A 41,920-nucleotide genomic window follows, 5' to 3' on the forward strand; every position below is an offset into this window, starting at 1 on the left:
ACGGAAGTTCATCGCCGTGGGCATCGGGGGAAGTGCAAAGAAGGGGTCCGGCCACCGAAAATCGGTGACCGAACCCCTCTTTTTATTGAAAAGCTTTAAAACAGGCTAGTTATGTCCCAGCCTCTTTCGTCAATAAGCGAGCGTTCCGAGTTTGACCGACGTGTAGCGGTGCAACTCGCGCACGTCGGCGATCCCGGTCTTGACCATCATATCGCGCATGAGCAGGGCGCAGACGCGGGCGTCCTCGGCGGCATCGTGGTGGATGAACGGAACGTTCAAATGCTCGGCCATCGTGTTCAACTTATGGTTCGGTAGCCCCGGATAGAGCTTGCGGGACAACTTGACGGTACAGCCGTATTCAATCGTCGGGAAAGAGAACAAGTCGTACTTGGCGATCGCTTTTCGGAGCGCGCCTATGTCGAACGCGGCGTTATGGGCCATGACGACGTCGACGGCGTTCAGAATCGGGTAGAGCTGTTCGAGCACTTCGGGTAATGCTGGGGCGTCCCAGACGTCGCTCGGGCGAATCCCGTGGACGCGAATATTGCCTTGGTCAAAGTCTTCCTCAGGATTGACGAGCCATTGGTTCGTCTCGACGACTTCACCGTCTGTCAGTAGACTCCAACCGACAGAGCAGATGCTCCGACTGTCGCGATTGGCCGTCTCGACATCGATGGCTAGAATAGAATGTGGCATAAAAGTTCCTCTCTTCTCAAAAAATCTGTACAAAAAAAGTCTAACACAAGGTTAGACGGGAAAGCGATCATGCGGCCGAGAGATGCCGGCACGCCTCGGCGCAGCGCAAGCAAGCTTCAGAGCAACGTTGGCAATGGTCGTACAAGTGACGCCCGCATTCGACGGCACACGTATCACACACTTGCGCACAGAGCGCCGCGATCGGTCTTGTGAACGCCGAGTCGGTTTCGAGCGCGTTCAAGGTGAGCGTGGCGACTTCGGCGCATTCTTTCGTCAACCGGATGCATTCCGAGACCATCAGCAGATCTTCTTCTTGTAAACATTTCGAGAAGCAATGATTGCTCGCTCGGATACAATCGATCACGGCCAAAATCGTCTCTTCGACAGCGGCTCGGTTCATTGGAAGTCCCCCTTAAGATAAATGATGTCTTACAATCATTACCCGGTTCGTGTCGACTTAAACCGAGGCGGGGACACGAAAAAAGTCGGTCCACATCAGTGGACCGACTTAAGGAATGGAGCATAGCGGGCTCGAACCGCTGACCTCCACGCTGCCAGCGTGGCGCTCTCCCAGCTGAGCTAATGCCCCGTTGGAAATTATTATATCATTCTAATAAATGATTTGGCAACAAGAAAAACGAAAGAACTTTGAAAATCATTTTTGAAGTTTATTGGGCGCTAGAGCCGGGAAGAACAGACAGAATGTTATATTAAGAAAGCAGGTGCAACATATGGAGATGATTTTGCTGGCGCTACTGCCCGCACTCATGTGGGGGAGTATCCCGCTTATCGTATCTATTGTCGGCGGCAAGCCGATTCAACAATTGGTCGGCACGACGATCGGCGCGATGGTAATGGCGACTGTCATCGAGCTCGTCTTCAAACCAGAGTTCACGACGCTCGCGATCGTGACTGGTTTCATATCGGGTGTGTTCTGGGCGCTCGGACAATACCTTCAATTCCAGTCATTCCAAATTTTGAGCGTCTCGAAAGCGATGCCAATCAGTACAGGGATGCAGCTTGTCGGGACATCACTGTTCGGGGTCATCGTCCTTGGGGACTGGAAGACGCCGACTGAACTATGGCTCGGCTTCTCGGCCCTCGTCTTGATCATCATCGGGGCCGTCATGACGTCATATCAACAACATAAAGAATCTGACAGCAGTAGTGCTTTGAAAAAAGGGCTACTCGTGCTGCTCGTTTCGAGCATCGGTTACGTGACGTACGCCGTCCTCACCAACTACTTTGAGGTCGATGGCATCACCGCCATCCTACCGCAGTCACTCGGGATGTTCATCGCCGCGCTCTTGTTCAGTCTTCGTGAAAAAGATGTGAAAAAGTTTGATCCGAAGACGTTCAAGAACATCTTCGCCGGGCTTGCCTGGGGGATCGGGAACTTCGGGTTGTTCGTCTCGAGCGGAGAAGTCGGCATCGCCACGTCGTTCGCACTGTCTCAACTGAACGTCGTCGTCGCGACACTCGGTGGCATTTACTTGCTAAAAGAAGAAAAGACGTCGAAAGAACGCGTCTTCGTGTTTATGGGGATCGGTCTGATCGTGGTCGCCGGTTTTATGTTAGGGCTCGCGAAGAGCTAAAAAAACGACGGGTATGAGGCCCGTCGTTGTCAGCTTGTCCACGTCTGGTCGATGAACTCGTCACGGCCAGATTGTTTCCGGTCCGCTTTATAGTGGGCCGGATTTTTTTTATGATAATCTTGATGATAGTCTTCGGCCGGGTAAAAGACGTCAGCCGGTAAGATTTTCGTCACAATCGGTTGTTTGAACTTTCCGCTCGCAGCGAGCGCGTCGCGGCTCTGTTCTGCTTTCACGCGTTGTTCTTCCGTATGATAGAAGATGGCGGGCGCATATTGTTGCCCGCGGTCTTGGAACTGGCCGCCGTCGTCGGTCGGGTCAGTCTGAATCCAATACAGTTCGAGCAAGCGCTCATACGCGAACTGAGACGGATCGAACGTGATCTCGACGACCTCGTAATGACCGCTCGTGCCTGTCTTGACGTCTTTATACGTCGGATTGTCGACGTGTCCGCCCGTATAGCCGGATACGATGCCTTCGATGCCTGGCTGTTCCTCGAACGGTGTCACCATGCACCAAAAACAACCGCCTGCGAATGTAGCTTTTTCCAAAATAAAATCCCCCTCATGTTCATTCCAAAAAAAGCGCCCATGTCATCGACATGAGCGTTTTGTCATATCGTCCAAGGCGATGCCTTGCTGGAAGTAGCACCTTGCCGAAGCAGGTTGCTGTGAAGTCATAGAGCCAGGTCTCTCGTTCACTCAAGATATCGATATGTAGTTGGTGACAGCATCATATCATCTGTCTCGTTTAAACGTCAACGATTTGGTGTGCGCCGAAGTTGAAATAGCGTGGCACCAACAATCAAGATAATGAGGGCGATGGACGCAGGGAATGCCCACGGCAAATCATCCCCGAACAATTGTAGAAAGAACAGGGCGAACACGGACAGTAAAACAAGGATGTAAGAGCGGGACATGGCTACCTCCAATAACGTTTCTTCTAGTGTATCAAGTTGCACATCCAATGGCGATAAAAAGAAGGGGATTCGATGCATTCAGCGAATACCGAATAACATTGCCTATAAGGAGTGAATTGGATGCAAGACTTATTTGAACTAGACATCGAGACCGCACAGTGCGGCTATAAAGAAGGGACGTTCACGGCCCGGGACGTGACGGCCTACTATTTGACACGGATCGCTAGCTTGAACGATAAACTGAAAGCGGTCATCCAAGTGAACCCGGACGCGTTGTTCGAGGCGGAGGCGGCCGACCGTGCCTACCGACGCGGAGACCGGCTGCCACTCCTCGGTATTCCCGTTTTACTCAAGGACAACATCGAGACGGCGGGACTCATGAGGACGACTGCCGGCGCCGTGGCGCTCGAGCATCACTTTGCGGGTCGTGACGCTGAACTCGTCCGCCGCCTCCGTGAGCATGGGGCGGTCATTCTCGGCAAAACCAACTTATCGGAATGGGCCAATTTTTTGACGGAGGACATGCCGAACGGATGGAGCGGGGTCGGTGGCCAGACGCTCAATCCGTATGGTGACAATCTCGACGTCGGCGGTTCGAGCTCTGGCTCGGCGGCTGCCGTTGCGGCGAACTTGACGATGCTCGCCGTCGGCAGCGAGACGAGCGGGTCGATCATCCATCCGAGCGTCCATAACGGCATCGTCGGCATCAAACCGACGGTCGGGCTCATCAGCCGGAGTGGGATCATCCCGATTTCGCGGTCGCAAGATACGGCAGGTCCGATGGCGCGGACGCTCCGCGACGCGGTGCTCGCACTAGAAGCGATGTGCGGGGAAGACGGCTCGGACCCGGCGACGACACATCTGCCGGCCGGTCCACCGTACCGGACGTGTCTCGACGAACGTCAAGCCGTCGGCATGCGCGTCGGTTTCGTGAAGACGGAACTGTCGGATGAAGAACAGACGCTCTATCAAGAAGCGCTGGCGTTACTCAAAGCGAGCGGGGTCGAGCTCGTCGAAGTCGACCTGCCGTCAAACGACGGACTTGACCAAGGCGACGTCCTCTACCATGAGTTCAAGCTCGGGATTGAGGCGTATTTGGCGACGACAGCGCTCCCATATGAAACGCTCAAGGACGTGATGGACTGGAACAAGCGTCACCCGGAAACGATCCCGCACGGACAAGTTACGTTCGAGAAAGCGAATCAGTTATCAGGGCGTTTGACCGAGTCGAGCTACCTCGAGCGACGCTTAGCCGATGTCCGGCAAGCGAAAACGGACGGCCTCGATCGTTTATTGATGGAACAAACGCTTCACGCCCTGGCGTTGCCACACGACTTGAATTACGATATGGCGGCGAAGGCAGGGCACCCGACGGTCACGATCCCATATAAGCCCAAACAGAGCGGGGCACCTTTCGGGCTGTCATTCACGGGTACGAGCTATGCGGAACGAGACCTCATCCGCATCGCCTACGCGTTCGAACGCCACGTGACGCGTCCGATCCCGCCTATGTAAGAACGTTGCACCTGTCGCTCACGTCCGCTACAATGGTACGTATGCGGATTGAAGAAAGGACAGATTACAATGAAATCATCTATATATGGGCTGACATTTGATCAGCTGTCGGACGCTTGCGTATCTTGGGGATACAGTGCCTACCACGCCAGACAAATATGGGACTCGCTTTACATCGACCGTGTCAGACGGCTCGACGAGATCGCGGTTCGTCCCGAAGTGCGCGAACAGCTTGAGGCGAACTATGCGCTGACGACACAAGAACTGTTCGTCAAACAAGAAGCGGGTGACGGCACGGTCAAATTCTTACTTAAACTGCACGACGGGCATTATATCGAAACGGTGCTCATGCGCCATAAGTATGGACGTTCCGTCTGTGTGACGACACAAGTCGGGTGCAACATCGGCTGTAGTTTCTGTGCGAGCGGCCTCTTGAAAAAAACACGCGACTTGACGGCCGGCGAGGTCGTCGAACAGATCATGACCGTCCAACACTATTTAGACGAGGTCGGTGAAGGTGACCGCGTCAGCCACATCGTCGTCATGGGAATCGGGGAGCCGTTCGATAACTTTGATAACTTGGTCGACTTCCTCCGTGTCGTCAAAGACGATCGCGGTCTCGCGATCGCTCCTCGTAAAATCAACGTCTCGACGAGTGGACTCGCCGACAAGATCTACAAGTTCGCGGACCTTGACCTGCGCATCAACTTGGCCCTCTCGCTGCACGCGCCGAACGATGCGCTGCGGACGAGAATCATGAAGATCAACCGGGCGTTCCCGCTCGATAAACTGATGCCGGCGATCCGCTACTACGTCGAGAAGACGAATAAACGGATCACGTTCGAGTACATCTTGCTCTCGAAAGTGAACGACTTGCCAGAACATGCCGAAGAACTCGCGGCGTTGATCAATGACATCAAAGACAAGTCTTACGTCAACTTGATCCCATACAACCCGGTCAACGAGCACATCCAGTACGAACGGAGTACGACCGAGGACATCATGGCGTTTTACGACGTCTTGAAAAAACGGGGCATCAATACGGGCGTGCGTCTCGAGCACGGGACCGATATCGATGCGGCATGCGGTCAATTACGCAGTAAACAAATGAACGTCGAAGGCGCCAAATAAACGAGCGCTCCGGATCGGTTTCGATTCGGAGCGTTTTTATCGTGCCCGGGCGTATAATGCGTCAGACGAGAAATATCTTTAAACATTTTTGTGAATGATGAATAGTCCTTACCCCCTCAGGGAATAGTCTTTTGATATCAAAGCAGAGAGTGGAGGCAATTCAATGGAGACAGTAAACGCTACGTTATGGATTCGAGTCAGAAACACGCTCGGGGAAGGGCCTTGCTGGGACGCTGAACTGAAGCGGTTCTACTGGGTCGATATCGAAGGGCACGCGCTCTGGTGGTACGATGAGAAAGAAGATGAATTATCTTCGTTTGATATGGGACAGCAGGTCGGGTTTGTCGTCCCTAAAGTGACCGACGGCGTGATCGTCGGATTGAAGGATGGTATCTATGAGTGGGATGAAACGTCGAAACAACTCGATAAACTCGTCGAACTTGATGACCCGGAAGGTGTCCTTCGCTTCAACGATGGGAAAGCCGACCCGTACGGTCGTGTCTTCGCCGGGACGCTCCACTTAAAAGACGAGTCTGAGCAGGCGACGTTGTTCCGCTTGAACCGCGACGGCACGACCGAGGTCATGTTGAGCGGATTGACGTTATCGAACGGGTTGACGTGGTCACCTGACCATACGTCGTTTTACCATATCGATACGCCGACCGAGACGGTTCGCAAGTTCCCGTTCGATTTGAAAACGGGCACGCTCGGGGAAGGTGAGGTCGTCATTGATTTCAAGAATGAGGACGGGTTCCCGGACGGCATGACGTCGGATGAAGACGGCTTTTTATGGATTGCCCACTTTGCAGGCGGGCGCGTCACGCGGTGGAATCCGGAGACGGGACAAAAAGTGCTTGAAGTCATCGTCCCGGCGCCGAACGTCACGTCGTGTAGTTTTATCGGGGATGACTTAAAACAATTGGCAATCACGACGGCACGGGAAGGCATGGACGACGAGGCGCTCGCCGCTCATCCGGATGCGGGTTCGGTCTTCAAGATCGATACGGACGTGAAAGGGATGCCACTTTATCGGTTTGGTCGTTAAGGAGGGAAGGCTATGGTGAAGCGATTGCTCGTGCGAGCGGGAATCGGATTGGCACTAGCGGCGGTGGCTCGGGTCGGGATTCAAAAGATATTGGACGACCGGGCCCGGAAAGAAGACCATACGTATCTTGAACCAAAGTGGGACGAGACGCCGAGTGTGGATGCCGATAAGGATGATGACGAGGTCGGATTGACGCAACTTGATTCGATTTACCGGGCCGATTGGCAAGCGAACACGTATCCTCGCTCTGAGGCAGAACGGAAAGCGTTAGAAGAATAACCGGTACGAAGAACATATCCAGAGCTTTTTCTTCGGCCGTCGAGGCCTCAGAAAAAGACAAATGGCCGCTAGATGGCGACCGTTTGCGTTGCTCGTTCGATGGCGCCCCGACTCCTGCAGGAAAGCAATCCAACGGAGACCCAGCAGCGACGCGAGTCGCGATGTGGCTCCGGGATTGCCTGCGGAAAGCATGGGCGCCGGAAGGACGAGCGATAACAATTATGTTAGTCAACAAGAAAACACGCTCCTTTTGAGCGTGTATTTTTGTTGACAACGGACGTGATCCCGTTCATTATCTAAAAAGTAATGATTACGATTTAAAGGTGGTATACATCATGAAACGAATTCCGATCACAGTCTTGTCCGGATATTTGGGAAGTGGCAAGACGACGTTGCTCAATCATATGTTGAACAATCGGGACGGTAAAAAATATGCCGTCATCGTGAACGATATGAGTGAACTGAACATCGATGAGCGATTGATTGAAGGGGCGGGCTTTTCGCGGACGGACGAGAAGTTGTTGGAGCTGTCTAACGGTTGCATCTGCTGCACGTTGCGAGAAGATTTACTCGAGGCGGTCAGCGAGATCGCGACTGACCGACAGCTCGACGGCATCATCATCGAGTCGTCAGGCATCTCAGAACCGATCCCGGTCGCGCAGACGTTTACATATGCGGATGAAGCCTTGGGTATCGACTTGACGAGCCGGGTGTATGTTGACGCGATGGTGACGGTCGTCGACGCATATCGATTTTTAAAAGATTTCAATTCGGGCGAATCGCTGCATGAACGTAAACAGGCGGTCGGCACGGATGACGTCCGGGAAGTCGTCGATCTACTCGTCGACCAAGTCGAATTTGCGGACATCATCGTCCTCAACAAGGCGGACCGGGTCACGGAAGCCGAACTGAATGAGATTGCGGGTCTGCTTCGTGCGCTAAACCCAGCAGCGAGGTTACTGACAAGCACATACGGCAACGTGAGTTTGTCTGACATTTTAAACGTGAACCTGTTCGACTTTGACCAGGCGATGCACGCCGCCGGATGGATCCAAGAGCTCGAGACAGACGACCATACCCCTGAAACCGAAGAATACGGCATCAGTTCATTCGTCTATCGCCGCCGCCGTCCGTTCCATCCCGAGCGGTTGCTCGCGTGGATCGAACAGTTCCCGGAAGAAATCGTCCGGGCCAAAGGGTTTTTATGGATCGCTTCTCGGAGCGACATCGCCTGCTTGTTCTCACAAGCGGGGTACGCGTCGACGCTCGAACACGCCGGCCGCTGGTTGGCGACACTCCCGGAAGTAGAGCGACAGCAGATGTTTGCCGCCGAACCAGAGCTCGAGACGGATTACATCGAGCCGTATGGGGATCGACAGACCGAGCTCGTGTTAATCGGTCAGCGGATGGACCGTGAGCCTGTCGAGCGTGAACTCGACCGTTGTCTGCTGTCGGATGAGGAGATGGCGTCAGATTGGTCGACGCTCTCGGACAACTTGCCGGGATATGACGCGGTACGGACATACGAATAAGAGACAAAACAGGACGACTCATTTCGAGTCGTCCTGTTTTGTCTCTTTCAAGATCTTAAATTTCGGTTTGATCGATTCGTTATTGAACGCTTCGAGTATCGTATTTTCGTTGGCCATGCGAATTTGTTGCGGTTCGCCTTTTGACGTCGTACCGATACAATACATGCTCGCCTCATGCTCGGCGAATAACGTCTTGTACAGTGTGGAATGGTGCATGAGGCGTCCGGGTGAGCCCCAACCGACGATGATCATGCCGCCGCTCGTCTCGACCTCGTCGAGCGTCTCTTCCACGTAATGAAAATTCACTTCGTCGAGTTGGGACTCGACGTAGGGTAGGTTGTCATTGATGGCGAGCGTCGGGACGAGACTGATGACGCGCATCTCGCGGATCGGTTTGTCCAAATGGTTCCGCATGAGCATGTAGGCACGTTGAGATGTCGTACCTGATAAGAACGCATCGCTCATCCGTGGAGAATAGATGATGACGGCACAAATTACCCCATCGACGACATCGGTGAATTCATACGTTCGCATGTAACGCTTTGTCTTGTCTTCGTTAAATATCGATTTGACTCGAATCGTCACTTCCTCGATATGCGTGTTCATGTTGTTTCCTCACTTTAACCAAATAGTGCCGGGTCATGCCCAGCCTGCGAACCAATCGAGATACCGGATCGTATACCGGGCGACCTGCTGCGTTGTCGTCGTCGCGTCACCAGGCAGTAACGACAGCTCGTCCTGGTACTGCTCATAAAAGGACATGACGTCTGACACGTACTGGTCACTCCGGTTGTATTCAAAGATGGCGTTTTGAATCGAGTCGACCGAATCAGTCGTCTGCCCGCCGTGCTCGCTCAAATAGTAAGCGGCGGCATGGGCCGAGTCGACCAAACTATGAGGGTCGGCCTTGCCGTCATCATCCCCGTCTCGGCCTAAGCCGCCGTACTGCTCAATCAGCGTCAAGTCGGTCAAATCGACTTCGTCTTCCGGGACATCACCTTTTTGGTCATCCGTATCGTACTGCCAACCGAGCCACGTCCGCGGCATAAATTGGAACGGTCCGATCGCGCCGACCGAAGAGCGCATCGATGAACTGTGCGAGAAGATCGTCTCGACACGGTGGACGGCGGCGAGTAGCCGCCAATCGACGTCATAGGTGGCCGCGGCTTCCTTGTAGACGTCTTGGTGGACCGCCGGGATACCGTGGTCACCGTAATAGGCCCGGTAGAGGGCGTTGTTCACTTTATCATGTTGACCAAACCAGCCGATTGCGCCGAGGCACAGCACGATCACAAGCATTACGCCGGTCAGTCGCAGCATCATTCGTTTCAAGATTCCGCCTCCTAGCTTTCTAGACAATACCCGAATAGTGTAGCATATAGCTAACAGGAAGGACAGGAGAGGATATAGATGCTTGAACAGGTCGTCTTTACGATTATTCTTGCGTATTTATTGATCGTACAACTATTCAACGCCCGGCTCGTGAAGCCGATGATCGAGGCGCTCGGGAGAACCCGTGTCTATGAAGAGACGATCAAGTCGGCATGGGGGCTGAGCCTGCTCTTACTAGCGCTCGTCTTCTTGTTCCAAGTCCCGCCGGAAGCGGTCGGTCTCGGGTTCGCGCCGCCGGATGGGGACGGGCGCGCCTGGCAGTATTTCTTCTTTTCGACCATAGTCATCTCAGGTCTCATCGCGTTCTATTTGCTCGTCAAGACGTCGGCCGCGTTACGGACAAAGCTTCGGCCGTTTTACGGGCTTGAGATTGAACGGTTGCTCCTTCCGCGCACGACCGACGAAGCGAGGGCGTGGGGCGCAGTATCGTTCACGGCCGGGGCGACCGAAGAGTTCATATTCCGCGGCGTCCTCTTGTATACGATTTCTTTATACACGGACGTCCCGGATGCGACGCTCGCCATCATCGGGGGCGGGCTGTTCGGTCTGGCCCATGCGTACCAGGGTCCGAAAGGGGTTGTCACGACGGGCCTTGTCGGTTTCCTGTTCGGCTATTTATATTTGGCGATGGGAATGTTGTGGCCGCTGATCCTCATCCATACGTTGCTCGACTTGATCGCCGGGCCGATTCACGTCACCGACGCAAAAACTGACTGACAGCGTTCTCGTAGGCAGGTTGGTCTTTTAAGATGCAATTCGTATGCTCGGCGCCGTGAATGAGTGCGAGCGCGTTCTGACGGTTGAGTGCGTTCATCTCGACGGACATCCAGGTCGGGACAAAGTCGTCTTTCGTGCCATGGATGAACAGCACCGGTGCAGTGATTGATGCGAGCGCTGCTTTTGGTCGGACTTGCCGCATCGTGAACCGGGCCCGACTCCACAAGAAGTAATCGATACCGGGCAACAACAAGTCACCCGGTAAGCGATGCAGCACGTTCAATTGGTAGCGCATGAGTTGCCTCATGTCATCGAACGGGCACTCGGCGATCAAAAAATCCACATCAGTGAGCGGGCCGGCCTGAAGAATCGTCGCGGCACCCATCGATACGCCGTGGAGCCCGACTTGATCGACCGTCTCATGGTCACGTAACCACTCGACCCAGTCGACGATGTCATGTTTCTCGTGGTATCCGTACGAGGCGTACACCCCTTCCGACTCTCCGTGTGAGCGCAAGTCGACCGCAAGCAAGTTATAGCCGAGCCGGTGGAACATCGCCAAGTGCGGTGCCATAAAGCTGTGGGAGGCCGTATAACCGTGGACAAAAACAACCCACTTTTTATGATTATTGTTCCGATAGACCCGGCCATACAGACGGTAGCCGTCACGGGAACGGAGGGAGACGTGCTCGAACGGCACGTCGTGATAAAAGGATTGATCTTCTTTCGTATAGGGTGCTAAGAGCATCTCGGGCGTCTTACGTTTTCCGCGAGTCATCCGCTTGAACGCGTAATAACTGACGGCGTAATAGCCTGTGAACAAAGTCGCGAGACCGTACTTCCATTTTTTCTGCATATAAAACCGCTCCCTTCTCCATTATTGTACCCGAAACGAATCGTTTCGTTCACGTTCGAGTTACTAATGTCCGAGCATATGTGACCGAATTGTCTATGGAAGTGTGAACAAGGATATTTGCCCCGTGAGTCGTTTGACATTATGCTGAAACGGCAGAAACGAAGGAGGCGGATGGACGTGACGCGTGAAGCGATGTATCGGATGATTCAAGCTTGTTTAATGGGGCGGACGGATTACGTGACCGAAGAGGGGATCAGCATCTATCACCGGGGGACGCACGAGACCACACATTTGTCGCCTGTGCTCGATGCGTTGATCGAATGTTACTTGACCGGGACAACTCGCAGCATTCATCTGTCGCTACATACGCTCGCGGTAACCGCAGGCGTCAAACCAGATGAGGCGATGCGGGCGCTCCTGGCGTTATCCGACGTCTTCCTCGTCTCACACCATATCGAAGAGAGGCTCCTGAAGATTCAACAGATTGACATCGATGTGATGCGTACGTTATCCGTTCACATCACGTTCAGCGCCTGGTTGTCCTATCATCTCGACCTCATCCGTCATCCGGAAAAGCATCGGGTGGGTTGATGAACACTTCAACACGCGGTCATAGATACTGAAAGAAGAGGAGCGTCATCCCTTCCGGGTCGGCGCTCCTCTTCTCATAATCAGTTAAAGTTTTTCAATCTCCCCGATCAGAAGCGGGGATTCCCCATGCTAGCGCCCCCGATTAAGCCGTTAGTGTGCGAGCATGTTACAGCGTTTCGAGCTGACCGTCTCGTAGACGGAGCACCCGGTCGCACACATCAAGCATGCGCTCATCGTGGGTGATGACGATCACTCGTTTGTTCCGTTCATGCGCCGCTGCGGCGAGACGCTCCATAACGAGGCGGCCGTTCGTATAATCGAGACTTGCTGTCGGTTCATCAGCCAACAGGAGCAACGGGTCATTGATGAGCGCGCGGGCCACAGCGACCCGTTGCCGTTCGCCGCCGGAGAGACGATTCGGCAACTCGTTCAATCGATGGCCGAGTCCGAAATCTGTCAACAGCTGTTTCGCGTCGCCGTCTGTGTCACTTTCCGCCTGAATGAGTGCAAGTTGTTCAATGACCGTCAAATACGGGACGAGGTGGGCGTCTTGAAAGACGAACCCGATCTCATTGAGGCGTAACTTCCGTCTCGCTTCTTCGTCGAGTGTAAATACATCGACCGTATCGAGATAGAGTGCCCCGGCATCCGGCTGTTTCAATAACCCGAGAATTTGCAGGAGCGTACTCTTCCCGCTACCGCTCGGTCCGACGATCCCGATGCACTCACCAGGAGAGACGGTCAAGTCGATCCCAGACAAAATCGGTTGTTCATATGCGTGATGAATGCCAGTCAGTTTCATGTCATTCGACCTCCTAAGGCGTCAGCTGCGTCGAGCCGGCGTAGTGTTTGTAGTGGCAAGATCGTCCCAAGGAGCGAGATGAGGACGAAGAGTGCGCTAAAGAGCATCACGTTCGCAAGCTCAAATTGAAATGGAATCGCTTCTGGGACGATACGTGTCGACAGCCATGTGATCAGTGACGCGACGCCGCTCGCGAAGACGACGGTGACGAACACTTGGCTGACGAGCGCTGTGCCGATCGAACGTGTCCGAATGCCGATTGCTTTTAAAATCCCGAGCTCTGGCAACTTTTGTAGCGTCACCATATAGAAGAATGCTGTCAAGATGAATGCGCCGATTACTAATAGAAAACCGCGCATCATATCGAACGTGCCTTGTTCGGCCGAATAGCCAGGAACGGACTCGATGATTTCTTGTTTCGTGTACGCGGAGAGGGACGTGTCGCCTTCTCCAAGTAAAGCAGACACGTAAGTCGGACCACCGGCCGCCTGTTGATAGGCGGCCCATGTCTCCATCGTCGTCCAGACGACCGGGGCGTGGCTGAACCGTCCATCCGTCACGCCGGCGATGGTGAAGCGATACCCACTCGTGAAATCTTCGACCGTATCTCCAACGACAAATGTCTCAAGAAAACTCGGGTCGACGAGCACTTCCCCGACGGCGAGGTCGAGTGACGGTCCAACCGACGAATCGGCCGGCAAGGCGAAAACGGTCGCATCGACTTTCGTCTCGTTCACGAACGTGAGCGGTTTGACGGCAAGGGGTGTCAAACCGTCCGTTGGCGCTTGTTCGATGAACGATCGCGTCAATTGACCTTCCGCGTCAGCGGACAAGTGAAACGTGTCTGTATCAAGTTCACGTACGATCGCACCGTTATCGTAAGCGAGCCCATCGGCGAGTCCGGTGATCAGCGTCGTCAACAAGACGATGAGCAGCGTGATCACAAAAATGAGCGAGAACCTCCGTTTTTGACGCCACATTTCTTTCAGTCCTAACTCCATAAAAAAACCTCCTTCATGTCGATGAAGGAAGCATAGCTGACGAACATGAACGGAATATGAACAAACCTACAAGCGAACGATAAAGACGCTGCCACGCCCGAGCTCTGAAGTGACGAGGAGCTCCCCGCCGTGCAAGCGGACGATGTCATTCGCGATCGCGAGCCCGAGTCCGGTGCCGCGACTCGTCCGGGACAGATCGGCTTTATAGAAGCGTTCGAACAAGCGAGCCTTTGTCGCATCGTCCATGCCGACACCTTCGTCTTGGATCGAGACGGTCGGACGTGTCTCCTCGTAGGCCCGGATCGTGATCATCCCGCCCTCATGTGAGGCATGAATCGCATTGGACAACAAGTTGGACCAAACTTGCGACAACAAGACGGGGTCGCCCGTGACGACGAGCGACGCATCGAGATCCGTCGTGACGGCGACTCCTTTTTGATCGAGTTCGAACGCGTGCATGCGAATCACGTCTTCGATGGAGCGGCTAATCGCGACCTCGGTCTGGAGAGACACGTTGGCCTCATCTAGACGGGCGAGCATCAACAGCTGTTTGGTCAACCCTGACAGACGTTCCGTCTCATTCCGGATGATCGTCGCATATTCTTTCGCCTCGCCTGTGGACTGATCGGCCAGAATATTCGCATAGCCTGTGAGTGAAGTGAGCGGTGATTGGAATTCGTGCGATACGTTCGAGACGAATCGTCGCCGTTCACCTTCTGACTTTTCGAGTGAATCGACCATGTGGGCGAAACGACGTGCGAGCGTACCGATCTCATCATGCCGATTGAGCGGGAGCGAGCTCGGGCGCTCTCCGGAGGCGACAGAGCTCGTCGCAGCCGTGAGGATTTTAAGCGGCCGGACGAGCAGCGTGGTCGCCAAGGCGATCAAGATGAAAGCCGAAGCGGTCAGAACGGCGAAAAATAGTCCGACGAACAGATGAAGCTCACGAATTTGGGCACCTAAGTCCGGACGTAGGAAGACGGCATCATCCCCGTCAGCCCCTGCGACGTTGAAGCCGTACGTATTGATGACCTCGTTATCGAACAGACCGAGCAAAAACAAATGGAACGGGTAATCGCGCATCCCTTCATAGGCGATGCCCGAGCGGACCGCATCGATCGTTTCGTCATCGATCGTCTCGTCCCGGAACGTGCCACCGTAACGCATGATGCGATCGTCAGGTTTGACGACGAACAGTTGGTAGCCGCTTTGAGCGAGCAACGAATAAAATGCGGTCTCGTCCTGATCGGTATGATTGTCAAAGTAGCCGCGCGCGGAACTTGCCATCTGTTCAGTCTTCGCGCTATACGATGGCTGCCACCATGTGTAATAGGCGACGTTACTGACGAGCAGGGCGATGGCACCCGACAAGAGTAAAATCATGAACACGGTCACGACGATTCGCGAATAGAGCGATCTCATGGCTTCACCTCGAGCGTGTAGCCGATGCCCCGGACGGTTCGGATCATGACCGTCTCATCAGGTAGGCGGCTACGGAGCCGTTTGATGTGGACGTCGATCGTCCGGTCGTCACCGTCAAACTCTAACCCCCACACGTTCTCGATCAGCTCGTCGCGACTGAACACGCGTCCCGGAAAGGCCGCGAGCTGATACAACAGCTCAAATTCGCGTTTTGGCAGGTGAATCGTCTCTTGATTGAAGGTGAGGCGATGTTCCCGGAGATTTAACGTGAGCGGCCCGGCCTTGATCAATGAGGCGGCGACTTTTTCATACCGTTTCGCCACGGCTTGAAGCCGGAATAATAGTTCTTCCGGAATGAACGGTTTTGTCATGTAGTCATCGGCGCCATGCTCGAACCCGCTCCGTTTGTCTTCCCATTCCCCGAGCGCCGTCAGCAAAATGACGGGGATGTCCACGAGCTCCTTCAAGCGATGACACAACTGTCGCCCGTCCATCCCGGGCAACATGATGTCGATGACGGCGGCGTCGGCCGGGTTCGATAAAAACAATTGCTCAGCCGCGTGTCCGTCCATGGCGACCGACACGTGATGTCCGGCCTGCCGCAGCGTCCCTTCAATGAGGCGCAAGATGGCCGGGTCGTCTTCTACGATCAATACGTGCATATCCCTCTTCCTTTCCATATGGCGACCACGGTGAAAACAGGTGGCTTCGGATTACCCGAGGCCACCTGTCAAGACACGGTCACGTCGCTTTCGTCAATTCGGTGTGAAGTGATCGCAGCGCCCGTAAAAAGGCGTCTTTAAAGTATTTGTCTTCTTTCACTTCGAGTGTCTCGACGGCGGCCGCGTCACCGGCGCTTGCTTTGACGAGCAGGTTGACGACCGTATTCCAGCGTTTCACATGTTCAGGTCTAGGATGGTTCAATGCTTGGGTCAGTGTGAACCAATACGGCTGGTCGCGTCGTTGTAGCGTGGCGATCATTTGTTTGGCCGTCTTCGCTTCGTCTTCGGTCGGCAGGGTGGCCGTATCGAACCAGCCGAGCAGTCCCGCGCTCATCGCCTCGAACTGGACCAACATGTCGGCGTCAATCGGTTCGCGCCCGAACTCGGAAATATTGACGAAAACGAGCCGGTCTTTGCGGTCGAGATGGGTGATCCAGCCTTTGACGGATTTAAGCTTGTCTTTTTCTTTCGACTGGGCTTTGATCGTGTACCCGTTCAATTTCCCGATATAGATGCGGAATTGCCCGCGATCGAGTTGTTTGTCGACTTTGAATTCGACATCTTGTCCGATCGTGAACGGTGAGTTTTGCTTGTTTAACGTCTCACCTTTCTTCAATTCCGGACGTCTGACGATGTAACGGAGCGCTTCCTGCTCGGTCCGGTCGTCGAGCGTCCATAAGTTATGAGGGGTAACATTTTTAAAGCGATGGCGGCGTACGAAAATGTACTGGTCGAGCGCCTCGACGGCGTCCGCGGCAGGACGTTTTCCGGACAAGTAGTCGTCTGCGATGTCGCGAAGTGTCAGCGATTCGAGCCGGTCGATATGTCCGGCGTAAGGGACGCTCCCGACGACAAACAGGGCGGTCGCGATCAATTCGCTTTCACGAGGGGTCAAAGGGCGTTTGGCCATAGTGCACTTCCTCTCTTGATTCATATCTTTAGTATAACAAAAACAGATTTCATCATGTTGTGCGAATCGAGCCGTTGGAAAATTTGTACAGGTATACAGGATTTCGGCATTTTATTCCGAATAGTTGTTAACATAGACGGATCAGTGGAGATTGAGATGAGGTGAAGAGATGAAGCTGTCGATTGAGTCTGGGGATTATGTCGTATTGATCGAAATCAATAAAGAAGTGTTGAAATGTACGTCGCTTGAACAAGCCGATTATGTGGACCGGGATCGCTATGAATTGGTCGGACGGATGAGTGAACGGCTCCCGGCTGAAGTGATCGTCCCTTCGATCATCGACTATATCCGCTTTGGAAGTGGCTATATCGGTGACAATATCGTCTGGAATAAAGAGACGGAGTCATTCTTCTGTCAACAGTTTGAAACGATTGACGGTTCGCCGCTCGGTGAAGATTTAGATGGTTTTACACCGGACCCTTACCGGACGGAGTTGGCCCGGTATTATACGTACTTGACGATCGGTAAAATTATCGATTTTGAGATGGAACATCCTGATGAGCCGGACTACTGGTAAACCGTCAGAAAAATGTCACAACCTTTTTTTAAGAAAAAAGGGAAATCCGTCGTAAAATTTGAGATAATGGGTAAATCTTAGGAAGTTTGGAATGGAGCGTAAGGCGATGAAAAAAATTCTTCTACTGACGGCTTTGACGTTACTCGTGCCTTCGACTGCCGGTGCGTCTAAGCCGGTGTTGTTAGAGAAGCATGGGTACGTTGTGACAGAGCCGCGGGTCGGGAACCAATATTACATCAAGCAGACCGGTACCGATTTAGCGTGGAACACGACCCGTGGGGCGTCAGACATTGTCGTCGCCTTGATCGATTCATCTGCAGACCGGAGCCATAAAGAGCTCTATAACGTACCACGAGTCGTCAATTCGATTAAAGGGCCATACAGTGTCGACTATCACGGCACGCACACGGCCGGAATCATGTCGGGACTGCACAATAAATTTGGGATGGCCGGTCTCGCACCGAACGTCCGCTATCATTTCTATAACGTCTTCTACGGGAAGAACTCAGAGTTCACGGATTCGTGGACGGTCGCCAAAGCCGTCGACACGGCCGTTGCCAAAGGTGCGAACATCATCAATTTGTCACTCGGGGGACAGGATTACGATAAAGTGCTCGCCGACTCGATCCGCCGGGCCCGGGCGAAAGGTGTCGTCATCGTCGCCTCGTCTGGAAATGACGGCGCGAAGACTTCTTTCCCCGCCAATATGAAAGAAGTCATCGCCGTCGGAGCGGTCGATGCGAATCGCCGTGTCGCCTCGTTCAGCAACATGGATAGCCAAGTGAAAATCGTCGCACCGGGCGTGAACATTTTATCGCTCGGCGTCAAGAACAGTTTTATCTACATGGATGGGACATCGATGGCGGCGCCGATGGTCTCGTCTGGGCTTGCGCTCGTCAAGTCGGTCAATCCGTATTTGACACCGGCTGAGATCGAGGGACTGCTTCAAAAAATGCCTCGCGTCAGCGGGAAGACGTACACCGAACTGAACACGAAGCGGTTGCTTGACGCGACGCCGCGTCCGGTCACGATCACGTCACCAGCGACGCTACGGAACCGTTATGTGACGGAGGCGAAGCTGGCTCTTTCGAACAAACCGAACTTGAAGACGTCTTATTACCTCTATCAGGGAACGCGCAAAGTGAAGACGTTGACCGCAAACAATCCGGCTTTTACCATGTTCGCCGGTGGGGACTGGCTCCCGAGCGGGCAGTACCGTCTAGCCGCGGTCGTGACGGACGGGAAATTTAAACGTTCAGCCAGTCGTTCGTTCACGTACGTGAACCCGGTCAAACCGTCCGTGGCGATCAAAGTGGCCGATGCGCAGACGTTCGAACTGACGACGACGCGCAAAGGGACCGTCACCGTGCTCGATAAAGACAATCAAGTCGTCTATGAGGCACTGCATATACCGGGAACGTTTCCGGTTCGTAAAAGTACCGCCGAAGGCCTTACCGTCCTCTTGAAACCGACCGACATCTCCGAAAAAGTCGTCTCGACGAAGTATGCCCCGGCATTACCTGTCGTCGAAGAAACGACGGACACGACTGAAGAGATATAAAAAAATGCCCGCATCTCCGACAGACGAGTCGAAAGATGCGGGCGTTTTTCATTCAATCCATTATTGGTCGATCGTGATGGCTTCACCGCTCCAGCGGATATTCGCTTCTAAGACGTTGCCGTTGTCGTCGATGTGTTCAAAACTTAGCTTCCCGTCGATGATGATTTCACATAGACCGACGCGAACGGCGTCGCTCCAAACGCGTCGCGTCTGTTTCGACGCGTCGAATAAAGGAATCGATTCAGGAAAACGTTCCTGTAAATGGGCCAAGTTATGGTGATCGAAGTGATAAGCGCGTTTAGACAATTCATTCGGTCCTTTAATGTCAAACGGCTCAAATCCTCGGACGAGTCGATTTTTACGGTAGAAGGCGAATACGCCGTTGTTCGGGTGGAGCGCTTTAATGTCATCGATCTCGATCACATAGGTCAGTCGTTGGATCCAACCTTTCTTTGCATCTTGACGCATCAAAATCCCTCCTTGTTCAATGGAACACGCCTTATTTTAGCGCTGACGCCAATGAAAATCAAGTTCGGTTTCTTAGTTGTCATATTTGGCAATATCCGCTACAATGATTAAGTGACTATGAAGTCTGGACAATCGCGGGACGCAAGTCTTGAGGAAAGTCCATGCTCGCACAGCCTGTGATGGCTGTAGTGATCGTGCTACACGAAAAGATAAGTGTAGGCAACGCAAGTTGACGGCAGAAGAAGCACCTAAGTCCTCGGATACGGTGCAAGCTTCTTGAAAGTGCCACAGTGACGGAGTCTGTTCGGAAACGTTCAGAGTGGAACGAGGTAAACCCCACGAGCGAGAAACCCAAACTATGGTAGGGGAACTTCCTGACTGGAATCGAACGGGACGGAAGGCGCCAAGCGGCGCAGATAGATGATTGTCACTCCATCGTGCCAGGGAAACCGCTACGAGCACCGGAGTACAGAACATGGCTTACAGGGCAGCATAGTCTCAACTTACATTGACAAGGAGTTCAAGCAATCTTACTTGAGCTCCTTTTTACTTGACCATTTTACGCTTAACAATTACGAATTAGGAAAGTAGGGATCATATGGCAAAACGAAAACTGATCGCAACTGCAGCGATGGGCATCGAGGCGCTCGTCGCTAAAGAAGTACGTGACCTCGGTTACACGTGTGAAATCGAGAATGGACGCGTCTACATCGACGCCGAGATGGAGGATATTCCCCGTTTGAACATTTGGCTCAGAACGGCCGACCGCGTCAAACTCGTCGTCGCCGAGTTCAAGGCGACGACGTTCACGGAACTATTCGACGGTGTCGTCGACTTGCCTTGGACAGAGCTGATGCCGTGGGACGCCCGTTTCACCGTCGACGGCCGCTCGGTCAAGTCGCAGCTGTTCTCAATCCGCGACTGCCAAAAGATCACCGAGAAAGCGATCGTCGATGCGATGCAACACGGCTACAACAAACCGGATGAATGGCTTCCGAAGACGGGCGCGTTCTATCCGATCGAAGTCGCGCTCTTGAAAGATGTGGCGACGATCACGATCGACACGTCGGGTGACGCGCTCCACCGTCGCGGCTACCGCGAGTTGCATTCGCAGGCACCGCTCAAAGAGACAATGGCCGCAGCGATGATCAAACTGACGAACTGGAAGCCGGACATGCCGTTCTATGACGTGTTCACAGGCTCTGGGACGCTCGCGATCGAGGCCGCGCTCATCGGTCGCAATATCGCACCGGGGTTAAACCGTGAATTTTGTTCGCAAGATTGGCCATGTGTACCGAAGAAAGCTTGGTACGAGGCAATCAATGAAGCGAACGAAAAAGCCGAGTGGGACAAGCCGCTCAAGATTTACGGCATCGACCTCGACCCGCGCATGGTCAAACTCGCCAAAGACAACGCCGACCTCGCCGACGTCCGTGACGCGATCACGTTCGTCCACACCGATGCGGCGGCGCTCAAGCCGACCGAGGATTACGGGATCATCATCGGCAACCCGCCTTACGGTGAGCGGTTGCAGACGGAAGACGAAATCATCGAACTGTATGAGCGGATCGGGCAGCAATATGCCAAATATCCGGGTTATAGCGTCTATATGTTGACGAGTTACGAAGACTTCGAGAAAGCCTACGGCCGCCCGGCGACGAAGCGCCGTAAGCTGTATAACGGCAACATCGAGACGCAGTACTACCAGTTCTTCGGCAAGCGTCCGCCGAGACGTGCTGTCGAGCCGACTTCAGAAGGTAAGTAAGTCGTCAGTGCACGTAGATACAAAAATAGCTTTTAGAGCGACTTCAGACCGTAGACACATGTCTATGGTCTTTTTCTGTTCGGACGACAAAAACGCTTCTTATTCTTTAGAAAACGTTAAATAGGCGCCTAGCAATGTCAGTCCGAGAAGTAAAAACAAAAACCAAGGCGAGATGTTTCCACCCCATGCAAGCGATCCTTCTTGTGTTGCTACGTAAGATGCAGCCTGTAAGACAGAATCAGCTAATTCATTCAATTGAAAGATTAACATGCCAAACAAAATTGTTTGCGTAATGATCAGCAAACCCACCAAGCGTTTCATATTTGAACCTCCTAAACTATATGTATGCCGTACTGACAGCAATAACTCCTAATAAGGCGGGGTTAAAAATTTGAAAATTTGTGTTCCATCCCGATTCACCATCATTCAAGAGAAACGTGAAACATTCGACTGCATATCATATTCAACAAAAAGAAACGCTCTTCCTTTAACTAGAAAGAGCGTCGTCACGTATACTGTTGAATCGGCGGTAAAAATAGTTGACTCACGCGGGGAGGTTACGTGTTATTCGCCGACCATTCCATCCCCGTCATTATCCCGCATATGCGGGTAGAGCCAGTGGTCGCTCGTGATCGGCATGCTGAAGCCGGCGTCTTTCGCTTCCTGGATCGTCACTTGCCCGTTCCCGTTCGCATCGACGCTTGATACGTCGCCAACCGGCTCTGCAGCAGGAGCGGGAGTAGCCTCCGGTTCTGGTTCACTTTCGGTCAATCCGAGCCCTTCGTTCACCTCGTCCGGGTTCACATTGTCGAACTTGTCGACGATGACATTGCCATTCAACGTGTATGTGTATTGATAGCTCGACGGGATTTGCGTCTCGGTATCCGGATACGTGATGATGGCCTCGAAATCGGTCGCTCCGCCCGCACTACGGATCACACTTTCCATATAAGCCTGGTCCCCGTGCCGATTGAGCGTGCTGTCTTGCGGGGTGATATTGAAGGCGTTAGAGACGCCCCCAAGCGAATCGGCGATGACATGTCCTTCATCTAACGAATGATGTTCAACGCCGGGGACTTTCGCCTCGTCCCAGTAGTAGCGTCCTGACGAGGTGACGTCCTCGCTCTCATCATCTTGTAGGATGATCTCGTCAGCTGTCACTTTCACGAGTTGCCCGTGATCGTTCGTGAACGCCCAATATTCACGGTCCCCGAAACCGACGTCGACGACAACATTCGCCTCGCGATGCCCAGACAAATCACCACCGTCGACTTCGACACGTTCATAGCCGGAGAAGCGATCGCTAGTCGGTTGTTGTTCCTCCGCTTCCGTCTCGACAGCAGGTTCTTCTTGTGAATCGGTCACTTCAACGGATTCTGCTTGAGACTCAGCCATATCGGACGATTCTTCTTGCGAATCGGTCACTTCAATCGTATCATCGATAGGAGACGTCTCTTCTTCGGTGCTACATCCGGCCAGTAGAAACATCGCCAGCGGTAAGGCTAAATAAGTAAATCGTGCTTTCATTTAAAAACTCCTTTAATCACTTGGTACATACTTGTTCATTCTAGGAATCTTTGAATGATTATACAAGGCTTAAGATTGGAAATTGTAGGATTTCTGAATATATATAACATGAACGATTTGACTAGGTGTACTTGAAGCGTTTCAATCGTTCGGTTACAGGTTATACATACGTATACATAGTGGAGAGGAGACGTCTCATGCAACTATACACGATTGAATATGCGTTTCAAGACAAGGAGCAGACGACACGAACGTGTGAAGTCGAGCTTGATCGAACGCCGGACTTGAACGATAACGAGCAACTCGCTGATCTTTATCAAATCGTATCGGACGCCATTCGTAAGCCGATCACAAGTTTTGAAATTTTAGCGGTCCATTAAATGAACCATCGACCCCGGGCCGACGCTTTGGGGTTTTATGCAGTCAATCGAAAGAGGAGTGATGTTGAAATGAAATTAGTCGTTGTTGGTTTAGGTGATGTTGCCAAGAAAGCGTATTTACCGGTCTATGCCGGGCTAGATGGGGTAGATGTTTATCTTGTCTCGCGAGATAAGGAGAAAGCGGAACAACTCGTCCGTCAATATCGATTCAGCGGTCACTTCCGAACGCTTGAGGACGTCCCGCTCGGTGAGATGAATGCGGTGTTGATCCATTCGACGACGTCAGCGCATGCCGGACAAGCCGAGTACGCCCTTCGGCAAGGCGTCCACGTCTTCATTGATAAACCGGTCACGTTCACGCTCGAGGAGACCGAACGTCTCGTCCGGCTCGCAGACGAGCACGAGGTCGAACTCGTCACCGGCTTCAACCGTCGTTTTGCGACGGCGACGGCGGCGCTCAAAGAAGTCGAGAACCCGAACCTCGTCTTGATCCAAAAGAATCGTACATATCAGCCGGCGACGCTGCGTGAGTTCATCATCGAGGACTTCGTCCACGTCGTCGACACGCTCCGTTACTTGACCGGTCTCAATCCGGTCGAGGATTTGTCTGTTCGGACGCGTTATGAAGGGGATACGCTCAAGCAGCTCCAGATCAATTTCACGGCCGGCGGCGTCGAGGCGGTCGGCATCATGAACCGGGACAACGGCTGCACCGAAGAAGTGATGGAAGTGATGTCACCGGGTCTAAAACGCGTCTCTCGAGACGTCGAGCGCGTCTACGACTTTACGCCCGACGGCATGCTCGAGCGCGCCTTGAGCCCGTGGGAGTCGAATTTGACGCGGCGCGGCTTTACGACGATGATCGACGCGTTTCTCAAACTGTTGAACGGGAAGCCGAACGGTTGTGTTCGCGCCGAGGACAGCTTGACGACCCATGCCCTTTGTGAACAAATACTAGACGCGGCAACACGGTGACGAAATCGTTTCTGGCGGGGCTAGACAGGGTAAGAACTCCCTAAAAGGAGGGGATGCGCAGTGGATGTCCGTGAATTGGTCATGCAAGCGAACGACCTGTTATGGACGTATGTGCTTATTTTTGTATTGATTGCCGGTGGGATCTACTTCACGATCCGGATGGGATTCGTGCAGTTTAGAATGTTGCCGGAAATGTTCAAGTTATTGTTCATCAAAGGGCTCAAACATGAGAAAGGGCAAGTATCCTCGTTCCAGGCGTTCGCCATCGGGACAGCGGCACGGGTCGGCACTGGAAATATCGCCGGTGTCTCGACCGCGATCGCGCTCGGTGGGCCTGGGGCCGTGTTTTGGATGTGGCTCATCGCCTTGATCGGTTCAGCCTCGGCTTTCGTCGAGAGCACGCTCGCCCAAGTGTACAAAGTGCATGACGGCAAGGCATGGCGCGGCGGACCAGCCTATTACATCGAGCGGGCGCTCGGTCAACGTTGGCTCGGGATCGTCTTTGCGATCCTCATCACGTTCGCGTTTGGCTTTGCCTTTAACTCCGTGCAAGCGAACACGATCGCGCTTTCTGTCAATAACGTCTTCGCCATCGATACGGTCTGGGTTGGTGTTATCTTGGCCGTTGCGACGGGGATCGTCATCTTCGGCGGGATCCGGTCGATCTCGACGCTGTCCGGGATCATCGTCCCGATCATGGCGGGTGGGTATATCTTGCTCGCGCTCTGGGTCGTGCTGACGAATCTCGACGTCGTTCCGGCCGTGTTCTCGGCCATCTTCTCAGAAGGTGTGCTAGGCTTCCAAGAATTGTTCGGCGGGGCCGTCGGAGCGATGGTGCTTCAAGGTATACGGCGCGGCTTGTTCTCGAACGAAGCGGGGATGGGGTCGGCGCCGAACGCCGCCGCGACCGCCGAGGTCAGCCACCCGGTGAAGCAAGGGTTGATCCAATCGCTCAGTGTCTTCGTCGATACGCTGTTCATCTGTACGGCGACCGCGATGATCGTCTTGATCTCCGGAGTTCCCGGTTCTGAAGACTTCCAAGGTATCGAGCTCGCGCAAGAGGCACTGTTGACGGAGATCGGACCGGTCGCGACGACGCTCATGACGATCGCCATCCTGCTGTTCGCCTTCAGCTCGATTTTAGCGAACTATTACTACGGAGAGACGAACATCGAGTTCATCTCGGAACGGAAAGTGTATGTTGTCATCTATCGTATCGCCGTGCTAGGGATGATCATGTTCGGCTCGGTCCGCTCGGCCGGACTCGTCTGGTCGATCGCCGACATCTTCATGGGATTGATGGCGCTCGTCAACATGTACGCCATCTTCCGTCTCAGCAAAGTCGCTAAGCTGTTGCTCGACGATTACGTCGCCCAAAAACGGTCCGGACGGGATCCGGTGTTCTCGCGCGATGACGTCGATCTGCCGGGCAAGGAACATCTCGAGGCGTGGGAATCGAAACGAGAACACATCAGTTAAGGACGAGGCAAGAATAGGCAACGACTGTCGTATTCTTGCCTTTCAAGCAACAATATTATTATTTCACATACCGCATTTATATTAAATAAATTACGAAAAGAGTAAACAGCATGATACAGACGTTTAAAGTTTTATTCAAGCGCTTTTTTGCCGAACGTTTTTTCGATCAAGCCGCGATGTTGGCTTATTATTTCATCTTGTCGACGTTTCCGTTCTTACTGTTCGTCCTCGGCATTGTTGGATGGCTCCCGTTCACGAGCGGGGACGTCATCTCGGCGCTGTCCCTCGTCATGCCGGAAGCGAGCTACCGACTGCTAGAAGGGAACATCGAGGCGATATTTGATGACTCGAGGCTGCGTCTGGCGTCGCTCAGCATTTTGCCGGCACTGTGGATTTCATCAATGGCTGTCCAGTCGCTCGTCCGATCATTGAATGATGCGTATCGCCTCATCCGGAACAAGTCGTTCTTAAGAGGGGCTCTCCAGGACATCGCCGTCACACTGGCGCTCATGTTCGTTTTGCCGTTCTCATTGGTCATCCCTGTCGTCGAGACCGCGTTGCGCGAACTGTCGACGCGGATCATCTTTGTCGACGACATCGTTGCGGGATATGCGCAAATATGGTTTTACTTCCGCTGGGTCGTCGGGACGCTCGTCATGTTTGGTGTCTTCCTGCTCGTCTACAAATGGCTGCCGAGTCATCGCGGGACGTTCCGTGACAGTTGGGCCGGAGCATCACTCGCTACTATCGGCATATTGACAGTTTCCAACGTCTTCAGCTACTATTCTCAATATGCCAACTACGAACAGTTTTACGGTCAGCTCGGTGCGTTTATTATCTTGTTGGTTTGGTTTTATTTGGCGGCTTCCATCATCCTCCTCGGAGGGCTATTGAACGCCACGCTCATTGAACAAAAAGAAATTTCCGATTGACCTGCAAATGCTTGTTATCATTCAACGATTGAGGGAATGATACCGTTAAGACACATCTTTTAATCGGAGGTGGGAAACATGGATATGCAACGGCTCGTACACAATCGTCGTTTCATCGATCAAACATTGTTTTACCTCGCCTTACAATTATGGAAGTGGGTCATGTTATTACCGGTACTCTTTTATTTGGATATCTCAATGAGTACCGCTCCATTTTCGCAATACTTGATGGTCAGCCTCCTGCTGTACGTCACGTTTCGTGTCATCCAATACGTGGTCGCCAGCCGGGCTTCCTTGATGGAGCTGTTAGAATTCGGCTATGCGGTCTTGTCGCTCGTGCTCGTCCTGTTTTTACTGATCGAGCTCTCCGCTTCTCCTGGTGCCATCGCTTTGATCGTCGGAGTGTTCTTGGTCCACCCGTCGTTGGCACTGCACCACTATCGTGACTTCACGGAACGAAAGTGGTTGAACAAGCAGTTCCAGCTGTTCAGCCCGATGCTACGGGAAGGGGAGGTCCCCGTTCACGTGCTCGTCTTGACCGAAGATGAGATCGTGATCACGGCCGAGAGCGGCAAGGAGTTCACGTATCGACATATTTACTGGGGTGGCTTCTATTTCGAAAACGTCTCATGAAGGTGGTAAGGTGATTGAATAATATAATTGTTATTGTGTTTTGGGTTGTCACGTTCGTCGCTTTTTTTAAAGGGGCTTACGACATGTGGCGCGAGTACCGTGCCACGAAACAGAAATCGGTGCTCTACTTCCTGCTCGTCTTGATCCTCACTTGGTTTTGGTTCAATCCCTACGAATTGACCGCGCTTCATCCGTTCGTCTTAATGGCGTATTATTGGAACCGAAATCGATGGATGAGAAATGCCATGCTCGCACTCGTGCTCGCCACGTTCTTACTCCAACTTTGGGTGATGGCGGGGACGATGTACTAAAGAAGTACAACCGACAAAAAACGCTCGACCCGTGAATTGGGTCGAGCGTTTTTATGTGACTTAATCTTTTCTAGCGGCAGCAAGTTCTGTTTCCATTTCACTGAACTCACGGCTGATCCGTTTTTGTTCGCGTTGGCTCGTGAACGTGCTGACGAGAACGATGGCAAGCATACTCAAGAAGAAGCCTGGCACCATCTCATAGATGACGCTCGAGAGTCCCGTGACGATCCAAAGGATGACCGTGATGGCACCGACGAGGATACCGGCGAGTGCGCCTTGGCGAGTCATCTTCGTCCAATAGAGCGACAAGAGGATCGTTGGACCGAAGGCCGAGCCGAATCCGGCCCAAGCATAACCGACGAGCGTCAAGATCGTGTTCGATGGGCTGAGCGAAATGAGTGTCGCCACGACACCAACCGTCAATACGCCGATTCGACCGGCGAGTACCATTGTTTTATCGCTTGCATCTTTGTTGAAGAACTTACGATAGAAGTCTTCAGTCAACGCCGACGACGTAACGAGCAATTGCGACGATACAGTCGACATGACGGCTGCGAGGATCGCTGCGAGCAAGAATCCGGTGATGAACGGGTGGAACAAGACGTCAGAGAAACGGATGAACACCGTCTCCGGGTCTGCTAGCGGATTGCCTTGACCACGGAAGTAGGCGATACCGACGAGGCCGGTCATGACCGCACCGATGATCGAGACGGTCATCCAGCCCATACCGATCCGGCGTGCCGCCTTCAATGATTTCACATCTCTGATCGCCATAAAACGAACGATAATGTGCGGTTGGCCAAAGTAACCGAGTCCCCAAGCGAGGAGACCGATGATCCCTAGCGTTGTCGTCCCTTTAAACAAGTCGAACAGGTCGGTGTTGATCGCTGTCGCCGTGTTGACGGCGTTCGTCATGCCACCGACGTCTGTCAAAGCGACGAACGGTACGAGTACGAGTGCGATGAACATGATGACGCCTTGGGCGAAGTCTGTCCAACTAACAGCAGTGAACCCACCGAAGAGCGTGTAAAGAATGACGACGCTGATCGTGGCGATGACACCGGTCTGATAGTTGATCCCGAACGAGCTTTCGAACAACTTCCCGCCAGACACAAGTCCAGCTGACGTATAGAACGTGAAGAAGATGATGATAACGGACGCTGATAGGATCCGTAGCCAGTTCGAGTGATCTCGGAACCGATTCTCTAAAAAGTCAGGAATCGTGATCGAGTCATTTGCCATCTCCGTGAAGACACGTAGACGGGGAGCGACTAACAAGTAGTTCAAGTAAGCTCCGATGACCAATCCAACGGCTAACCAAATCGCTGATAATCCTGTGGCATACATTGCCCCCGGAAGACCCATTAACATCCAACCACTCATATCCGAAGCTCCGGCTGACATGGCGGTAACACCCGGCCCCATTTTGCGGCCGCCTAACATATAATCTGATGAGTCGGTCGTTCGCTTATAAGCGACGTAACCGATAGTTAGCATCATCACGAGGTAAAGCGCGATGGATACCCATTCTTGCCATAACATTTGATTACCTCCTGTACGCTTTCAATGTTGTTCAACAGTTTTGGTTTGAAATGTGGGAATCCTCCCATAAAGATGACGAACCCAAACTGATAATCCGAACTTGTCACTAACCTTAACGGACCTTCAGAGTGATTGCAAACTGTCATCTTTTCATAAAAACGGCTCTAAAGCCTATTATACCAACGGATAAGCAAGGTATTTTTCATTCAAAAAGTTTAAATATTCTGACGATTAGAAATATTGAGGCAATGCCTCTGTAATCTCCCTGTAATATAAGCGGCTGTTTTGAAGACGAACACGCCACAAAAAAAGACCTGAACCGATCAGTTCAGGTCTTCGTCATATGTAACGTTCATTCAGCCTGACGTCCGAATGCGAGTTGTTCGACGAGCCGCATCGTCGGGAACGTCTGTCCGGAACGCGCCTGCATCGTCACGAGCGCGTACTGCTTGCCTTGATGCTCCATCAAGAACACCATCGTGTAGCCCGATTCGTCGGTATAGCCGGTCTTCGTCGCCTTGACGAGGTCCGAGTAGTGGATGCTGCGGTTGTTGATCGCCGACCCGAGGTGATACCACCATCGTCGCTTCATCAGTCCATCTTTGTCTTCGAACTTCGCCTCGTACTCATACGTTCCAGCGATTTCGATGAGTTCGGGATACGTCCCGAACGCATAAGTGATTTTAGCCATGTCGCGTGCCGTCGTATAGTGGTCCGGGTCCGAATAGCCGTGGGCATTTTTGAAGTTCGTGCCAGTCAAGCCTAGGACGCGGGCCCGTTCATTCATCAGTTCAACGAATTCCGCCGTCGAGCCGCTCACGTACTCCGCCAAGCTATTGGCGGCATCGTTGCCTGATTCGAGCAGTGTCGCGTAGAGCGCTTGCCGGACGGTCAGGCGGTCGCCGACGGCGAGATGGACGATGTGACTGTCCCAGGGGATGTCGAGCGTCGTCGCGTGCACTTCGACGACGGGGCGGTCCAGTTCGCCGGAGACCGCCGCTTTCTCATAGGCGAGCAATGCCGTCATCAGCTTGGTCGTACTGGCCGGGTATACACGCTCCTCCCCGTGTTTGTCCAACAAGACGACACCGTCCGTCAAATCAACGAACGTCATCGCCCCGACAAGAACCTGTTCCGGGTCGGCGGTCAAAGTGGAATCTTCTACCCATTCTTGGATCGGGATATCCGGGAAAGACGGTCCTTGTTTGACCGGTTCGGCCACCGGCGCCTTCGGATCAGATGTCACCGGTGTTTCTTGCTTGAAGCCGATGAGTGCCGGAATGATCGCGATCATTCCGACAAGCATCAATCCGACGGTCAAGCGTCTCATTATATAGGTCTGTCTACGATGTCTACGGGTACGTTTCACTTTGCAATCGCTCCTTCATAGTTTACTTTTCTACCATAATGGATGTCGGGCAATGAAATCGTCTTTAAAATCGAGAAACAGGTCAATATTTATCGAGTGATGAAACAGAAGGGAATGGGTATACACATAAGCAGACACGTTCATTCCTAAAGGAGGTATCATCATGCATCGCTATCCATTCACGAATTCATTGTGGCGACAACACGATCGCACCCTACAGTATCCACGACTCGAGAGTTCCGTTTCTTGTGACATCGTCGTCATCGGGGCGGGGATCGCCGGACTCGTCACCGCCTATGAGCTTCAGAACCGGGGCAAGCAGGTCGTCCTGCTCGAAGCGATGGAAGTCGGCCGCGGCACGACCGGGCACACGACGGCCAAATGTTCCGTCCAGCATGGCGCCATCTATTCGAAATTGATGCAGACGTTCAATGAAGAGACGGCACGTCTTTACTATGAGTTCAACGATGAGGCACTCGACTATTTGAGACGTCAAGTCGAAACCGGATTCGACATCGATTACGAACTGAAAGATTCATATCTCTATACGATCGACAGCTCGAGTCAGCTCGCCTCCGAGATCGAGGCGTATCAAAAAATCGGGTTGAATGGTGGGGATGCGACGAACGAGGTCAACGCAGTCTTTCCATTTCCGGTACAACAAGCAGCCGTCATCCGCGACCAAGCCCAGATTCATCCGGTGAAATATTTGAACGAACTGGCGCGTCGCTTTGTCGAAGCGGGCGGGAAGCTTTATGAGAAAACACGGGCGACGGAGATCAGCCAAAGCCCGCGTCCGATCGTCACGACATCGACCGGGCGCCGTGTCCAAGCCGATCAAGTCGTGGTCGCGACGCATTATCCGTTCAACGACATCCGTGGACTATACTTCTCGAAATTTGAGGTCGAACGATCCTACATCGTCGCTTGCGAGACGAACGGTCCCGTGCCGGACGGCATGTATTTGAGCGTCGATTCGCCGAGCCGCTCGTTCCGGACGTTCGATGACGGCGATCGCTCGTACGTCCTCGTCGGAGGGGAGGGGCATCTGAGCGGTCACGTGACAGAGACGCGCACGCGCTACGACCGGTTGGAGCAGTTCGCGAATGATGCGTTCCGCGCTAAAAAATCAAGTTTCCGTTGGTCGTCCCAAGACTTGATCACGTTGGACCATCTTCCTTACGTCGGTCAAATGTTCAGTCGTGAACCGGACATCTTCGTTGCTACCGGATTCGCCAAATGGGGTATGACGAACGGGATCGCATCCGGACTGTTGCTCGCCGACCTACTGACCGGTCACGAGAACCGGTTTACCGAACTGTTGGATCCGCTCCGTTCGAAGTTCAAACCGGCGGATGTCGGTCAGTTCTTGAAGACGAATTTGGACACAGCTGCCCAATTCGTCAAAGGAACGCTCGAGAAGCCGGGATCGCTCGACGACCTCCAACTCGACGAAGGTGGGGTCGTTCACGTCGATGGCAAGAAAGTCGGCGCTTATCGGGATCTCGACAACAACTGTCATCTCGTATCGACCCGTTGCACGCACATGGGTTGCGGCGTCAATTGGAACAACGCGGAGCGGTCTTGGGACTGTCCATGTCATGGATCGCGCTTTGACACGCAAGGAAACGTCCTTGAAGGTCCGGCGACGAAGCCGCTCCACTATGAGCGAAAAGTGGATGTGTCGAAAGAATAGGCATTTTTCGTCACATCGATTAAAGTAGAGAGGTAAGGAAACAACTGTCATAGGGGTGGGAATCAGATGGAAATTACAAAGCAATGGCGTGAACATTTCAAACAGTTACGTGCGTTCGATGAGGCGATCTCGCTACTATATTGGGACATGCGGACACAGATGCCGGAACAGTCGGCCCCGCTTCGTGCCGAGACGATCGGTTACTTGTCGACAGAGGCGTTCAAACGTCAGACGAGCGATTCGTTCGCGGAACTGCTCGCCGAGATGACGGCGACCGAAGAGTTGACACCGACCGAGGTCCGCTCGGTCGACGTGGCGAAGACGCAATATGAACGGAACGCCAAGATCCCTCCGGCGGAGTATCAGGCCTACGTGACACTTGTCTCTGAAGCCGAGACGGCATGGGAAAAGGCGAAAGACAAGAACGATTGGGGCACATTCGCCCCGTATTTAGAAAAAATCGTCGCGTTCCAGCGTAAGTTCGCGGAATATTTCGGATATGAGACGCACCCGTACGATGCGTTGCTCTATGATTACGAACCGGGTATGACCGTCGAACAACTCGACGAATTGTTCCAGACGCTACGGGACGAGCTCGTCCCGTTGATCCGTCAGTTGAAGTCGAGCAAGCATGAACTCGACTGGTCGATGGAGGCGGCGGTGCAAGAACAGATCTGTCACGATTGGATGCGGGTCGTCGATTATGACTTGTCCCGTGGTCGCCTCGACGCGACCGTGCATCCGTTCGAGATCACGATCAACCGCCGCGACGTGCGGATCACGACGAAGTATGATGAGTCGGACTTCCGCAACGCCCTGTTCGGGACGATGCACGAGGCGGGCCACGCGACGTACGAGCAACAGATCGACGAGGCGCTCGATGAGGTCGGACTCGGGGGAGGCGCATCGATGGGTATCCACGAGTCACAGTCGCTCTTCTTTGAAAACTTCGTCGGGCGTAGCGAAGCATTTTTACGCAGCGTCTATCCACGGCTACAAGAACGGCATCCGGCGTTTCAAGATATCGACTTCGATACGTTCTACGCGGGCGTGAACGAGGCGAAGCCATCGCTCATCCGGATCGAGGCGGATGAACTGACGTATAGCCTCCATATCATCATCCGCTACGAGCTTGAGAAGGCACTCATCCAAGGTGATTTGACCGTCGCCGAGCTGCCGAGCGCTTGGAACGAGAAATATCGAGAGTACTTAGGCGTCGAGGTGCCGAATGATGCGAAAGGTGTATTGCAAGACGTCCATTGGGCCGGAGGTTCATTCGGCTACTTCCCAAGCTATGCGCTCGGATTGATTTATGCGGCGCAGTTGACCGAGACGCTCAAATCGGAACGGTCCGACTTTGAGACGTTAGTGCATGAAGGCGAGTTCGGTCCGATCAAACAGTGGCTCGAGACGAACGTCCATCGCCACGGCAAGTCGCTCACCCCGAACGAGCTGATCAAGCAAGTGACCGGGGACGATATCTCGGTCCGTCCGCTCGTCCGCTATTTGACGAAAAAATACGTCACCGAGTAAGGAGTCTTCCGATGAAGCTATTCGCGCACCGTGGGGTGATGAACCAGTTCCCGGAGAACACGATGGCGGCGTTTCGCGCGGCGCTCGCCGCCCATGCCGACGGGATTGAAACGGACGTCCACTTGACGAAAGACGGTCGCCTCGTCTTGATTCACGATGAGACGATCGACCGGACGACAGACGGGTCGGGTCGTATTGCCGAGATGACGTTGTCCGAGCTCGGACGATACAACGCCGGTGTCTTATTCGACCTCGAGGAGCGCATCCCATCGCTAGACGACCTGTTAAAATTGGTAAAAGAAACGAACGTCTGTCTCAACCTTGAAGTGAAGACGGACATCGACCGGTACGAGGGGATCGAAGACCGACTCGTCGAGACGCTGCGAGCCCATAGATTCCCGGCCGACCGCGTCCTGTTCTCTTCCTTCAATCATGAGACGCTCTACCGGTTGAAGCGGTTAGCACCCGAGTACGAGTCTGCCGCGCTCATCGCCCAACCGCTGTTCGACTTGGCCGGTTACTTGAACAAGTTAGGGGCGACAGGCGTTCATCCAAGTGTCCGAACGATGACCGATGACGAGATCAAGCTCATTCAACAGACCGGTGTCAAGGTCCGTCCGTACACGGTCAAGACGACCGAACAGCTGAAACGGTTCGAACGGATCGATGTCGATGCGGTCTTCGTCAACGATATCGAATGGGCCCGAGCACATTTAACCCCGTAACATGTCGTTACGGGGTTTTTAAATTTATGGAAACGGGAAGGAAGACTATGTAAAGAAAACGGCAACAACCAAATGTGCCGACTGGCATATTCGAAGCACACCGTCATCTTTACGCCATTGTCCTGTTGTCTTAAGTTTAAGATGTCACCAGCTACATAGCAATCAGATGTAGCACACTATGCAGCATCGCATCAAACTTGTCGTATGCAGTCAATCGGTCAACCCAAGGAAAAAAAGGAGGAAATTTCACATGAAGAAATTGATGTCTTTACTTGGTACACTCGCTCTAGCGTTCGCGTTCATCCTGCCAGTCAGTGCAGATGGACACGAGAACGCGATGGTCCGTGTGCTCCACGCTTCGCCTGACGCCCCTGCGGTGGACGTCTATGTCAACGGTGAAGTCGCAGTCGAAGGCGCGGAGTTCAAAGCGCTTACGGATTACTTGACACTACCGGCTGGTGACTACAACGTCGAAATCAAACCAGCAGGCGACACTGAGACAGTCGTCGTCGCAGCCGACCTTTCAATCGAAGCTGGTAAATTCTACACAGCGGCAGCGATCGGTCAACTTGCAAACATCGAGATCGCAGCGATGGAAGATGACGCCAACTTTGAAGATGGCAAATCGAAAGTCCGCGTCGCTCACTTCGCACCTGACGCACCTGCAGTCGATGTAGCTCCAAAAGGTGGAGACCCACTCTTCTCTAACCTCGAGTTCAAAGCAGTCAGTGACTACGGTACACTCGATGCTGGAACGTACGATCTTGAAGTTCGCCCAGCTGGCGCGACTGACGTCGTAAAAGCGCTTGACGGCGTCGCCCTCGAAGGCGGTAAAAACTATACGGCATTCGCAATCGGCCTTCTTGAAGGGGAACCGGCTTTCGAAGTACTCCTCGCAGCTGATGGTGGAGAAATGGCCGAAGCTCCTGAGACTGGTCAAGGCGGTCTCGCTCAGACAGCTTCAATGAACTGGTTGCTAGCAGCAGCAGTACTTGGCGCAGCAGCAGCTGGCTTCTACGTCTTTCGTCGTCAGAAACAAGACGCTTAAGCTACTTTTGATCGGAACGTTCTCGTTCCTCATGGTAGCACCAGTAGCGGATGCCCCGGACGTAGATGCGAAACTTTCAACTGTCGGATTCGCAGAACCGCTCGTGTTGGCCGCTACTGAAATCGATCGTCAGTCCTTTCACACCGAGACGTTCGTTCCAGAACGACTGAAGATTCCGTCTATTGAAGTCGATACTGTCATCCAACCGGTCGGTAAAGACCGATACGACCGGATGGACACACCGGCTGAAGCAGACAAGGTCGGCTGGTATCGTTACGGGGCGAAAGCAGGAGCGAAAGGCAACGTCGTCTTATCCGGACATTTAGACGATTTACAAGGCCCGGCCATTTTCGCTAATCTTGATCAAATACGACTTGGAGAGCAGGTGACGCTCCAACGTAACAAGCAAGTGATCGAATATGAGGTCGTGTCAGTCGAACGGTACCGGGTCGAAGATGTTCCGCTCGCCTCGATTTTCGCGGCGACACAATCGGTTCGTCTTCAACTCATCACGTGTGCGGGTCCTTATGACCCAGAACATGGGTATCGAGACCGGATCGTCGTCACGGCGATTGTTAAGCAATAGCACAATTTTTCAACTCGGGATGAAAATCATCCCGAGTTTTTTGATATATTATAAACTGTCGGAAAATTGATTGAATAAATTGACGGGGGATTTAACAGAGCGTGCTAAAAAGAAAACACATCGCCAATGTAGGACTGTCCATTATTTTTTGGTTAATCAGTTATGAGAGAGTTGGAATGGCAGCGGCAGTTTCCTACTTGCGATCGGCATATATTTGACTTGGCAGTTCGTGTTAGGTCGTGACTCAGTGAAAGAGAAACGGGAACTGAGTAAGAAAATGAGAGAAATGTGTCTCCATAATGAGCAAGACTTATTTTTTGAAGAGCACCGAAGATGGAATGAAAAGATGAGGGCGCGTGAACAGGCAGCCGATCAGGCGCGGCTAGGTGAATGAATCTGATATCTAAAACAAGCAACAGGTCCCGATGATTCGGGACCTGTTGCTTGTTTTAAGTCGTATTCACTATAAAGTCTGGTTCGCCTTAGGCGTCCATGCGGTCGAGCAACTTCGAGAGAAGGACCAATTCTTCGTCTGAAAAATCGTCGAACACGTCCATCAAGTATTCGATTTTCATGTGTTCGAGCGTTTCGAACAAGACACGGCCTTCCTCTGTCGCTTGAAGTTCGACGACACGACGGTCGCGCTCGCTGCGTTCGCGCGAGATCAAGCCTTTTTTCGTCAACTCATCAGCAAGGGCCGTGATCATCGAGGCCGAGAATTGAAACTCGTTCGATAAAGCCGAGGCGATTTGTGGACTATTTTGACAGAGCGATCGGAGGATGAAGAATTCGTTACGCGTCAAGTATTGCGAAAACATCGAGCGGAGGTTCTTTTTCACTCCGCGGTAGTTCATGCGAATCCCACGCTCAGCGTCTGCGACGAGCTGGCGACGGGATGCCGTGTGTACAGGTGTTGTCATCCTCGAAAGTCCCTTCTATAAAAAATCATTATTTGCATATATTTCAGTACATAGAAACATTCTACAACAAAAACATGAAGTCTGTAAAGTTATGATGGCTCTTCTTGGATACGCAATTCTTGAATGATTTCGTCGTAATGCTTCAAGTCCGGATAAAACCGACGGAAGAAGAATTCGATTTGTTGATCATCGCCTTCCGCGAGCAGTTTGGCGAGGACAGCATAGACGACGCCCATCCCTTGACGCGGCAGCAACGAGGACGGCAGTAGCGTCGCGCATTGAACGGCTCGATTGAAGTAACGATCGAGCGTATCCCTCAAATCTTGGAACGTTCGGATCTCGGCATAATGGAACATGCGCGTCAGCTCGACGATGGTCGACAAGTCGGTCTCGAGCAGCCAGTCGCTTTGGAAGATGGCGTTATCAAGCTTCTCGACGGTGACGTCGTTGGCGATATAGTAGTTCAAGTTATCGCGGGTGATCGTGACTTTTTCCGGTGACTCGACGATCCGTTCGACCGTCTCTTGTTCGAACGTGCGCAACTGTTTGCGAATATTGACGAACTCCGAGTCCGCGATCTCGAGCAGTCCGGCGACACGGCTGAAGCTGCGCTTGATCTCCGGTGGGACCGCGTTCGGATTCTTATAACCTAAATCGTGCTCGATCTCGGCCCAGGCGTGCTGGAGGATCGAGCGGACTTGGATCTCGGCCTCTTTCTCCTCAAAACGGCGATATTCACCGAGAGCGAGCCGTTTATCGCTCAATCCGACGACGTAATGGACGGACAGGTATCCGAACTCGTTCGGGTCGAGCAACGTCGACTTGTCGATCGACTGCTCGCGGTCGATTCGAAACTCTTCTTCAAGAATATGGGCGACGGCGCGGACGTCATCATGAAAATAAGTGACGATCCGGATCCCGGCCAAATCTTGGACGTCACGCAGCGACCGGTACTGGTACGGCTTGCGGGACAGTTTCGCATATAGGCTCTCGGCTTCTTTCGCTCGGGCGACGATCGAGTGGAACTGGATCCCGGCATCGTCCAACAGTTCGCTCAGTAGCGACTTCAGCTTGGCGGCGAACGCCTCATAGTCCTCTTTCTCATTCATATAGTCGAGCATGATTGTGTTCATATCCTGTCTCGGCATCTCAATCACTCCTTGTCTCATTGTTCTTATTATATCATCAATGAAAACTTGATAGCACGGCGGTACTTCCCGGTTGATATGATACAATACGTCAGAGAAAAAGGGGAAGGGAGAATGTTATGAAAGTGTCGCATACGTTCAAATCGCCTGAGCGCGAGAAACTTGAAATCGTTTCGGGCCTGTTGCAACAGGCCGGGTACAAAGTCTCGAAGCTCAGTTCGCAACCCGAGCTGTTCCGGATAAAAGTCGGACGGGAAGGGGTGGAGACCGAAGCCGGGGAGCGACAGCGCATCCAAGGGCTCATCGACCACTTCGAAATCGAATATTGGTCTTACACGATACATTGACCTCTTGTTAATAAAACGATTCGTCCAATCGGGTTTTATGACTCACTTTTCGGGAATAGTATATTATTCGATTTTAGAAAGCGAATGTTTAGGAGGATGAAAGATGTTAGAAACGAGAATTGTGCCAGATATGACTTCGGTCGACCATGAAGTGAATGGAATGGTGTCGGGCGGATGCGTCAATGAGAGCATTTACTTATTTGCCAAAGATGAAGAATTGACGATTCGACTCGCTGCCGAAGCGGGTGTGCAGCCTTACCGCATCACCGAGAAAGGCATGTGGGAATCACTCGTGTCAAAATTCACGAAAAACTCGGATGACCGCCTAGACCAGCTCGAGAGCCTCGGGTTGACGAAGCAGATGGTCGAATCACTTGAAAGTGAGATTCAGGACGGTAAAATCGTTCTCGTTTGCTACAAAGGTTGAGTGACCATTTTAAAACGGACCTGACAAATTTGTCAGGTCCGTTTTTTTGATGTCACTTCGTATCGTAGTAGGCATCGACGATCCGGCGGAGCGACCGTTCATCCAAATCAAGCGGCTTATAGCCGGCATCGGCCAAAAGTTGCTTCGTATTTTGATCGTTGAAGACGATATTACGATTTAAATAAGGATTGAACACTTTCACCATCTCGTTGAACGTGTGCTCAACGTTGCTGAGCTTTGAGGATTGAGTCTCGGTGATCTTGAGATGCGGGAACGCGAGCGCCTGCTTCATATACTCGAGCATCGTCTCGTTCCGGGGCGGGGCATCGTTCGTCACGTTATAAATCATGTTCGGGCGGGCGTGCTCGATGGCGGCGAGCAACACGTCGGCCACGTAATCGACCGGCACGAGGTTAGACGTACCGGTCTCCGAGCCGAGCAGACGGATCGGTTCGGCCGGGGCACCTCGACGCTCGAGGCGGCGCTTGAACACCTCGAGGGCGCGCATGTAACCGTACATCGTGAACTTCGAGTCGGCTTCCCCGGTTTTCGAGTCGCCGACGATGATGGCCGGCCGGAAAATGGAGACGGCGAGGTCGTGTCGGGCCGCCCATACTTCGCGTTCGGCATGGGCCTTGCTCTCCTCATACGGATTATGGAACGGTTGGTCCGTCGCATATAGCGTCTCATCCCCTGCTTCACGAGCCCCGAGCGTGTAGGCCGTGCTGACATGGAAGAAGCGGGGGCAGTGCAACGCCTTCGTCAAAGCGAGGGCCTGTCTCGTCCCCGTCAAGTTCGTATCGAACAGCTCCTCGCGCAATTCTTCGTCGAATTTGACGAGCGCCGCCATGTGGAGCACCAAATCGAATTGATCAACGTTTGATTGGATAAACGCCTCGTCCGCTCCAAGGAGCGGAGCCGTCAAATCACCGGCGAGCACGTCAATCGAACGAAGTTCACTCTTCGTAAACATCGCCGTCACTTTCTGTGGCGTTCGGGCCAAGACGCAAAGTCGGTGTCCTCGGGCAATCAGTTCGCGGGCGAGCCGCCCTCCTAAAAATCCGGTCGCACCGGTCATAAATATATTCACAGCGTTCTTCCTCTCTGTTCAGTCTCTACCCATCATACCAAGCGTCACGAGAATGAGCCACTTCGAACTCAGATTTTTATAGCAGCATCAACGGTCTACGCGGTCCGCCACGAGTAAAACAAACGCGCGAGCGGGGCCGCGCACTTCCTTCCCGAGCAGCGTGCTCATCGATGCCGAGACGCTAAAATCGAAAGAATAGGGGTTTAACTTTTTAAAAAGTAGGTTATGACTTAAGGAGAAGCGTACGTATGGTACGTCATGACAGTGATGACCTGTCAAATAAATTAAGTGAGGTTTTTAAGAATCATGGCAAATCTATTCGGAACTGATAAGGACGGCAATAGGAAGAAGCAAGAAGAGATTGAAAAAACGGTCCAAGAGAAAGGGATTACGCAAATCCACATGTATTTCTCTGACGTGATCGGAGACTTGAAGCTGTTGACTCTTTCTGCAAAGTTGTTGCCGGAAGTTTTTGAAGGGAAGACGATGTTCGACGGCTCGTCAATCGCCGGTTTTTCTTCTATCAAAAACTCAGACCTATTCTTGAGACCGGATTTAGATCGACCACGCTACGAACAAGACGGTGACGAGAGCATCCTCGCTTTCTTCTGTGACGTCTGCACACCAGACGGCGAACGTTACGAGTTTGACCCGCGCAACGTGTTGAAAGACGCGTTAGAGCGCGCTGCCCGTGACGGTTACTCCATCTTCGTAGGGGCCGAACCAGAATTCTTCATCTTTGACGAAAACGGCGAGTTTTATGACGAGGCCGGTTACTTCTCGACACGCTCAGAAGATAAGGGCTACGAAGTACGCCAACATATCGCCAACCGCTTGAGCGAGGTCGGCTTCAACATCGAAGCGGTCCACCACGAGGTCGCACCGGCCCAACACGAGATCGGTATCAAATACGACACCGCCTTGCACACGGCGGACAACATCCAGTTTTTCAAGGAAGTCGTCCAGCTCGCGGCGCAGGAAAAAGGGGCAAAAGTATCGTTCTTGCCAAAACCGCTTCGTGACGTCAACGGATCAGGGATGCACTTGAACATCTCGGTCTGGAACAACGATAAAGATGGCAACCCGGTCGATAACGCCTTTGAAGAGCCGAAGTCTGACTACGGGCTCTCGCTCACGGCCCGCCACTTCATCGAAGGGATCTTGAAGCATGCCCGGGCGACGGCCATCTTCACGAACCCGCTCCCAGAATCATACGAGCGCCTCGTCCCAGGGTTCGAGGCACCGGTCAATATTTGTTGGAGCCCGTCGAACCGTAGCTCGATGATCCGCATCCCGGCTTCACGCGGCAGTTCGACGCGTGTCGAGGTCCGTAACCCCGACCCGAGCGCGAACCCGTACTTGGCACTGGCGGCGCTCATCTACGCCGGTCTTGAAGGGATCGAGCAGAAGATCGAGCCGTCGGCACCGAACGAGGACGACTTGTTCGAGTACTCGGCGAAACAGATCGAGAGCCAAGGTATCTCGTCGCTCCCGGCGACGTTCCATGAGTCGATCCAAGCGTTGAAGCAAGACCACTTCCACGACTACTTCAACCACGACATGATCAACCGTTACTTGTCGCTCATCCAAGTCCGTAAGTAATCCGATGGATAATAAAACGCCATTCCTCGCTGAACTGAGCCCTGTTTTTCGGACAGTTTAATAAAAAGTGCGTCGTCTTTTATGCGGCGATCAGATGGCTCCGGTATTGCTCCGGAGTCATTTTTTTTAGGTTCCATTGCTTGCGTTCACTATTGTA

The 41,920-nt window shown here is 52.9% G+C and carries 45 protein-coding genes, 1 tRNA gene, 1 other RNA gene and 1 riboswitch; of the genes, 26 read left to right on the top strand and 21 right to left on the bottom strand.

Annotation, left to right across the window (positions count from 1 at the left end):
- Positions 1–129 precede the first annotated feature (129 nt).
- The 3 genes from EVJ30_RS13080 to EVJ30_RS13090 all read right to left on the bottom strand — a co-directional run bounded on the left by EVJ30_RS13080 (position 130) and on the right by EVJ30_RS13090 (position 1,285).
- The gene (locus tag EVJ30_RS13080) at positions 130–696 is read right to left on the bottom strand and encodes a 3'-5' exonuclease (RefSeq protein ID WP_131458731.1); all 567 of its coding nucleotides are present in this window, start codon (positions 694–696) and stop codon (positions 130–132) included.
- A 67-nt stretch (positions 697–763) separates the two neighbouring features.
- The gene (locus EVJ30_RS13085) at positions 764–1,096 is read right to left on the bottom strand and encodes a four-helix bundle copper-binding protein (protein ID WP_131458732.1); all 333 of its coding nucleotides are present in this window, start codon (positions 1,094–1,096) and stop codon (positions 764–766) included.
- A 116-nt stretch (positions 1,097–1,212) separates the two neighbouring features.
- Positions 1,213–1,285, bottom strand: a tRNA-Ala gene (locus tag EVJ30_RS13090).
- Positions 1,286–1,427: 142 nt separating this feature from the next.
- Here EVJ30_RS13090 and EVJ30_RS13095 point away from each other — a divergent pair.
- Complete coding sequence (locus tag EVJ30_RS13095) at positions 1,428–2,291, top strand: GRP family sugar transporter (RefSeq protein ID WP_131469434.1); 864 nt, start codon at positions 1,428–1,430, stop codon at positions 2,289–2,291.
- A gap of 29 nt (positions 2,292–2,320) precedes the next feature.
- Here the strand turns inward: EVJ30_RS13095 and msrA are convergent, their stop codons facing one another.
- Entirely contained in the window at positions 2,321–2,839 is a 519-nt protein-coding gene (gene msrA, locus EVJ30_RS13100; RefSeq protein WP_131458734.1) for a peptide-methionine (S)-S-oxide reductase MsrA, read from the bottom strand.
- Positions 2,840–2,901: 62 nt separating this feature from the next.
- Positions 2,902–3,001, bottom strand: a riboswitch (SAM riboswitch).
- Positions 3,002–3,045: 44 nt separating this feature from the next.
- A complete protein-coding gene (locus EVJ30_RS15310) occupies positions 3,046–3,207 on the bottom strand; it encodes a hypothetical protein (protein ID WP_173647367.1) in 162 nt (53 codons plus the stop codon).
- 120 nt (positions 3,208–3,327) lie between these two features.
- Between EVJ30_RS15310 and EVJ30_RS13105 the strand changes: the two genes are divergently transcribed.
- The 5 genes from EVJ30_RS13105 (at position 3,328) to EVJ30_RS13125 (ending at position 8,709) form a co-directional block, all read left to right on the top strand.
- Positions 3,328–4,722, top strand: a complete 1,395-nt coding sequence (locus EVJ30_RS13105) for an amidase family protein (RefSeq protein ID WP_131469436.1) — start codon at positions 3,328–3,330, stop codon at positions 4,720–4,722.
- 69 nt (positions 4,723–4,791) lie between these two features.
- Entirely contained in the window at positions 4,792–5,853 is a 1,062-nt protein-coding gene (gene rlmN / locus EVJ30_RS13110; RefSeq protein ID WP_131469438.1) for a dual-specificity RNA methyltransferase RlmN, read from the top strand.
- Positions 5,854–6,016: 163 nt separating this feature from the next.
- Positions 6,017–6,898: an SMP-30/gluconolactonase/LRE family protein gene (locus EVJ30_RS13115; protein WP_131469439.1), complete on the top strand. Its 882-nt coding sequence runs from the start codon at positions 6,017–6,019 to the stop codon at positions 6,896–6,898.
- Between the two features lie 12 nt (positions 6,899–6,910).
- Positions 6,911–7,177 carry a hypothetical protein gene (locus tag EVJ30_RS13120; RefSeq protein ID WP_131458737.1) on the top strand — a complete coding sequence of 89 codons (267 nt, stop codon included), beginning with the start codon at positions 6,911–6,913 and terminating at the stop codon, positions 7,175–7,177.
- A gap of 335 nt (positions 7,178–7,512) precedes the next feature.
- Complete coding sequence (locus EVJ30_RS13125) at positions 7,513–8,709, top strand: GTP-binding protein (protein ID WP_131469441.1); 1,197 nt, start codon at positions 7,513–7,515, stop codon at positions 8,707–8,709.
- A gap of 18 nt (positions 8,710–8,727) precedes the next feature.
- Here EVJ30_RS13125 and EVJ30_RS13130 read toward each other — a convergent pair whose 3' ends face one another.
- Both EVJ30_RS13130 and EVJ30_RS13135 read right to left on the bottom strand, forming a co-directional pair.
- Positions 8,728–9,315: a DUF1643 domain-containing protein gene (locus EVJ30_RS13130; protein WP_131458004.1), complete on the bottom strand. Its 588-nt coding sequence runs from the start codon at positions 9,313–9,315 to the stop codon at positions 8,728–8,730.
- Between the two features lie 33 nt (positions 9,316–9,348).
- A complete protein-coding gene (locus EVJ30_RS13135) occupies positions 9,349–10,032 on the bottom strand; it encodes a lysozyme family protein (protein WP_236633385.1) in 684 nt (227 codons plus the stop codon).
- Positions 10,033–10,119: 87 nt separating this feature from the next.
- On the opposite strand from EVJ30_RS13135, the gene EVJ30_RS13140 reads away from it, so the two are divergent.
- Positions 10,120–10,818 carry a CPBP family intramembrane glutamic endopeptidase gene (locus EVJ30_RS13140; protein ID WP_131458005.1) on the top strand — a complete coding sequence of 233 codons (699 nt, stop codon included), beginning with the start codon at positions 10,120–10,122 and terminating at the stop codon, positions 10,816–10,818.
- On the opposite strand, the gene EVJ30_RS13145 is transcribed toward EVJ30_RS13140, so the two are convergent.
- On the bottom strand, positions 10,796–11,674 hold the full coding sequence (locus EVJ30_RS13145; protein WP_131458006.1) for an alpha/beta hydrolase: 879 nt from the start codon (positions 11,672–11,674) through the stop codon (positions 10,796–10,798). The genes EVJ30_RS13140 and EVJ30_RS13145 overlap by 23 nt on opposite strands.
- Before the next feature lie 177 nt (positions 11,675–11,851).
- On the opposite strand from EVJ30_RS13145, the gene EVJ30_RS13150 reads away from it, so the two are divergent.
- The gene (locus tag EVJ30_RS13150) at positions 11,852–12,265 is read left to right on the top strand and encodes a hypothetical protein (RefSeq protein ID WP_131469442.1); all 414 of its coding nucleotides are present in this window, start codon (positions 11,852–11,854) and stop codon (positions 12,263–12,265) included.
- A 166-nt stretch (positions 12,266–12,431) separates the two neighbouring features.
- Here EVJ30_RS13150 and EVJ30_RS13155 read toward each other — a convergent pair whose 3' ends face one another.
- The 5 genes from EVJ30_RS13155 to EVJ30_RS13175 all read right to left on the bottom strand — a co-directional run bounded on the left by EVJ30_RS13155 (position 12,432) and on the right by EVJ30_RS13175 (position 17,122).
- On the bottom strand, positions 12,432–13,067 hold the full coding sequence (locus EVJ30_RS13155; RefSeq protein WP_131469444.1) for an ABC transporter ATP-binding protein: 636 nt from the start codon (positions 13,065–13,067) through the stop codon (positions 12,432–12,434).
- Positions 13,064–14,068 (bottom strand): ABC transporter permease, encoded by a 1,005-nt coding sequence (locus EVJ30_RS13160; RefSeq protein ID WP_131469445.1) that lies wholly within the window; start codon positions 14,066–14,068, stop codon positions 13,064–13,066. The genes EVJ30_RS13155 and EVJ30_RS13160 overlap by 4 nt, the downstream gene beginning before the upstream one ends.
- 66 nt (positions 14,069–14,134) lie before the next feature.
- Positions 14,135–15,490 carry a sensor histidine kinase gene (locus EVJ30_RS13165; protein ID WP_131458010.1) on the bottom strand — a complete coding sequence of 452 codons (1,356 nt, stop codon included), beginning with the start codon at positions 15,488–15,490 and terminating at the stop codon, positions 14,135–14,137.
- Positions 15,487–16,152 (bottom strand): response regulator transcription factor, encoded by a 666-nt coding sequence (locus tag EVJ30_RS13170; protein WP_131458011.1) that lies wholly within the window; start codon positions 16,150–16,152, stop codon positions 15,487–15,489. The genes EVJ30_RS13165 and EVJ30_RS13170 overlap by 4 nt, the downstream gene beginning before the upstream one ends.
- Positions 16,153–16,231: 79 nt before the next feature.
- Positions 16,232–17,122, bottom strand: coding sequence for a hypothetical protein (locus tag EVJ30_RS13175; protein ID WP_131458012.1), 891 nt, complete (start codon positions 17,120–17,122; stop codon positions 16,232–16,234).
- A 169-nt stretch (positions 17,123–17,291) separates the two neighbouring features.
- On the opposite strand from EVJ30_RS13175, the gene EVJ30_RS13180 reads away from it, so the two are divergent.
- On the top strand, positions 17,292–17,699 hold the full coding sequence (locus tag EVJ30_RS13180) for a hypothetical protein (RefSeq protein WP_070327208.1): 408 nt from the start codon (positions 17,292–17,294) through the stop codon (positions 17,697–17,699).
- Between the two features lie 106 nt (positions 17,700–17,805).
- Positions 17,806–19,260: a S8 family peptidase gene (locus EVJ30_RS13185; RefSeq protein WP_236635524.1), complete on the top strand. Its 1,455-nt coding sequence runs from the start codon at positions 17,806–17,808 to the stop codon at positions 19,258–19,260.
- Between the two features lie 60 nt (positions 19,261–19,320).
- Here EVJ30_RS13185 and EVJ30_RS13190 read toward each other — a convergent pair whose 3' ends face one another.
- The gene (locus EVJ30_RS13190) at positions 19,321–19,728 is read right to left on the bottom strand and encodes a hypothetical protein (RefSeq protein ID WP_131440798.1); all 408 of its coding nucleotides are present in this window, start codon (positions 19,726–19,728) and stop codon (positions 19,321–19,323) included.
- Between the two features lie 120 nt (positions 19,729–19,848).
- On the opposite strand from EVJ30_RS13190, the gene rnpB reads away from it, so the two are divergent.
- An RNA gene (rnpB, locus tag EVJ30_RS13195) (RNase P RNA component class B) lies at positions 19,849–20,216 on the top strand.
- Between the two features lie 110 nt (positions 20,217–20,326).
- Positions 20,327–21,493, top strand: coding sequence for a THUMP domain-containing class I SAM-dependent RNA methyltransferase (locus tag EVJ30_RS13200; protein ID WP_131469447.1), 1,167 nt, complete (start codon positions 20,327–20,329; stop codon positions 21,491–21,493).
- Positions 21,494–21,592: 99 nt separating this feature from the next.
- Here EVJ30_RS13200 and EVJ30_RS13205 read toward each other — a convergent pair whose 3' ends face one another.
- Together EVJ30_RS13205 and EVJ30_RS13210 are read right to left on the bottom strand one after the other, a co-directional pair.
- Positions 21,593–21,814, bottom strand: coding sequence for a hypothetical protein (locus EVJ30_RS13205; RefSeq protein ID WP_131458076.1), 222 nt, complete (start codon positions 21,812–21,814; stop codon positions 21,593–21,595).
- A gap of 243 nt (positions 21,815–22,057) precedes the next feature.
- Positions 22,058–23,020, bottom strand: a complete 963-nt coding sequence (locus tag EVJ30_RS13210; RefSeq protein WP_131458077.1) for a DNA/RNA non-specific endonuclease — start codon at positions 23,018–23,020, stop codon at positions 22,058–22,060.
- A 197-nt stretch (positions 23,021–23,217) separates the two neighbouring features.
- On the opposite strand from EVJ30_RS13210, the gene EVJ30_RS13215 reads away from it, so the two are divergent.
- The 6 genes from EVJ30_RS13215 to EVJ30_RS13240 all read left to right on the top strand — a co-directional run bounded on the left by EVJ30_RS13215 (position 23,218) and on the right by EVJ30_RS13240 (position 27,730).
- Positions 23,218–23,400, top strand: a complete 183-nt coding sequence (locus EVJ30_RS13215; protein WP_016509062.1) for a hypothetical protein — start codon at positions 23,218–23,220, stop codon at positions 23,398–23,400.
- A 69-nt stretch (positions 23,401–23,469) separates the two neighbouring features.
- Positions 23,470–24,375 (top strand): Gfo/Idh/MocA family protein, encoded by a 906-nt coding sequence (locus tag EVJ30_RS13220; protein ID WP_131469448.1) that lies wholly within the window; start codon positions 23,470–23,472, stop codon positions 24,373–24,375.
- A 60-nt stretch (positions 24,376–24,435) separates the two neighbouring features.
- Positions 24,436–25,854, top strand: a complete 1,419-nt coding sequence (locus tag EVJ30_RS13225) for an alanine/glycine:cation symporter family protein (protein WP_236634163.1) — start codon at positions 24,436–24,438, stop codon at positions 25,852–25,854.
- Positions 25,855–25,964: 110 nt separating this feature from the next.
- Entirely contained in the window at positions 25,965–26,786 is an 822-nt protein-coding gene (locus EVJ30_RS13230) for a YihY/virulence factor BrkB family protein (protein WP_131458079.1), read from the top strand.
- Positions 26,787–26,870: 84 nt separating this feature from the next.
- On the top strand, positions 26,871–27,419 hold the full coding sequence (locus EVJ30_RS13235; protein WP_236636093.1) for a hypothetical protein: 549 nt from the start codon (positions 26,871–26,873) through the stop codon (positions 27,417–27,419).
- 83 nt (positions 27,420–27,502) lie between these two features.
- Entirely contained in the window at positions 27,503–27,730 is a 228-nt protein-coding gene (locus EVJ30_RS13240) for a hypothetical protein (RefSeq protein WP_236636094.1), read from the top strand.
- A 60-nt stretch (positions 27,731–27,790) separates the two neighbouring features.
- Here the strand turns inward: EVJ30_RS13240 and putP are convergent, their stop codons facing one another.
- Positions 27,791–29,272 (bottom strand): sodium/proline symporter PutP, encoded by a 1,482-nt coding sequence (gene putP / locus EVJ30_RS13245; RefSeq protein ID WP_131458080.1) that lies wholly within the window; start codon positions 29,270–29,272, stop codon positions 27,791–27,793.
- A 352-nt stretch (positions 29,273–29,624) separates the two neighbouring features.
- Positions 29,625–30,602, bottom strand: a complete 978-nt coding sequence (locus EVJ30_RS13250; protein ID WP_131469450.1) for a D-alanyl-D-alanine carboxypeptidase family protein — start codon at positions 30,600–30,602, stop codon at positions 29,625–29,627.
- Positions 30,603–30,804: 202 nt separating this feature from the next.
- Between EVJ30_RS13250 and EVJ30_RS13255 the strand changes: the two genes are divergently transcribed.
- From EVJ30_RS13255 to EVJ30_RS13275, 5 genes are all read left to right on the top strand, one after another.
- Entirely contained in the window at positions 30,805–32,337 is a 1,533-nt protein-coding gene (locus tag EVJ30_RS13255) for an FAD-dependent oxidoreductase (RefSeq protein WP_131469452.1), read from the top strand.
- A gap of 66 nt (positions 32,338–32,403) precedes the next feature.
- Positions 32,404–33,870: a carboxypeptidase M32 gene (locus tag EVJ30_RS13260; protein ID WP_131469454.1), complete on the top strand. Its 1,467-nt coding sequence runs from the start codon at positions 32,404–32,406 to the stop codon at positions 33,868–33,870.
- An 11-nt stretch (positions 33,871–33,881) separates the two neighbouring features.
- Positions 33,882–34,595, top strand: a complete 714-nt coding sequence (locus EVJ30_RS13265; RefSeq protein WP_131469455.1) for a glycerophosphodiester phosphodiesterase — start codon at positions 33,882–33,884, stop codon at positions 34,593–34,595.
- Between the two features lie 250 nt (positions 34,596–34,845).
- On the top strand, positions 34,846–35,643 hold the full coding sequence (locus EVJ30_RS13270; RefSeq protein ID WP_070327221.1) for a DUF4397 domain-containing protein: 798 nt from the start codon (positions 34,846–34,848) through the stop codon (positions 35,641–35,643).
- 31 nt (positions 35,644–35,674) lie between these two features.
- A complete protein-coding gene (locus EVJ30_RS13275) occupies positions 35,675–36,229 on the top strand; it encodes a class F sortase (protein WP_236634164.1) in 555 nt (184 codons plus the stop codon).
- A 482-nt stretch (positions 36,230–36,711) separates the two neighbouring features.
- Here EVJ30_RS13275 and EVJ30_RS13280 read toward each other — a convergent pair whose 3' ends face one another.
- Both EVJ30_RS13280 and EVJ30_RS13285 read right to left on the bottom strand, forming a co-directional pair.
- Positions 36,712–37,149, bottom strand: coding sequence for a MarR family winged helix-turn-helix transcriptional regulator (locus EVJ30_RS13280; RefSeq protein WP_131458085.1), 438 nt, complete (start codon positions 37,147–37,149; stop codon positions 36,712–36,714).
- Positions 37,150–37,238: 89 nt separating this feature from the next.
- Positions 37,239–38,297, bottom strand: coding sequence for a GTP pyrophosphokinase (locus EVJ30_RS13285; RefSeq protein WP_236634165.1), 1,059 nt, complete (start codon positions 38,295–38,297; stop codon positions 37,239–37,241).
- Positions 38,298–38,416: 119 nt separating this feature from the next.
- Here EVJ30_RS13285 and EVJ30_RS13290 point away from each other — a divergent pair, with 119 nt between their 5' ends.
- Positions 38,417–38,644, top strand: a complete 228-nt coding sequence (locus tag EVJ30_RS13290; RefSeq protein WP_131458086.1) for a hypothetical protein — start codon at positions 38,417–38,419, stop codon at positions 38,642–38,644.
- A 103-nt stretch (positions 38,645–38,747) separates the two neighbouring features.
- Positions 38,748–39,071 carry a YflT domain-containing protein gene (locus EVJ30_RS13295; RefSeq protein ID WP_236634166.1) on the top strand — a complete coding sequence of 108 codons (324 nt, stop codon included), beginning with the start codon at positions 38,748–38,750 and terminating at the stop codon, positions 39,069–39,071.
- A 52-nt stretch (positions 39,072–39,123) separates the two neighbouring features.
- Here EVJ30_RS13295 and EVJ30_RS13300 read toward each other — a convergent pair whose 3' ends face one another.
- Positions 39,124–40,161, bottom strand: a complete 1,038-nt coding sequence (locus EVJ30_RS13300) for an SDR family oxidoreductase (protein ID WP_131458087.1) — start codon at positions 40,159–40,161, stop codon at positions 39,124–39,126.
- Between the two features lie 306 nt (positions 40,162–40,467).
- On the opposite strand from EVJ30_RS13300, the gene EVJ30_RS13305 reads away from it, so the two are divergent.
- Positions 40,468–41,763 (top strand): glutamine synthetase family protein, encoded by a 1,296-nt coding sequence (locus EVJ30_RS13305; protein ID WP_131469457.1) that lies wholly within the window; start codon positions 40,468–40,470, stop codon positions 41,761–41,763.
- Positions 41,764–41,920 lie beyond the last annotated feature (157 nt).

It is taken from the genome of Exiguobacterium sp. SH5S13 (genome assembly GCF_004337085.1).
Lineage (GTDB): Bacteria > Bacillota > Bacilli > Exiguobacteriales > Exiguobacteriaceae > Exiguobacterium > Exiguobacterium aurantiacum_A.

Coding starts and splice junctions, on each gene's coding strand:
- EVJ30_RS13080 (WP_131458731.1), bottom strand. CDS start 696: ATGCCACATTCTATTCTAGCCATCGATGTCGAGACGGCCAATCGCGAC.
- EVJ30_RS13085 (WP_131458732.1), bottom strand. CDS start 1,096: ATGAACCGAGCCGCTGTCGAAGAGACGATTTTGGCCGTGATCGATTGT.
- EVJ30_RS13095 (WP_131469434.1), top strand. CDS start 1,428: ATGGAGATGATTTTGCTGGCGCTACTGCCCGCACTCATGTGGGGGAGT.
- EVJ30_RS15310 (WP_173647367.1), bottom strand. CDS start 3,207: ATGTCCCGCTCTTACATCCTTGTTTTACTGTCCGTGTTCGCCCTGTTC.
- EVJ30_RS13105 (WP_131469436.1), top strand. CDS start 3,328: ATGCAAGACTTATTTGAACTAGACATCGAGACCGCACAGTGCGGCTAT.
- rlmN (WP_131469438.1), top strand. CDS start 4,792: ATGAAATCATCTATATATGGGCTGACATTTGATCAGCTGTCGGACGCT.
- EVJ30_RS13115 (WP_131469439.1), top strand. CDS start 6,017: ATGGAGACAGTAAACGCTACGTTATGGATTCGAGTCAGAAACACGCTC.
- EVJ30_RS13120 (WP_131458737.1), top strand. CDS start 6,911: ATGGTGAAGCGATTGCTCGTGCGAGCGGGAATCGGATTGGCACTAGCG.
- EVJ30_RS13125 (WP_131469441.1), top strand. CDS start 7,513: ATGAAACGAATTCCGATCACAGTCTTGTCCGGATATTTGGGAAGTGGC.
- EVJ30_RS13130 (WP_131458004.1), bottom strand. CDS start 9,315: ATGAACACGCATATCGAGGAAGTGACGATTCGAGTCAAATCGATATTT.
- EVJ30_RS13135 (WP_236633385.1), bottom strand. CDS start 10,032: ATGATGCTGCGACTGACCGGCGTAATGCTTGTGATCGTGCTGTGCCTC.
- EVJ30_RS13140 (WP_131458005.1), top strand. CDS start 10,120: ATGCTTGAACAGGTCGTCTTTACGATTATTCTTGCGTATTTATTGATC.
- EVJ30_RS13145 (WP_131458006.1), bottom strand. CDS start 11,674: ATGCAGAAAAAATGGAAGTACGGTCTCGCGACTTTGTTCACAGGCTAT.
- EVJ30_RS13155 (WP_131469444.1), bottom strand. CDS start 13,067: ATGAAACTGACTGGCATTCATCACGCATATGAACAACCGATTTTGTCT.
- EVJ30_RS13160 (WP_131469445.1), bottom strand. CDS start 14,068: ATGGAGTTAGGACTGAAAGAAATGTGGCGTCAAAAACGGAGGTTCTCG.
- EVJ30_RS13165 (WP_131458010.1), bottom strand. CDS start 15,490: ATGAGATCGCTCTATTCGCGAATCGTCGTGACCGTGTTCATGATTTTA.
- EVJ30_RS13170 (WP_131458011.1), bottom strand. CDS start 16,152: ATGCACGTATTGATCGTAGAAGACGACCCGGCCATCTTGCGCCTCATT.
- EVJ30_RS13175 (WP_131458012.1), bottom strand. CDS start 17,122: ATGGCCAAACGCCCTTTGACCCCTCGTGAAAGCGAATTGATCGCGACC.
- EVJ30_RS13180 (WP_070327208.1), top strand. CDS start 17,292: ATGAAGCTGTCGATTGAGTCTGGGGATTATGTCGTATTGATCGAAATC.
- EVJ30_RS13185 (WP_236635524.1), top strand. CDS start 17,806: ATGAAAAAAATTCTTCTACTGACGGCTTTGACGTTACTCGTGCCTTCG.
- EVJ30_RS13190 (WP_131440798.1), bottom strand. CDS start 19,728: ATGCGTCAAGATGCAAAGAAAGGTTGGATCCAACGACTGACCTATGTG.
- EVJ30_RS13200 (WP_131469447.1), top strand. CDS start 20,327: ATGGCAAAACGAAAACTGATCGCAACTGCAGCGATGGGCATCGAGGCG.
- EVJ30_RS13205 (WP_131458076.1), bottom strand. CDS start 21,814: ATGAAACGCTTGGTGGGTTTGCTGATCATTACGCAAACAATTTTGTTT.
- EVJ30_RS13210 (WP_131458077.1), bottom strand. CDS start 23,020: ATGAAAGCACGATTTACTTATTTAGCCTTACCGCTGGCGATGTTTCTA.
- EVJ30_RS13215 (WP_016509062.1), top strand. CDS start 23,218: ATGCAACTATACACGATTGAATATGCGTTTCAAGACAAGGAGCAGACG.
- EVJ30_RS13220 (WP_131469448.1), top strand. CDS start 23,470: ATGAAATTAGTCGTTGTTGGTTTAGGTGATGTTGCCAAGAAAGCGTAT.
- EVJ30_RS13230 (WP_131458079.1), top strand. CDS start 25,965: ATGATACAGACGTTTAAAGTTTTATTCAAGCGCTTTTTTGCCGAACGT.
- EVJ30_RS13235 (WP_236636093.1), top strand. CDS start 26,871: ATGCAACGGCTCGTACACAATCGTCGTTTCATCGATCAAACATTGTTT.
- EVJ30_RS13240 (WP_236636094.1), top strand. CDS start 27,503: ATGTGGCGCGAGTACCGTGCCACGAAACAGAAATCGGTGCTCTACTTC.
- putP (WP_131458080.1), bottom strand. CDS start 29,272: ATGTTATGGCAAGAATGGGTATCCATCGCGCTTTACCTCGTGATGATG.
- EVJ30_RS13250 (WP_131469450.1), bottom strand. CDS start 30,602: ATGAGACGCTTGACCGTCGGATTGATGCTTGTCGGAATGATCGCGATC.
- EVJ30_RS13255 (WP_131469452.1), top strand. CDS start 30,805: ATGCATCGCTATCCATTCACGAATTCATTGTGGCGACAACACGATCGC.
- EVJ30_RS13260 (WP_131469454.1), top strand. CDS start 32,404: ATGGAAATTACAAAGCAATGGCGTGAACATTTCAAACAGTTACGTGCG.
- EVJ30_RS13265 (WP_131469455.1), top strand. CDS start 33,882: ATGAAGCTATTCGCGCACCGTGGGGTGATGAACCAGTTCCCGGAGAAC.
- EVJ30_RS13270 (WP_070327221.1), top strand. CDS start 34,846: ATGAAGAAATTGATGTCTTTACTTGGTACACTCGCTCTAGCGTTCGCG.
- EVJ30_RS13275 (WP_236634164.1), top strand. CDS start 35,675: ATGGTAGCACCAGTAGCGGATGCCCCGGACGTAGATGCGAAACTTTCA.
- EVJ30_RS13280 (WP_131458085.1), bottom strand. CDS start 37,149: ATGACAACACCTGTACACACGGCATCCCGTCGCCAGCTCGTCGCAGAC.
- EVJ30_RS13285 (WP_236634165.1), bottom strand. CDS start 38,297: ATGCCGAGACAGGATATGAACACAATCATGCTCGACTATATGAATGAG.
- EVJ30_RS13290 (WP_131458086.1), top strand. CDS start 38,417: ATGAAAGTGTCGCATACGTTCAAATCGCCTGAGCGCGAGAAACTTGAA.
- EVJ30_RS13295 (WP_236634166.1), top strand. CDS start 38,748: ATGTTAGAAACGAGAATTGTGCCAGATATGACTTCGGTCGACCATGAA.
- EVJ30_RS13305 (WP_131469457.1), top strand. CDS start 40,468: ATGGCAAATCTATTCGGAACTGATAAGGACGGCAATAGGAAGAAGCAA.